Origin of the sequence: Paraburkholderia phytofirmans, from assembly GCF_046028095.1 — a bacterium.
GTDB lineage: Bacteria > Pseudomonadota > Gammaproteobacteria > Burkholderiales > Burkholderiaceae > Paraburkholderia > Paraburkholderia phytofirmans_A.
Genome location: NZ_JAQQDJ010000025.1, coordinates 1 through 57,671, shown reverse-complemented (window position 1 = coordinate 57,671; position 57,671 = coordinate 1). Strand labels below are relative to the sequence as shown.

Annotated in this window: 47 protein-coding genes, 2 tRNA genes and 2 pseudogenes (1 of these 51 running past the window's edge); 21 read left to right on the top strand and 30 right to left on the bottom strand. The window is 61.7% G+C overall.

What is annotated here, in order from left to right; genetic code table 11:
- The 6 genes from PQR54_RS37710 to PQR54_RS37685 form a co-directional block, all read left to right on the top strand.
- Positions 1–9, top strand: partial view of a hypothetical protein gene (locus PQR54_RS37710; protein WP_408255038.1) — the final stretch only. The gene continues 147 nt to the left of window position 1, outside the view; only the last 9 of its 156 coding nucleotides appear in the window; the start codon falls outside the window, past its left edge; it ends in the stop codon at positions 7–9.
- A 164-nt stretch (positions 10–173) separates the two neighbouring features.
- Complete coding sequence (locus tag PQR54_RS37705; protein ID WP_408255015.1) at positions 174–1,535, top strand: MFS transporter; 1,362 nt, start codon at positions 174–176, stop codon at positions 1,533–1,535.
- Positions 1,536–1,537: 2 nt separating this feature from the next.
- On the top strand, positions 1,538–2,338 hold the full coding sequence (locus tag PQR54_RS37700; protein ID WP_408255013.1) for an SDR family NAD(P)-dependent oxidoreductase: 801 nt from the start codon (positions 1,538–1,540) through the stop codon (positions 2,336–2,338).
- Between the two features lie 101 nt (positions 2,339–2,439).
- A complete protein-coding gene (gene ilvD, locus PQR54_RS37695) occupies positions 2,440–4,206 on the top strand; it encodes a dihydroxy-acid dehydratase (RefSeq protein WP_408255011.1) in 1,767 nt (588 codons plus the stop codon).
- Positions 4,203–5,096 (top strand): NAD(P)-dependent oxidoreductase, encoded by an 894-nt coding sequence (locus PQR54_RS37690; protein WP_408255009.1) that lies wholly within the window; start codon positions 4,203–4,205, stop codon positions 5,094–5,096. Before ilvD ends, PQR54_RS37690 begins: the two co-directional genes overlap by 4 nt.
- 91 nt (positions 5,097–5,187) lie before the next feature.
- Complete coding sequence (locus PQR54_RS37685) at positions 5,188–6,522, top strand: MFS transporter (protein ID WP_408255008.1); 1,335 nt, start codon at positions 5,188–5,190, stop codon at positions 6,520–6,522.
- Between the two features lie 668 nt (positions 6,523–7,190).
- Here the strand turns inward: PQR54_RS37685 and PQR54_RS37680 are convergent.
- Positions 7,191–7,601 (bottom strand): thiamine pyrophosphate-dependent enzyme, encoded by a 411-nt coding sequence (locus tag PQR54_RS37680; protein WP_408255006.1) that lies wholly within the window; start codon positions 7,599–7,601, stop codon positions 7,191–7,193.
- Between PQR54_RS37680 and PQR54_RS37675 the strand changes: the two genes are divergently transcribed.
- The gene (locus tag PQR54_RS37675) at positions 7,600–7,938 is read left to right on the top strand and encodes an FCD domain-containing protein (protein WP_408255003.1); all 339 of its coding nucleotides are present in this window, start codon (positions 7,600–7,602) and stop codon (positions 7,936–7,938) included. The two genes, PQR54_RS37680 and PQR54_RS37675, sit on opposite strands and share 2 nt — an antisense overlap.
- Positions 7,939–8,612: 674 nt before the next feature.
- Here PQR54_RS37675 and PQR54_RS37670 read toward each other — a convergent pair.
- From PQR54_RS37670 to PQR54_RS37635, 8 genes are all read right to left on the bottom strand, one after another.
- Positions 8,613–9,704, bottom strand: a complete 1,092-nt coding sequence (locus PQR54_RS37670; RefSeq protein ID WP_408255034.1) for a porin — start codon at positions 9,702–9,704, stop codon at positions 8,613–8,615.
- 267 nt (positions 9,705–9,971) lie between these two features.
- Positions 9,972–11,339, bottom strand: coding sequence for a metal ABC transporter permease (locus tag PQR54_RS37665; protein WP_408255001.1), 1,368 nt, complete (start codon positions 11,337–11,339; stop codon positions 9,972–9,974).
- 7 nt (positions 11,340–11,346) lie between these two features.
- Complete coding sequence (locus PQR54_RS37660) at positions 11,347–12,294, bottom strand: metal ABC transporter substrate-binding protein (RefSeq protein ID WP_408254999.1); 948 nt, start codon at positions 12,292–12,294, stop codon at positions 11,347–11,349.
- Positions 12,295–12,296: 2 nt separating this feature from the next.
- Entirely contained in the window at positions 12,297–13,592 is a 1,296-nt protein-coding gene (locus PQR54_RS37655) for an acetamidase/formamidase family protein (protein WP_408254998.1), read from the bottom strand.
- Between the two features lie 139 nt (positions 13,593–13,731).
- Positions 13,732–14,172: a cupin domain-containing protein gene (locus tag PQR54_RS37650; RefSeq protein ID WP_408254996.1), complete on the bottom strand. Its 441-nt coding sequence runs from the start codon at positions 14,170–14,172 to the stop codon at positions 13,732–13,734.
- Between the two features lie 406 nt (positions 14,173–14,578).
- Complete coding sequence (pdxR, locus tag PQR54_RS37645) at positions 14,579–16,096, bottom strand: MocR-like pyridoxine biosynthesis transcription factor PdxR (protein WP_408254994.1); 1,518 nt, start codon at positions 16,094–16,096, stop codon at positions 14,579–14,581.
- Positions 16,097–16,190: 94 nt separating this feature from the next.
- Positions 16,191–17,570 carry an MFS transporter gene (locus PQR54_RS37640; protein WP_408254992.1) on the bottom strand — a complete coding sequence of 460 codons (1,380 nt, stop codon included), beginning with the start codon at positions 17,568–17,570 and terminating at the stop codon, positions 16,191–16,193.
- A 105-nt stretch (positions 17,571–17,675) separates the two neighbouring features.
- Entirely contained in the window at positions 17,676–19,133 is a 1,458-nt protein-coding gene (locus PQR54_RS37635; protein WP_408254990.1) for an amidase, read from the bottom strand.
- Positions 19,134–19,366: 233 nt separating this feature from the next.
- On the opposite strand from PQR54_RS37635, the gene PQR54_RS37630 reads away from it, so the two are divergent.
- Positions 19,367–20,293 (top strand): LysR family transcriptional regulator, encoded by a 927-nt coding sequence (locus PQR54_RS37630; RefSeq protein WP_408254989.1) that lies wholly within the window; start codon positions 19,367–19,369, stop codon positions 20,291–20,293.
- A 115-nt stretch (positions 20,294–20,408) separates the two neighbouring features.
- Here the strand turns inward: PQR54_RS37630 and PQR54_RS37625 are convergent, their stop codons facing one another.
- From PQR54_RS37625 to PQR54_RS37610, 4 genes and pseudogenes are all read right to left on the bottom strand, one after another.
- Positions 20,409–20,807 carry a RidA family protein gene (locus tag PQR54_RS37625; RefSeq protein WP_408254986.1) on the bottom strand — a complete coding sequence of 133 codons (399 nt, stop codon included), beginning with the start codon at positions 20,805–20,807 and terminating at the stop codon, positions 20,409–20,411.
- An 828-nt stretch (positions 20,808–21,635) separates the two neighbouring features.
- Positions 21,636–22,346 carry an HD domain-containing protein gene (locus tag PQR54_RS37620; protein ID WP_408255032.1) on the bottom strand — a complete coding sequence of 237 codons (711 nt, stop codon included), beginning with the start codon at positions 22,344–22,346 and terminating at the stop codon, positions 21,636–21,638.
- A 524-nt stretch (positions 22,347–22,870) separates the two neighbouring features.
- Positions 22,871–23,318, bottom strand: a pseudogene (locus tag PQR54_RS37615) (IS6 family transposase); the annotation flags it as partial.
- Positions 23,319–23,481: 163 nt separating this feature from the next.
- The gene (locus tag PQR54_RS37610) at positions 23,482–24,387 is read right to left on the bottom strand and encodes a LysR family transcriptional regulator (RefSeq protein WP_408254983.1); all 906 of its coding nucleotides are present in this window, start codon (positions 24,385–24,387) and stop codon (positions 23,482–23,484) included.
- A 131-nt stretch (positions 24,388–24,518) separates the two neighbouring features.
- Here PQR54_RS37610 and PQR54_RS37605 point away from each other — a divergent pair, with 131 nt between their 5' ends.
- The 6 genes and pseudogenes from PQR54_RS37605 to PQR54_RS37580 form a co-directional block, all read left to right on the top strand.
- Complete coding sequence (locus PQR54_RS37605) at positions 24,519–25,907, top strand: M20 family metallopeptidase (protein WP_408254981.1); 1,389 nt, start codon at positions 24,519–24,521, stop codon at positions 25,905–25,907.
- 46 nt (positions 25,908–25,953) lie between these two features.
- A complete protein-coding gene (locus PQR54_RS37600; protein WP_408254979.1) occupies positions 25,954–27,258 on the top strand; it encodes an MFS transporter in 1,305 nt (434 codons plus the stop codon).
- Positions 27,259–27,261: 3 nt separating this feature from the next.
- Complete coding sequence (locus PQR54_RS37595) at positions 27,262–28,407, top strand: aminotransferase class V-fold PLP-dependent enzyme (RefSeq protein WP_408254977.1); 1,146 nt, start codon at positions 27,262–27,264, stop codon at positions 28,405–28,407.
- A 119-nt stretch (positions 28,408–28,526) separates the two neighbouring features.
- Entirely contained in the window at positions 28,527–29,651 is a 1,125-nt protein-coding gene (locus tag PQR54_RS37590; protein ID WP_408254975.1) for a cupin domain-containing protein, read from the top strand.
- A 19-nt stretch (positions 29,652–29,670) separates the two neighbouring features.
- Positions 29,671–30,384, top strand: a complete 714-nt coding sequence (locus PQR54_RS37585) for an SDR family NAD(P)-dependent oxidoreductase (RefSeq protein WP_408254973.1) — start codon at positions 29,671–29,673, stop codon at positions 30,382–30,384.
- Between the two features lie 13 nt (positions 30,385–30,397).
- Positions 30,398–31,471, top strand: a pseudogene (locus PQR54_RS37580) (dienelactone hydrolase family protein); the annotation flags it as partial.
- Positions 31,472–31,621: 150 nt separating this feature from the next.
- Here PQR54_RS37580 and PQR54_RS38955 read toward each other — a convergent pair.
- From PQR54_RS38955 to fdnG, 8 genes are all read right to left on the bottom strand, one after another.
- Positions 31,622–32,131: an integrase arm-type DNA-binding domain-containing protein gene (locus tag PQR54_RS38955; RefSeq protein WP_459251846.1), complete on the bottom strand. Its 510-nt coding sequence runs from the start codon at positions 32,129–32,131 to the stop codon at positions 31,622–31,624.
- A gap of 259 nt (positions 32,132–32,390) precedes the next feature.
- Positions 32,391–32,486 (bottom strand) — tRNA-Sec (locus PQR54_RS37565).
- A gap of 35 nt (positions 32,487–32,521) precedes the next feature.
- Positions 32,522–34,435, bottom strand: coding sequence for a selenocysteine-specific translation elongation factor (gene selB, locus PQR54_RS37560; RefSeq protein ID WP_408254971.1), 1,914 nt, complete (start codon positions 34,433–34,435; stop codon positions 32,522–32,524).
- Positions 34,432–35,862 carry an L-seryl-tRNA(Sec) selenium transferase gene (gene selA, locus PQR54_RS37555; protein ID WP_408254969.1) on the bottom strand — a complete coding sequence of 477 codons (1,431 nt, stop codon included), beginning with the start codon at positions 35,860–35,862 and terminating at the stop codon, positions 34,432–34,434. The genes selB and selA overlap by 4 nt, the downstream gene beginning before the upstream one ends.
- A gap of 35 nt (positions 35,863–35,897) precedes the next feature.
- On the bottom strand, positions 35,898–36,893 hold the full coding sequence (fdhE, locus tag PQR54_RS37550) for a formate dehydrogenase accessory protein FdhE (protein WP_408254967.1): 996 nt from the start codon (positions 36,891–36,893) through the stop codon (positions 35,898–35,900).
- A gap of 110 nt (positions 36,894–37,003) precedes the next feature.
- Positions 37,004–37,660, bottom strand: coding sequence for a formate dehydrogenase subunit gamma (locus PQR54_RS37545; RefSeq protein ID WP_121309767.1), 657 nt, complete (start codon positions 37,658–37,660; stop codon positions 37,004–37,006).
- Positions 37,647–38,579, bottom strand: coding sequence for a formate dehydrogenase subunit beta (gene fdxH, locus PQR54_RS37540; RefSeq protein ID WP_408254965.1), 933 nt, complete (start codon positions 38,577–38,579; stop codon positions 37,647–37,649). The genes PQR54_RS37545 and fdxH overlap by 14 nt, the downstream gene beginning before the upstream one ends.
- 9 nt (positions 38,580–38,588) lie before the next feature.
- On the bottom strand, positions 38,589–41,657 hold the full coding sequence (gene fdnG / locus PQR54_RS37535) for a formate dehydrogenase-N subunit alpha (protein WP_408254963.1): 3,069 nt from the start codon (positions 41,655–41,657) through the stop codon (positions 38,589–38,591).
- Between the two features lie 193 nt (positions 41,658–41,850).
- On the opposite strand from fdnG, the gene PQR54_RS37530 reads away from it, so the two are divergent.
- The 5 genes from PQR54_RS37530 (at position 41,851) to PQR54_RS37510 (ending at position 45,854) form a co-directional block, all read left to right on the top strand.
- Entirely contained in the window at positions 41,851–42,210 is a 360-nt protein-coding gene (locus tag PQR54_RS37530; protein ID WP_408254961.1) for a beta-xylosidase, read from the top strand.
- A 189-nt stretch (positions 42,211–42,399) separates the two neighbouring features.
- Positions 42,400–43,464 carry a selenide, water dikinase SelD gene (gene selD, locus PQR54_RS37525; protein ID WP_408254959.1) on the top strand — a complete coding sequence of 355 codons (1,065 nt, stop codon included), beginning with the start codon at positions 42,400–42,402 and terminating at the stop codon, positions 43,462–43,464.
- Positions 43,465–43,568: 104 nt separating this feature from the next.
- On the top strand, positions 43,569–44,636 hold the full coding sequence (gene mnmH, locus PQR54_RS37520; protein ID WP_408254957.1) for a tRNA 2-selenouridine(34) synthase MnmH: 1,068 nt from the start codon (positions 43,569–43,571) through the stop codon (positions 44,634–44,636).
- A gap of 24 nt (positions 44,637–44,660) precedes the next feature.
- Positions 44,661–45,716 carry a permease gene (locus tag PQR54_RS37515; protein WP_408254955.1) on the top strand — a complete coding sequence of 352 codons (1,056 nt, stop codon included), beginning with the start codon at positions 44,661–44,663 and terminating at the stop codon, positions 45,714–45,716.
- A gap of 3 nt (positions 45,717–45,719) precedes the next feature.
- Positions 45,720–45,854, top strand: coding sequence for a hypothetical protein (locus PQR54_RS37510; RefSeq protein ID WP_012428369.1), 135 nt, complete (start codon positions 45,720–45,722; stop codon positions 45,852–45,854).
- Positions 45,855–45,974: 120 nt separating this feature from the next.
- Here the strand turns inward: PQR54_RS37510 and dhaK are convergent, their stop codons facing one another.
- The 9 genes from dhaK to PQR54_RS37465 form a co-directional block, all read right to left on the bottom strand.
- A complete protein-coding gene (gene dhaK / locus PQR54_RS37505) occupies positions 45,975–47,678 on the bottom strand; it encodes a dihydroxyacetone kinase subunit DhaK (protein WP_408254953.1) in 1,704 nt (567 codons plus the stop codon).
- Positions 47,679–47,973: 295 nt separating this feature from the next.
- Positions 47,974–48,050, bottom strand: a tRNA-Val gene (locus PQR54_RS37500).
- Between the two features lie 32 nt (positions 48,051–48,082).
- Positions 48,083–49,606 (bottom strand): M81 family metallopeptidase, encoded by a 1,524-nt coding sequence (locus tag PQR54_RS37495; RefSeq protein WP_408254951.1) that lies wholly within the window; start codon positions 49,604–49,606, stop codon positions 48,083–48,085.
- A complete protein-coding gene (locus PQR54_RS37490; protein WP_408254949.1) occupies positions 49,603–50,883 on the bottom strand; it encodes a Zn-dependent hydrolase in 1,281 nt (426 codons plus the stop codon). Before PQR54_RS37490 ends, PQR54_RS37495 begins: the two co-directional genes overlap by 4 nt.
- 33 nt (positions 50,884–50,916) lie before the next feature.
- A complete protein-coding gene (locus PQR54_RS37485) occupies positions 50,917–51,618 on the bottom strand; it encodes an ABC transporter ATP-binding protein (RefSeq protein ID WP_408254947.1) in 702 nt (233 codons plus the stop codon).
- Positions 51,615–52,382 (bottom strand): ABC transporter ATP-binding protein, encoded by a 768-nt coding sequence (locus PQR54_RS37480; RefSeq protein ID WP_408254945.1) that lies wholly within the window; start codon positions 52,380–52,382, stop codon positions 51,615–51,617. The genes PQR54_RS37485 and PQR54_RS37480 overlap by 4 nt, the downstream gene beginning before the upstream one ends.
- Positions 52,379–53,434: a branched-chain amino acid ABC transporter permease gene (locus PQR54_RS37475; RefSeq protein ID WP_408254943.1), complete on the bottom strand. Its 1,056-nt coding sequence runs from the start codon at positions 53,432–53,434 to the stop codon at positions 52,379–52,381. The genes PQR54_RS37480 and PQR54_RS37475 overlap by 4 nt, the downstream gene beginning before the upstream one ends.
- Positions 53,431–54,291 carry a branched-chain amino acid ABC transporter permease gene (locus PQR54_RS37470; RefSeq protein WP_106314729.1) on the bottom strand — a complete coding sequence of 287 codons (861 nt, stop codon included), beginning with the start codon at positions 54,289–54,291 and terminating at the stop codon, positions 53,431–53,433. The genes PQR54_RS37475 and PQR54_RS37470 overlap by 4 nt, the downstream gene beginning before the upstream one ends.
- 85 nt (positions 54,292–54,376) lie before the next feature.
- A complete protein-coding gene (locus PQR54_RS37465) occupies positions 54,377–55,585 on the bottom strand; it encodes an ABC transporter substrate-binding protein (protein WP_408254941.1) in 1,209 nt (402 codons plus the stop codon).
- Positions 55,586–55,861: 276 nt separating this feature from the next.
- Between PQR54_RS37465 and PQR54_RS37460 the strand changes: the two genes are divergently transcribed.
- Together PQR54_RS37460 and PQR54_RS37455 are read left to right on the top strand one after the other, a co-directional pair.
- On the top strand, positions 55,862–56,710 hold the full coding sequence (locus PQR54_RS37460; protein WP_408255028.1) for a FadR/GntR family transcriptional regulator: 849 nt from the start codon (positions 55,862–55,864) through the stop codon (positions 56,708–56,710).
- A 401-nt stretch (positions 56,711–57,111) separates the two neighbouring features.
- A complete protein-coding gene (locus PQR54_RS37455) occupies positions 57,112–57,576 on the top strand; it encodes a hypothetical protein (protein ID WP_408254939.1) in 465 nt (154 codons plus the stop codon).
- Positions 57,577–57,671: the final 95 nt, after the last annotated feature.

Sequence of the window (57,671 nt, the reverse complement as noted above, 5' to 3'; positions counted from 1 at the left end):
TTGGCATAACTATATGGTTATAACTGTCTCCGAAATCGTGATTTGCGGCAATACCTGCAACACGACTACCCTTTCGACACTGCCGCCAGAAGGCAACGGTCCCGTCGATCTAAAACGAGGACCCCACACAAATGATGAGACCGCGTGCCGAGCACGCGCACTGGAGACAGACCATGAGCGTCCCTTCCTTCGGACCCGAGCCGGGCCTTCCATCGGCCGATCCTCACAACGCCCTGCTCTACGCGAAACTGACGCGGCGGATCGTGCCGTTTTTGTTTCTCGCATTCGTGGTTGCGTACATCGACCGCGTGAACGTTAGCTTCGCCAAGCTGCAAATGCTGAGCGACCTTTCGCTGAGCGAAACGGTGTACGGCGCGGGAGCGGGCATTTTCTTCGTCGGCTATTTCTTCTTCGAGGTGCCGAGCAACCTGATCCTCAATCGCGTCGGCGCGCGCCGCTGGATTGCGCGAATCATGGTCACGTGGGCACTCGTGTCGGGCCTGACGATGTTCGTCAACGGTCCGACATCGTTCTACGTCATGCGCTTTCTGCTCGGCGTCGCCGAAGCGGGATTTTTTCCGGGCATTTTGCTGTACCTGTCCAACTGGTTTCCTTCGACACGGCGTTCGCAGATCATCGCGCTGTTCATGACCGCGATTCCGGTGTCCGGCGCGATCGGCGGTCCGTTGTCGGGCTGGCTGATGGCGCATTTCGCGGGCACCTACGGTCTTGCCGGATGGCGCTGGCTGTTTCTGGTCGAGGGGATCGGCTCGCTGGCGGTCGGCATTGCGGCGTTCTTCGTATTGCACGACCGGATCGATAACGTGCGCTGGCTGAACGCCGACGAAAAATCGCGCCTTGCCGCCGACCTCGCCCGCGACGCCATCACGCGCACCGAAACCTCGGCGCGCGGCGCTTTTGCCAGCAAGCGCGTGTGGCTGCTCGGGCTGCTGTACTTCTGCATCGCAATGGGCAACTACGGCCTCGCGTTCTGGGTGCCGACCATCATCAAGGCAAGCGGCGTTGCCAGCCTGGGCAACATCGGCTGGCTGTCGGCGGTGCCCTCGCTGATCAGCGTGGTCGCGATGGTGCTGATCGCGCGCCACGCTGACCGCCACGACGAACGCCGCGTGCATGTCGCGGTCTGCTGCGCGATCGGCGCGCTCGGTTTGCTTGCTTCAGTGCTGTTTGCGTCGAACGTCGCGGTGTCGATCGCCGCACTGGTCGTCGCGGCTATCGGCATCAATTCGATCGCGCCGGTGTTCTGGGGAATTCCGACCGCCCTGCTCGGCGGTGCCGGCGCGGCGGCAGGGATCGCCGTGATCAATTGCACCGGCAACCTGGCCGGCTTCGTGAGTCCGTTCATCGTCGGGCGTCTGTCCGATCTGAGCGGCGGCAAGCTGTTGCCGGGAATGCTCGCTATCGCCGTGGCGTTGTTGATCGGCGCGGCGATCGTGCTGCGCATGCCACTCAAGCGCGCTGCTTCCGCTGCTTCGGCGAGCGCGCCTAATTCCAGCATTCCACAGAGGACTTGAATATGACGCAATCGAGCAGCCCCGTCTGCGTGGTGACGGGATCGGCTTCGGGTATCGGCGCGGCGACCGCGCTGCGCTTCGCGCAAGCGGGCTGGTCGGTGGCCATAGGCAACTTCGACGACAGCACGCGCGAAGCAGCGCTGGCCGTCGAAGCGGCCTGCCGCGACGCCGGCGCGTCTACGCTGATATTCGACGCGGATGTCGGCGACGATGCGCACTGCCGCCGCGCGATGGATACCGTGGCGAGCCGCTGGCAACGTGTCGACGCGCTGATCAATTGCGCCGGCACGACCCGCGTGATTGCGCACAACGCGTTCGACGAGATCGACGCTGTCGAGTTCGAGCGCGTGTACCGCGTGAACCTGATCGGGCTGTATCAGATGACCCGCGCGGCCGTGCCGTTGCTGCGCGAATCGGCCGGTCTATCGACGGTGAAACGCAGTACCAGCGTGGTCAACATTTCGTCGCTGGCGGGTCTGAACGGCACCGGGTCGTCGATCGCGTATGCGGCGTCGAAAGGCGCGGTGAATACGCTGACGCTGTCGCTTGCGCGCAGTCTCGCGCCGCATGTCCGCGTCAACGCGATCGCGCCCGGCATGGTCGACGACGGGCTGTTGCTGCGCGTGCTCGACCCGCAAGCCTATGACGGCGTGCTAGCCAGAATGACCGAACAGGCGCCGCTCAAACGGGTGTCGATGCCCGCCGAAATCGCGGACCTGGCCTGGTTTCTCGCGACGCAGGCGCCCGCCATGACCGGCCAGGTGATCGCCGCGGAAAACGGCTTGCTGCTGAACGGCGGTTGAGTGAAGTCGAGCGGCAACGGACGGCAGTTGGCGGCGCGCGCAGTTGAACGAACCATCGGCTGAGCACTGCACGAGTTTCAATAGAAAACGGACTTTTCCACATGACCAATCTGCACAAACATCGCTCGCGCAGGGTGACCGACGGCGTCACGCGGGCGCCGCATCGCGCGTTCCTGCGCGCGACCGGTCTCGACGACGAATCCATGCAAAAGCCGTTCGTCGCGATCGTCGATACGTTCGGCGAGAACACCCCGTGTTCGATGTCGCTGAACCAGGTCTCCGACAACGTGCGCCTCGGCATTGCAGCGGGCGGTGGCGTGCCGATCCGCGGCTCGGCGATCTCGGTGTCGGACGGCACGTCGATGAATCACTCCGGCATGAGGATGAGCCTCGTGTCGCGCGAAGTGGTTGCGGACAGCGTCGAGCTTTTCGTGCGTGCGCATAACTACGACGCACTGATCGGCGTCGCCGGTTGCGACAAGACCTTGCCCGGCATCCTGATGGGCATGGTGCGCGTCAACGTGCCCGGCGTGTTCCTGTTCGGCGGCGCAATGCTGCCCGGCGTCGCACCCGGCCAGTTGCCCGGCGGCGCCGGCACCGGCCTGCAACGCCAGTCGACGATTCTCACCACAATCGAAGCGGTCGGCACCACGCAGCGCGGCGACATGAGCCGTGCGCAACTCGACGCCATCGAAAAACAATGCACGCCGACGGCCGGATCGTGTCCCGGCCAGTTCACCGCGAATACGATGGCGATGGTCGCGGAAACGCTTGGCCTCGCGCCGCTGGGCTCCGCGATGGTACCCGCCGTCTACAGCGAACGGATTGCGATTGCGCGCCGCGCCGGGGAGACAGTCATGCGTATCCTGACGCAAGGCGGCCCCTTGCCGCGCGATCTCGTCACCATGGAAAGTCTGGAGAACGCCTGCGCGGCGGTGGCGGCAACCGGCGGTTCGACCAATGCCGCGCTGCACATTCCGGCCATCGCGAACGAGGCCGGCATCCGCTTCACGCTGGACGACGTGCAACGCGTGTTCGCGAAGATTCCGCTGATCGGCGATCTGCAACCAGGCGGCCGCTATCTCGCGCAGGATCTGCATCACGCGGGCGGCGTGCCAGCCGTGTTGAACGCGTTGCTGGCAGGCGGCTTCCTGCATGGCGACGTGCCCGCGCTCGGCGGCGGCACGCTCGCCGAAGCATTGAGCGCGTTCAGCGGACCGGACGGCAATGTCGTGCGTCCGTGCGACGACCCGCTCGGCGAAAACGGCGGACTCGTGATCCTGCGTGGCAACCTCGCGCCGGACGGCGCATGTCTGAAAATCGCCGGGCTCAAATCGCTTTCGTTCACGGGCGCGGTGCGTGTATTCGAATGCGAAGAAGACTGCATGGCGGTTGTCGCGGCGCGCGACTACCGCGAAGGCGACGTGCTCGTGATCCGTAACGAAGGGCCGAAAGGCGGTCCCGGTATGCGCGAAATGCTGAGCGTGACGGCAGCGATCTACGGTCAGGGCATGGGCGAGAAAGTGGCGTTGTTGACCGACGGTCGGTTTTCGGGCGCGACACGTGGCATGTGCATCGGCTATGTCGGCCCGGAAGCGGCGGCGGGTGGCCCGATCGGCCTGTTGCGCAATGGCGACCGTGTGCATATCGACGCGCGCGCAGGCATTCTACGCGTCGACCTGTCCGACGACGAACTCGCCCGCCGCCGCGCCGACGCGCCCGCGCGCGCGCCGCGCCGGCTCGCGGGGGTGCTCGAAAAATACGAAGCGTTGGTGCGGCCCGCCCATCTCGGCGCGGTGACGCATTCGGGCAACGTCGAATGGCCATACGACGAGCCCACACCCGGCGACGACGGAGCCGCCGCATGACCAGTGCCCGCCTCGGTTTTTGCGGGCTCGGCAAGATGGGCTGGCCGATGGCGCAGCGTCTCGCCGACGCGGGTCATGCGCTGCGAGTGTGGAATCGTTCGAACGAAAAGGCTGCGGCATTGCAGGCGTCGGCGACGAATTGCGTGGCATGCGAGTCGCCGGCTCAGGTCGCGGCGGGCGCCGACATCGTGATGCTATGTCTCGCGGACGCGGCGGCGGTCGAGGCAGTGGCGTTCGGCGTCGACGGACTCGCGAGCCGCGCGCATCGCGGCGCCACGCTGGTCGATCATTCGACGCTCGCGCCGTCGCAGACCCGCGCCTTCGCACGGCGCTGGCACGAACAGACCGGCGGCGAATGGATCGACGCGCCGGTGTCGGGCGGCACGTCCGGCGCTGCGGCAGGCACGCTGGCGATCATGGCGGGCGGCGACGCCGCGCTGATCGAGACGTTGACGCCGATCCTTCGTGGTTTCGCCGCGCGCGTCACGCGCATGGGCGGCAGCGGCGCGGGGCAAGCCACGAAGCTGGCGAATCAGACCATCGTGATGACGACCATCGCGGCGCTCGCCGAAGCGACCCGGCTCGCCCGCCATGCCGGCATCGACACGGCGCGGATTCCCGCCGCGCTCGCCGGCGGCTGGGCCGATTCGGTCCTGCTGCAAACGTTGATGCCGCGCATGATCGCGCCACCTGTGCAGGCCTCCGGCACGATCCGCACGATGCTGAAAGACCTCGATGCCGTCGAGTCGCTGGCGCGCGAGAGCGATACGACGCTGCCGGTCGCAGCGTTGGTGCGGCGCTGGCTGACGCAGGCGGTCGAGCAAGGTCTCGGCGACGCCGATATTTCGCAGATCGCGACGGTCGAATTGCAAACGGCCGCGCCCGAATGACAGAGCGGGTTTCTGGTTTCTAGCGAACACCGGCCGTCGCTGCATGGCAGACGCGCCGGATCTATAGATAAGCCATGCATCTGGAGACACGATGCAGAACCTCGAAGCGGTCAACGTACGCAGTGCCTCGTTCAACCGCCTGACGGCGGGTCAGTGGCGGCTCATCATTCTCGCGAGTCTCGGCGGCGCGCTGGAGTTCTACGACTTCGTCGTCTATGGTGTGTTCGCGCAATTCATCGGCCGCGCGTTCTTTTCGATGCTCGATCCGATGATGGCGTTGCTGCTGTCTTTCGCGGTGTTCGCGATCGGCTATCTATCGCGGCCCGTCGGCGGCGCGGTGCTCAGCTGGTTCGGCGACCGCTTCGGGCGACGGCGCGTGTTCATTGTCTCGGTGATCATCGTGTCGCTGTCGACCATCGGCATGGGGCTCGTGCCGACCTACGCGAGCTGGGGCATCGCCGCAACCTTCACGATGATCCTGCTGCGGCTCGTGCAGGGATTCTGTCTTGGCGGCGAACTGCCCGGGTCGATTACCTACGTGGTCGAAACCGTACCGCGGCGCGCGGGCTTCGTCTGCGGGATCGTGTTCTTCTGCGTCAACTCTGGCGTGTTGCTCGCGGCGGCCGTCAACCTGGGCGTGCATGCCGTCCTGACGCCGGACGACGTCGCGGCTTACGGCTGGCGCTTCGCGTTCATCTTCGGTGGCGTGATCGGCCTGCTCGGTTTCTGGCTGCGCCGCAAGCTCGAAGAAACGCCGGAATTCGCGCATATGAAGCAGTTCGCCTCGAAGCACCCGTTTGCCGAACTGCTGCGCGAGCACTGGCGGCCCGTGCTGCTGGGCATTCTGACGACGTGCGCGACGGCCGGCTACAACGGCCTGCTGTTCGCGCACATGCCCGCGTATCTGGACAAGGTGCTGCACTACGATCCGCATCAGGTCGCCCTCGGGCAGAACGTGGCGCTGGCGACTGCGTCGATCGGCATTCTGATTGTCGGGCGAATCGGCGACAGCATGCCGCGCCGCCATCTGATGCGCGCAGGCGCTCTGCTGCTGATCATCCTGACGATGCCGTTCTATCACGCGGCAGTCAGTCACCAGATGGATCTGATCGCGCTGATGCTGCTCGGCGGATTGGGCGCGGCGCTCATCAACGGTACCTTTGCCTGCATCATCGCGGATATGTTTCCTACGCGTGTGCGCTTTAGCGGCGTCGCGCTCGCATTCAATCTGAGCTTCACCCTCTTTAGCGGCACTGCACCGTTGATCGGCACATGGCTGATCAGTCGCACAGGCGATCTCGCTGCGCCAGGTTATTTCATGGTCGCGTGTGCCTTGCTCACTTTCATCGCGACATTCGGGCTGAAGGCGCTGAGTGGAAAAATCGTGGCGCCGACCGCCCCGGCGACAGCGTTGAACGGCGGATGATCCATTGAGCGCGCCGGGTTCACCGGCGCTCGATCCCGGCAGGGCTTGGAGAAGCGACGATGCTAATTGCGGTCGAACCTCCCATCAGAAAGCATACAACTCGTGCCGAAATCGTGGTGAGCGAAACGTACGGACCGCTCGACAGAAAGATGCTGCGCAACCGCGCCCGAAGGCGTCCCAAGCATCAGCCGGTGCGCTCCATTCCATGTCAGGAGGCAATTGTGGACTCACTAACGACCCACTACCGCCGGTCGCGCTGTCACGAGTTCAAAGGCAGATAACGGAGCGGTCCGATCATCCACGCCGGTTTCTCAGAGACGGCAGTTCTTGAGGTTTGTTCGACGCCTGCCCATAGCCGCAGGCTCGTGGGCGCGCGACGGCGCGTGCGGGCAGGCGTTGAATAAACCTCAAGAGTTGCGGCCGTTCGTTATCACGTTGAGCATGCCGTTGATGGTCTGCTACCGCCTTCGAACCGGCCATTGCAAACTCTAGCGCTCGGGCAACTGCATTGAGCCGTATCGTCGACTGCAGGACGCCGCCGCCGGCAATATTGGCATTGCCCGAGCCACTTGGGGAAACGCGACCATGGCGTCGCCAGTCCCTGCAATAAAAGCCAGCAAACAGAAAGATTGCAACGGATATCCGCCGCTTCGGCGACACTGCATCTGCTAAATGCCACCGTCTCCGCACATGGCGATCACCTGACGGTCGGGACACGCCTTTTGTAGTCCCAATGCACTCGGGAGGGCTGTCGCCATGGTGCCATGTAGAAGGCTACCGAAGATCTGACGTTTGCCGTTGACCTCGAGCAGGCGAATTGCCCACACCACCGGCGTGCCATCGTCCGCGCAAAATAGTGCATCGTCGGCGGCGTATTGGTTGATCACCGACGCCAGATATGAGCCGGGGATGGTGTCGTTATGTCCGGGTACGAGATGCTTTTTTGCTGATGCCATGGTCTCGGCGTATCGCTTGACGTATTTCTCCTGGAACGAAGTGTCGTCCTTCTGCTCCAGGTGCGGCAGCAACGTGCAGCGTAGGTTGGATGTCGCCGATTGCACCCAGGGTGACACGGACATGAACAACCGGCTCCACAAACTGATCGTCGAAGGCTCCGGCAATGCAGCGTTAATGCGCGCAATCGAGATGAACAACCGCCTGCCTTTTGCCGCGGCGAGTGCGATGCTGCCCATGCAGTCGGCAATTGGAGAGGGACGCCAATGGCTCTTCATTGCGCATCAGCAGCACCACAGCCTCGTGCATGCAATGGAGCATGGTGAGGGCGCACGCGCCCAGGCACTCGCTACCGAGCATGTGCAGATTGCGCAGCGGAATCTGACGTATGCCCTCGAACGGCCGGAGGTTTATATGAAGCTCGCGCCGGCCTTGCAACTGGTCGCAGAGGCAGTCCTGTAGCGCTGTCCGGCGAAGTCAGTGAGGCACGTCGCTGCCAATTGACACTCACCGCGAGTGAGCCTGGACACCCGTCCGGGCTGATTTCGATGGTCCGTCACCAGGCTTGGCAAACGCGCCGACCGGCATCGCGCCCCCGGCGCGTTCTTCGACTGCTCGCACCCACCGACGACCACACATAATCGGGTCCTCGTTCGCCGGCCATATTCGCGGCCGGGGCCGAGCATTCCACAGGTATGCCCTTGCAGCGTCCCCAGCCGTTTTTTCCGATTTGAATAGATTCTCCACCCGACCTTTTGCACGCTCGAGGAACACGGCATGGTAAGTCGGCAGGCCGTTGCTGACCATCTGCAAGGAATCGAATACGCACTCATTGCGCTCGCTGACAACCCGCGGCCGGTCATGCACTCACTGATCGATTAGGGAGTGCCATCACGTGGAGAAACTCGATGAGACCGATAGACTTCTCCCATGCGAGGCGGTCGTTCAACATCGCTCTGCCTGACGCGCACTATCGGCGCTCGCGTACGACACGTTCATCGCGCCTGACCGCTGCTCCTGTCCGTCGGCGCCCGCGCCGCGATCTCTCGGAGTCGCGGTCGCGCAACGGCTGAGCCTCAGGGAGCAGCTACACTCGCCGCGCGCCAGCGTAGCGAAGCGAAGCGAAGCGAAGCGCCCTAGAATACCTGCTTGATACCGGCGGTCACACCAAACTGGTTACCGCCCGCAACGGGATTCCCACCCGGGGCACCTGCACTGACCGATATATTGAGTTGGCCACTGTTCTCGACATAGCCGGCGGTCAGGTAAACCGACGTGCGCTTGGAAAGCAGGTAGGTCGCCCGCACTGCCCCGAGCCACGCCTTGTCGTCACTATGGCGGTAGTCCAGGTAGTAGCCTTCGGCTGCCAGATTGACGTCCGGGCGAATGTCGTAGGACACGCCCAGGAAATACTGGTTGCTACGCGGGGTTGCGCTCGCGCCATTTCGTCGTGCGATGACACCGGCACCCACCTTGGTGCTGTCCGCAATAACGTAGCCGCTCAGCACGGCGCGGTCGTCTCTCAGGTTGCTACGCGTAAGACCACCGAAGGCGCCGGGACCACCGCTCAATGAGTCATACACGGCGCTCACGCCCCACCAGCTCGCCTCGTACATTATCATCGCCGACCATTCGCGGCATTCGCGTGTGTCCGCCGGCTTCTGGCCAGGGCAGTTCGTTGCCGACGGGCTCGGCACGGCAACTGCCGTCGCGTCACGGCCAAAGCTATACGTGGCGCCGACGGTCAGGCCTCCAAACTTACCCTTGTAGGAAAGAGAATTGTCAGCGCGAGCATTGGCGGGGTAGCTGTCCATCAAGCCGTACACATTGGGGCCAAGGATGTCCGTATTCAACATCGCCCACAGTAGCATCGTGTACTGTCTGCCAAAGCCGATTTGCCCCCACGTGTTGGACTGAAGACCAACCCACGCCTGACGGCCGAAGAGACGACCGCCCTGATTCAATGCACCCGTGCCCGGAGCGAAACCGGATTCCAGAACAAAGATGGTACTGAGCCCACCGCCCAGATCTTCCGTGCCACGAATACCCCAACGAGACGGCACCGTGCCGGATATGCTCAGCATGCGCGTGACCGTACTGCTTTGCGGCCCAACCTTGTTCAGGAACTCAACGCCCGCATCGACGATGCCGTACAGTGTCACGGACGATTGCGCCCATGCTGCCGGCGCCATCAGTGCCGCCACAGCACTTGCAGCGGCCATTCTCAGATGCAATTTCCTCATTTCGCTATGTCTCATGGTTGTTGAAATCAAAGGACCCCGCCTTGGGAAACCGTCTCACCGAGCCTCGCCAGCGGGTGGCGCCTGCACGACTGATTCGTGAAGGCGAGCGCGAGCACCAGGCGTATTTATCCGCCCGGGAAATTCCAGGTTCCGGTTAGCAGACTGCTAGGAGAATGTCGCTGCTACATCGGTCAGGAAGTCTGATCGTGATAGGCACGAAGCGACCGGCTGGCGACGATCAATTCGTCAAATTCACCGCTGCGAAGAACGATGCCGGAGCATGTGGGCTGCTCGCCGCCATCGTGACCGGCTAAAGAAGCGCGCACGCACTTTACTTGGCACCACGGCCATAAGGCCGAGAATCGCAGCCATAAGAACAGCTGGCCCGATATACCAGCGCTCGCGCTCACGCGCGCGCGCCGACAGCGACGTGGCCACGAAATCTTCGCCGCGCGCCATTTCATTGAAGGCTTGCTGAAACGCGCCCATGCGCCGTACTTCGTCATCTGAAAGCGGCTCGCTCTGCGAGCGTGACTGCCTTTCCAACGTCATGAGCTCCGTTGCCTGCGATTGGCGAAGACGGATTCCCTTCGCAGCCTCCTCATAAATTGCCCGCTCGCTGGGTGTCATGAACGTCTCGGGACCGATACCGCTAGCCCCCTCCAGCACATCAAGCAACGGCTGATCCGCGGCAGGCATCACCATGAGCCAGATCATTGCCGCTGACACGGTGGTCAGAATGGTTACCGATACACCTTGAATAAGGACGCGAAACCGCCTTTTGCGCTCATCCCCAGACACCGAAATAAACGCTCGCAGAACGATCGCGACCGCGAGCGTCCACGCAAATGCAAGGACCATCGCAGCGCCCGCAGGCAGATCGAGTTCAAACGATGCGGCGAGACCGACAACGCTGGCCGCCGCCCCGCCGAGCCAGCCGATTAGAAGCGCGCCGGTGAAGCGGCGCGTGAACAGCGACCCGACAATCGCCGGGATGATCAGGAAGCAGAAGACGAGAAGCACACCGGCCGTCGCCACGGAGCTCGTGACGACTGCGCCGAAAGAAAGATAGAACAGAAAGTCCCAGATCAATGCGCCGCGAGCCTGACCTGCCGCCGCCGCTTCCGTCGCCATTCGCAATGGGCCGCGGGCGAGCCAGTGAAAGACGCCGATCGCTCCATACAGGATCACGAACTTTGGTAGCTCGTCTATCGAAACGGTCAGAATGCTGCCCACCAGTATCTGTTTGACGTGCTCCGCTCCCTGCGGCGAACGGTCGACGACAAGAATAGTCGCTGCGGTGGCGACGACGTACAGGATGCCGATATACGCTTCAGTGTGAACGACCTTCGGCAAGCCTCGGCCGGCGGTGAGCAGCGCAGCTCCGATGGCGGAAAAAAGAAACGTGTAGACAAGACCGGAAGTACTCGTCGGCACGTGTCCGGCCGCGAATGCGATAGTCGCTCCGAGCGCGGACATCTGCGCCAGAGCAAGATCGACGAAAATGACGCCACGTCTCAAGACATGCAGGCCGAAATTGGCGTGGATGGCGACGAACAACACGCTCGCCGCAAACGGCGGCGCAAGTAGCGCGAGAAGGTCGTATGGTGAAATCGTCACTTTCAGCTCACCGTGCGGACGATGCGAGCGCACGCGTGAGCGTGCCGACGTTGTAATCCATCATGCTCAAGTAGTCCACCGCCTGAGCTACGCTGCCCACTGAAGGCGCCAGCGTGACGACGGGTACGCCCGTACGTGCCGAAAGCATTTCGGAATAGCGTCTCGGTTCGTATGCGGTCTGAAGGATGGCTCGCGCGCCGCGTTGGCGTGCCTGCGCCATCAGAACGGTTAAATGTGCGGCGCTTGGTGGGACCCCCTCCTTCGTTTCGATGAACCCGACCATGTCCAGTTGAAAACGGCGTGCGAAATAAGGCCAGCCATTGTGATACGCCAGAACGGCTGTGCCGCGATAGGGCGCCAACTGCTTCGACCACACCGCAAGCCGCTCATGCAGGTTTGCGAGAAAGCGGTTCCGGTTTGCCTCGACGGTGACGCGCGCGTCGGGCGCGAGCCGGATGATGCCTGTCGCTATGTTCGCGGTGATCGTTTCCGCATTGACGGGGTCGAGCCAGTAATGGGGATTAGCCATACCATGCCCGTGACCGTCGTCCGGAACGAGCGGGTTGAGGCCGCCCACTTCCAGCAGCGGTATCCCCGTCGAAGCATCGATCGAGCGCAAACCACCCTGCTGCAACTCGGGCCGTCGCAGCCGATCCGTGAGCCTGTCGATCCAGAAGTCGTAACCCAGACCAACGCGAACGATGAGGTCCGCGCGGGCCAGATTCGCGAAATCGCTCGCCCTTGGCTCGAATGCCTCGGGATCGGTTGTCGGTGGAATAATGGTTTTCACACGGACGAGGTCGCCTCCCACTGCGCTGACGAGGCTTGCAACGTCGCTCGTCGTAGCGACCACCGCTATCTGCGCTGCCGCGGACTGCACATGCATAAAAGAAACCAGCACCCCGATCCTGACGAAGACCGCTGCCAGACGCACCCGGGCGGCAAACTCGCGCATGCTTACTCTCCTGTCCAGTAGCTCTTTTTCATCAGACAGTGCACTTCGCGTTCGGCCGTGGCGGGCGAGCCGAGCCTGCAATCCATAGCAATGCTCGCGAGCGAATAAGCGTCAAGCCGTGACATATGCTTTTCAGTCGTCAGCTTGTCAATCATGGCCAACGATGCCACGTCCATTGCTTTGTTAAGATCCTTGTCGGCGGCGTAGGTGACGAGATAGTCCGAATTGGCTCTGATGGGTAGTACGGGGGCGGACACATTCGTTGCTTTGGGAACCATGCAGTATGTTCCCTTCAGAAGATTGACCACTTCTGAAATGCGGCAGTCCCACGTCGCCAGCATACGGGCTCGCGCTGCCTCGGGTGACAACCTCTCTTGCTCGGCGATAAGTTTGATCGTCTGCTGCTGCAGCAACTCGTATCCAACGTTGAGGTCGCGATCATAGCCAATAGCGATCCAATGCGTCGGCGTCTCGATTCTTGGCCAATCCAGCTTGACACCCTTCAGCACGGATACTTTGAGAGGCAGTTCCTTGAAAGCGGTTTCGAGAGCAGTCAGGTTGACTTCGCCATTGCCTTGCGCGGCATGCGAGTCCCCGGACCATAGCAGGCCGCCATCGACGAACACAGGAAGGTACAGCGTGGTGCCCGACACCATCTCGTTGATATCGAGATTGCCGCCAAAGGGCCCCGGCGGCACGGTGCCAAATCGGCCCGGCTCGGCGCGCGCAACGCTGACGATCCCAGGGAAAGGCCGCAATGGGACAAAGATGTCTGGCGCGAACTGGAACCGCTGCCTGGCCAGATCAAGGTAAAAGTATTTGAGTTGGCCTTGCGGGAACTGCTTCGGAAACGCACCCGCAAAGCCGGGATAATTGAAATTAAGGCCGTAAGACGTCGGTACGATGTGGCCGATTTCAATCTTCAAGGTATCGCCAGGTTTCGCTTCCTCCACATAGACTGGCCCCGTAAGCGAATGCACGCCGCGGCCGGGAGAGTCGATCTGCTCCTGCTTCGCACGAGCCGTCATCTGTTCGATCGTTACATCCGGCACGATCTGCGCGTGACCGTGAATCAGCGTCTCCATGACGACCGTATCGCCCGAGTGAATGCGCAGAACGGGAGCTTGCGCGTTGTCGTACCAACCGAACTGGGTGGTGGCAGGCGTTGCCTCCAACCGTATGACTTCTCCCTTGCCGGAATTCGACGCGAGCGCTTCGCCCGAAGTATTGCCAGCAAAAGCCAGCAGCGCGGCCGACGATATCGCCCATCGCACGGCACGTGTCCGGTAATCCATCATCTGTCTCCGTTATTGGCCTGTTTTCAGCCATATTTATTGCGGCGCATCTTTGACGCTCGCTATATTGTTCTTCGACAACAATTGCTCTACACATTGCCAATCGACAGTATCCGCAGACCGGCAATGTGTGTCTTGCAGATCAGTGATCGAAGGTGGTCAGCCTGGCGTCCTCATTAGCGATGAAAACCACGAGCATGCTCGCCGGTTCAGTCGTACTGGCGTTTTTGCTGATGACGTGATGTTGACCACGACGCTCGAAATGGCCTTCTCCAACGTTGTAGACCTTCGCTTTTTCCCCCTCCTCTCCCGAAAGAATCTTGCCCGAAAGCACGAAGGCGAAGACGTCGGCGTCATGGTGATGCGACTTCGAGGAACCACCAGGCGCGTAGTGCACGACCTGGGCGGTCAGAACCTTGCCCGGGGCCACCGAGAGCTTTTCCGCAAGGATGGCTTCGATCGCCCGTCCGCTGACCGGCGTGGCCGCAGATTGCGACCATGCCGGTGCCGCCGCGAAAACTATCGAGGCTACGACACAGAGAAGTCCGAATTGAGGTACCTTTTTGCAACGAAACGAGAACATGACGATTTTCTTTCCGATGAGACAAATGCGTTGTAGGGTATGAACTGTCGGAGTCGCTGCCGGATACTGCCCGAAAGCAGCTGCGATTCCGGCCACTAGAACGCGACTTACGCAAAGAGTAATTCACGCCTACCCATCAGGCATCGACCAAGAATCGTCAACAAGACCAGACCATCGGTCTCACGATTCGCGCTGGTCCGGTGACGGTGCATGACGAACGTCCGATTTCGATCCACCCGTCGACGCGTCACCGTGCCACATGAAACGATGCACTCAACGCCACCGTGCTGAAGAGCACAGAGAGCCATTGGCCTCCTGGCATTGAAGGCGCGCGAATTAAAGGCGCAAAAGAGGAAGCAGAGCCATGCTCACCGAAACGGGCGTCGACGAGTCCGCGTCATGGCGGCTAAATGTGGTTGGAGAGAGCGTCGGATGAAATATCGGCCTCCAGGGGCACCATTCGTGCGCCCCGGCTCAATCGGTGTTGCGGTGAGACCGGTATGGCGAGCAAGCTTTTTAAATGCCGCGCAGCATCTTTTGCCGCATCCGGGGCGATATTCGTGAACCCCAACAGCAGACCCGGGCCCGTCCTTGCCCGCAAACCCATCGGAGATAACGCGGTTATCGCCATTCCGTGCGCGCGAGCCAGATTTGCCAGAACAACGTCGTCGGAATTTGCGGGCAAGCGCAACAGCACGTGCATGCTTCCCGTGTCTTTCACTTTAAACGAGTTGCCGAGAACATCCGTTAGTGCGTCGACGAGTGCGTCCTTGCGTTCGGCGTACAGGCTCCGCATCCGCGCCAGATGGCGGCCGAAGTGGCCTTGGGTGATGAAATCACACACGACCATCTGATCGAGTAGTGACTGTTGTAAGGGCAGCAACGCGGACGTGCGTTCGAAGTCCGCGGCTAGCGAAGCCGGCACGGCCAGATAGCCCAAACGCAGGCCGGGAAACAGAACATTGCTGAACGAACCGACGTGCAGTACCCGCTCCCCGAAGTCGATGCGCTTGAGCGCTGATACGGGTCTATCCAGGCGACTGACTTCGCTGCCGTAATCATCCTCAATCACCCACGCCCCCGCTTCGGCCGCCCATGACATGAGTTGTGAGCGCCGCCGAATTGAGAGCGCGACCCCAAGCGGGAACTGCGCTGCCGGAGTGACCAGCGCGAGTCGAGCGGCTGGGGCAAGTGCAATTCCCGCCGGCACATTTATCCCTTCGTCATCTACCGGAACCGGAATCAAATGACCGCCGGCGAGTTCGAGTGTGTGACGCGCCGGCGAAAAGCTGGGGTCTTCGACCCAGACCTCGTCCCCCTTGCTTAGCAAGGTGCGCGCGATCAATGCCAATGCCCCGAGGAACCCCGCAGTGATAAAGATCTGATCCTCGCTGCATGGAATGCCGCGGCCGACCACCAGATGGCTCGCGATCGCCTGCCGCAGAGGGCCAAAGCCACCCGTTGCCTGGTACACCATCTTGGAGAGCGGAAGAGATCTTGCGTGGCGGCCAGCCAGCCTTGACCATAGCTTGCGCGGAAATGCATCGAGCGCCGGGAGGCCTATTTGAAACGGACGGGGAAGTTGAGCGGCTTCCGAGGCCAGGCCGGGCATCAATGGTTGCGGTGACCGTGTTGCGGGTGCCGGCGGCAGTCCAATTGGACGCAATTCCACACGCGTGCCCGCGGCGTGTTGACGGTTCAGATACCCTTCGCCGGCGAGGATGCTGTATGCAAGCTCGACGGTTGCGCGAGAAACCGAAAGTTGGGACGCCAAGCTACGGGACGAAGGAAGGCGCGCGCCCGGCGCTAGAGAGCCTGCAGAGATCGCACCTTTGATGCGCTCCGAGATTTGCTGGTGAAGCGGTGTCCCGATGCTCCGGTCCACACAGAGGTCTAGCTTCGGCTCGGCAATGTGTTTGATCATCGAGGGCTCATTCCAGGTGGGTTTCGCCTCATGGAAGACATTCCCCGGGGATCGCGGAGCCACATGCGGGCGGGCGCGTCGGGGCGATCGCTAGCTAGTTAGTTTCCGAATGAGGCTCTCGCGCAATCGAATCGAAAGCGATCCGCCTTTTAGCCAGATGATTTTTTAATAACAGCGCACCGGCTGCGACGAATACTGGGAATGCCAGAACCTGAAGAATCGCCTCGATTCCAAAACCGGCCTGTAGCATGACAGCTCCGGCAAAGGCACCCACGATCCCGCCGATACGCCCGATACCGAGCATCCATGCGACACCCGATGCGCGCCCGTTAGTCGGATAGAAGGCCGCAGCGAGAACCGGCATCGATATCTGAGCGCCAGCCATGCAGCTGCCCGCCAAAAATGTCAATAAACCAACGAACAGCGTATTTCCGACAGACTGCCCGACGCACCAGATAAAGACGCCCGCCAGGACGTAGGTGAATGCCACCACCCGGTGAGCGTTGACACGATCCATCAGCAAACCGCAGACGATTGCCCCCAAACCTCCACCGAGTGGGAACAGCGCCGTGATGAGCGACGCCTGTTGCAAGCTCATTCCGCCGTCTTTCATCAAGGTGGGGAGCCAACTCGTCATCAGGTAATAGACTAATAGCCCCATAAAGTAAGTCACCCACAAAAGCAGGCTTCCGCTTCTAAACCCCTTCGACAGGATCAATGCGACAGGCGAATTCCGGCCCTGGTTCGCAGTTTCACCAATCGTGAAATGCTTCTCCGCCATCGCTTTTCCCGCGATACGGCCCAGCACCATATTGATCTTCTCCGTCGGCCAGGAGTTGACCACCATGAATCGAACCGACTCGGGCAGCCACGCGAACAACACAAGGGCTAGCAGAAAGGGTACGACACCGCCAACGAGGAAAATACTTTGCCATCCGAACGCCGGGATAAGGGCCGCTGCCGCAAGCCCACCGGCGGACGCGCCTAGCGTAAAGCCACAGAACATGATGTTCACCAGAAGTGCCCTGTGCTTTTTCGGCATGTACTCCGACACCATCGTCGTAGCATTCGGCATGGCGGCGCCTAAGCCGATGCCACTTACTAACCGCAAGAACGTCAGTTCCTGAAGGGAACCGGCCTTTGCGCAAGCAAGGGTCAATACGCCGAACACCAGAACTGAGACGGCAAGCACGCGCTTTCTACCAATCTTGTCCGCGAGCGGACCAGAGATCAAGGCTCCCAATACGGATCCAATGAGAGCGGCACTGAGTAGCGGCCCAAGGGCAAACCGTGTTAGCCCCCAGTCCTTCGCGATTGCCGGTGCAATGAATCCGGCGGCTGCCGTATCGAATCCATCGGCGGCCACGATCAGGAAACACAGTCCGAGAATCACCCATTGATAGGCTGAAACCTTTTGGCGGTCTATAAAACTTTCTATATTGAACGTTTTCACTGATGAGTTGGTTAATGACATTGTTTGTCTCCTGATTGCACACGTCCATCCGTGCGCATTGTTTGTATATGCCGCTCCGCTTCAACATGTCAGGGGCGCGAGAATCGATTCCCTCTGGATGAGAAACTAACTCGCCCTATAGTCCAACGCAGATTCAAGCTGGGCTTCCCGTTCGACTATCGATGCGGCGCAAAGCAGACGAATTTCCCGAAAGCCATCCGCAACCAGTTGGACTCCAACCGGTAGTCCATTCGACATCCCAGTCGGAACGCTTATGCCTGGCAGTCCAAGCGCAGCCACAGCAATTAGCGGGCTTTGAGTAGCGACGAGTTCCCGCATGTCATCAACAGTTCCGAGATCCGCCCCCCAGGGTTGAGGCATGCGGCAAGACGCAGGCATCAGCAAAATAGGATATCTGCGCAGGAACTCGTTCCATCTGCGGCGCATCTCGTCACGCCGCGCAATAGCCTTGATGTAGCCGCCCAGGTCGACTGATGGTGCACACGCTGCCATGTTGTGAACCGACTGCATGATCGAGGGGTCACCCGTTTCGTCCACTGCCGCAATCATCCCGTAACGGGATTCCGTCATGACGATCGACTGCCAGATTTCGACGCACTGCTCGATTGCCGGAGGCTGTGCACGCTCCACCACATAGCCCGCAGCAGCAAGGGATGCAGCGGCCTGATGGAGTGCCCTTCTTACTTCGTCGCTCACGAGTGCATTCGGGATTTCGTCGACCAACGCGACCTTTACCGGCATTGCGTCATCGTCGTGCTCCAGGCGCGCGTTCACCCACGTTGAATCGCGCGTGTCCGCCCCGAGCATGCCAAGCAAACCTAAGTGCGCATCCGCAACGGACCTCGCAAGCGGCCCTTGTGCCGACATCGATTGAAGACCATAAAAGCGCTGCGCAGTTGTCGGGTGATAAGCCGGTATACGTCCCGGAGTAGTGCGGAGACCAACCACGCCATTGACGTACGCCGGGTAGCGGACCGATCCGGCAATGTCGGTGCCGTGTGCAACCGCACACATCCCCGTGGCCACCGATACGGCGGCGCCACCGCTTGATCCACCTGATGTGATATCCGTGCTCCACGGATTAAGCGTTCGTCCGTGTAGCGGTCCTTCGGTAAACCATCGGAACGAAAACGGCGGCACGTTCGTGCGACCATTGATGATCGCATCGGCGCGACGAAGATTGGTCACCACAGCGCTGTCGGCCGGTGCGACTCGCCGGGAAAACGCAGGCACGCCATTCGTAGTAGCTTCGCCCGCCACGTCTACGTTGAGTTTGATGGTGATGGGGACGCCACATAGAATGCCTGCCTCATGCGGCGTTCGCCGGCGCAATTCGTCCAGCTGCCGCGCAGCGCCGACCGATTGCTCGCGGTCCTCGTGAACTATCGCATTCAAGCTCGGGTTCACGGACTCAATGCGTTGATGAAAAGCTTGCAACACCTCTACGCATGAAATAGATCCCAGTCGAACCTGCTCTGCAATGTCCGCGGCACCCCAACGCCAAACCTCTGAAGCGAGCGTTTTGAGTGGTGTCTTCTCTCGCGATAGAACATTGTTTCGCATGACGTCATTGTCCCGGATAGATTATTTGCTAGCGCTCTTTCTGCTGGTTCAGGAGTAGATGCGGACGTCCTGAGCTTGCCGCTGTCGGGCTTTGGATCGGGCTCTTCGATTCCGTCTGGAAATCGGTCGCATCACAAGAAAAGGTGTCTGGATTCTCGCACCACGTAAATAGCCCGACAACCGCGTGACGCAATACAATGTATCGAAAGTTTTGATATCACAGGGAGCCGCGCATGGCATCGATCGATCTGGAATGGATTTCAGTCTTCGACGAGATATATACGACCCTTAGCGTCACTCGCGCAGCAGACAAGCTTGGAATGACGCAAGGTGCTGCAAGTACTGCGCTCAATCGCCTACGTGCTTACTACGGAGATAAACTCTTCATTCGTACGTCGCGTGGCATGCTGCCAACGCCACGCGCCGATGAGTTGCATCCGGTACTGCATCAAGTCAGGGAAAATCTCGAGGCTGCCAAAGCAGGCGCGGCCGCTTTTGATCCGGCCAACGCGCAGCGCGTCTTCAGGTTGTGCATGACCGACCTTGGCGAAATATCGCTACTCCCCAGACTGCTCAACTACCTGCAGTCCAACGCACTGGGAATCCGAATCGAGACAGAGAAAATCAGTTCGGAGTCGGCGCGTCGACTGGAAGATGCCGCAGTGGATCTGGCGGTGGGATATATGCCTCAGCTCGATACAGGCTTCTACACGCAGTCTCTGTTTCAACAGGACTTTCAATGTATCGTTAGCGTTTCCCATCCTCGCATTGGAAGGTGCTTGAGCCAGGCCGCCTTTTGTGAAGAGAGGCATGTCGCGGTATCCGCGCTGGGCACGGGACACATGGCCATGGTTGAAGACGCGCTTGCGTCCGTCGGTGTCACTCGCAACATTACACTGCGTGTGCCGAGCTTTCTGGGGGTTGCTCAGATCGTGGGTGAGACAGAACTCATTGCGACTGTGCCTCGCTACTATGCGCTTGCAATGCAATCGAGGGAACCGATTCGACATATGGATGTTCCATATGATCTACCCCACTACGCGGTACGCCAATACTGGCATGCCCGTTTTCATCGCGACGCGGGCAACGTCTGGTTGAGGAAGACGATTGCGGATCTCATGCCGGGCGCAGTCGCACACCCGCTACCAGGCAACCGGTAAAAGGCAACTTCCCACGAGCACCGGATCGCTCTTCGCGAGAAGTGATCACGGCACATCAGAACAGGGGTTGCCACTTTCTCACACAAGCTCGCCTCGAAGCGATAACGCTCCTGCGTTACTCAGTCAGTACCGCCACAGCCTTGATTTCAACGATATAGCCCGCCGCTCCTCCGAGCATGTGAGCACCTACCGCTGTCCACGCCGGCAAAGGGTCTGTCGTGAGATACCGATCACGAATTTGCATGAAAAGCGGCAAGTCGCGCATGTCGGTATGGAAAGTGGTCAGGTCGACCACGTCGCTCAACGACGCACCTGCGGTGGCCAGCACGTGTTTGAGATTTTCAAAGGCCTGAGCTATCTGGGCCTCGCGATCCTCCACAAGTTGCATGGCTGCACTACGGCCAATCTGGCCAGACACATAAATGGTGTTGCCGACCTTGACCGCGGGGGCATAGCGGATCTTTTCGTACACTGCTTCCATCCCAACAGGGACGATGGCTTTACGTTCGCTCATGAATTATTTCCTCGTTATGCAAACATTCGAACCTCGGCAACTTCAGCCGTTGTCCCCACCTGCGACCGACAATATGGCACCGATGATATAGCCTGCTTCGTCGGACGTCAGGAGCAAAATAGGTGCGATCTACTCGTCGATGCTGCCACAGCGCAAGCTGGTCCAATCCGACCTTGCCGCCAGCGAATGGGTGATCAGTAGCGGTAACCAACATGTCGCGCTCTTCAAACAGCGTTTGCTTGCGAAGCCGCGGCGGGACATGCAAAAACGAACCTAGTGCAATCTCTATGCGGCCCCTTCGATCTGCGTAGTCAATTCGATTCTGATGGCCGGCCATAGCGTGACACTTGCACGCGGTGCAGCGATCGCCATGGCCCGGAAGAATTGTGGCAACACGACCGCGGTCATATAGTCGGTCGCGGCGATACAGAAACTCCGGTCGGAGCTACCAGGGTCGAACTGCTTCGGGCCAGCGCGCGCTCGATCGTGACAAGCGCATCACGCACGAGTGGCGCCATCTCTGGCGCGCGGGCCGTCAGCTCCGTCCCTGTGACTGTTCGTACAAACCGCTCATTATTGAAGAATGCTCACAGTCGTTACAGCGCGTGCCTGACGGCCGACGGACTCAGGTTGATCGCTTCGCTTACGCGAAGCACCTTGCGCTCGCGGAGGATAGCGTCAAAGATCCGTAGCAAATTCAAATCCAGATTAGTCATCATGAACTCCCGTGCGAACGTCATCGACGTCGATAGCAGGTTGCTTCGTTACACGCATTCTCTCTTTTCTGATGTGGACTATCATCGGAGGAAACAGCAACTCTTAAGCGCCTCAGCCAGGCGTACTGCGAGCATGATCGGGAGCAAGAATCCGAAACGCCTCCCCCTCCCAATGCGAGTTCAGGATGACGCTACATAAATTCACTCGCTGAAAGCTCGGATCTTTATGAGCGAGAAAGTCGTCGTTGAAGGTGCCAAACGTACTGGCCGGTCGATGCTTCATACCTTGATAGAACGCGTCGATCATCTTGTTGGCGAAATCGGATTGCCGCGGATATGCGGCGATCACTGCGGCACGTTGCTCGTCTGTGAAGTGCTCAAAGCCGCGCCCCGCCACATCCATCCCCGCGCCGGCCTGTACCAGGGCGATCTCAGGGTGCATGTGCTCCGGGATGCCAGGTGTCGTATGGAGGGCGACAGCGGCCCAAACCTTATTTATGTCGGCTTCAGTGACGTGATGGCTGCGCAGAAAATCGCGCGCGGCGTTTGCGCCGTCCACTTCGAAGCGAAGTTGACTCTCACCATAGATCGACGTCAGACCAATGTCGTGGAACAAAGCCGCGACATACAGCAGTTCCGGATCGAAGACCAAACCCCTTCGCTGCCCAAGGAGAGCGCCCCAAAAGTAGACACGAACAGAGTGGCTGAAAAGCAGTTCGCCTTCGGTGTCGCGAACCAGTTCGGTCGCTTCGCGCGCCAATTTGCTGTCCGGGATCTGGATGTTGGAAGTTCCGTAAATTGACACAGTTGTATCTTCCTTGATCTGGTTCAAGGTCGCCTGTCTCGTGGATGCCGCACGATCGTTTCGGGTGATCGTTATCCTTGGAGCAGGACATGCCTCGAGTTTTAGGAAAAAAGGGCAGGCTTACCAAATCGATTCATATTCCAATTCAAACCGATCCCTACCAGCTTGACTTCAGATCTGAATCGGTTGGCGGTCTTGATACGGAAAGGCTACGCTCCTTTTGAGCCATCAAACAGTACCAAGATCTGAGATTCAGAACGTACCATCAGAATACGACCGCCTTCCCGATTTGCACCGCGCTCGCATTCTATTTTTTGCCATTTACTTCATGGGTTCTGCAAACGTATGCGGTGGACCGGATTGAGGGCATGCATATATAGGCGCAGGCGCTGAATGATCAGGTGCGTGAGCGACGACATCTTCTCCGAGGATCGACACGGACCGCGGGTATGAAGGTAATGCAGAGGATTTTGGCTTAGCGCGGACGGCACAACTTCGGCCGCAGAGGCAGTGTCGCGTTGCTTAGGTGGTCGAGTAAGACCGCGTGCAGCCGCCTTGACGAAAACGTGCTTCACGTGAGCGAGCTCGGGAATGTCAGCCTTCGCTGCCGGATAGCTGCGCAACCGGTCGGTCACGATCTTGCGCGGCACCGGGTTTGAACGCAGCACCCTCCGGAAGAAGCGCTTCGCCGCAGCCTTGTCGCGCCGCTTCTGCACCAACACGTCGAGTTCAGCACCATGCTCGTCGACCGCTCGCCACAACAGATACGGCTCGCCGCGCGAGCGTCACGAACATCTCTTCCAGATGCCATGTGCTGCCCGGCTTGCGCCGCGCTTCTTTCGCGCACTGAGCGAATTTGGCGCAGAACTTGTCGCACCAGCAACGGATCGTTTCGTACGCGACCACCACACCTCGCTCGAGCAACAAATCCTCGACGTCCCGCAGGCTCAGACTGAACCGGAAATACCAGCGAACCGCGCAACTGATGATGACGGCAGGGAAGCGGTGGCCGTGATAAAGCGATCTTGTCTTCTTCCTCGCTTCATTCTAGCGCCACCGCTCCATCAACCTGACAGTGCCCACGGGACCTTGGTTTCCAGCTATTTGCCGTTGCCGTCGTAAAGGGATTTTCGGGTTGGCAGGCCATTCCAAACTACGACTGCCTCAAATCGTGAACGATCCAATCGAGACATGACTGTGCAAGCTCGTCGAGACTCCGTCCGGCAAGCGTCAGCACCTGAAGACGGCGCTGCGTCAGAAGCGGATTGTCGAATGGAATGGCCGTCATTCGATCCACGGCAAGTCGCTTCGCGACAGAAACGTAACCCGACGGCATGATCGCCTCCGGCACCGCCAACTCGAAGCGGTACAGCGCGGCGACATACCGACTCGTCATCAGCGGCGTGATCTCGACGTTCTCGACGTTGCAGGCAATGTCGAACAACTGTCGATTCGTCGTGCCTTTGTCCTGAAGCAGTACCGGATACGAACTGAGATCCTTCAGCGCGATCTTCGCCTTGCCCGCGAGCGGGTGCGTCTCGTGCATCAACGCCATGACCGGCGCGCGCTGCGTGAACTGCACGACGACACCCGGTTCCGGCTTGAAGCTGAATGCGAGCGCGATCGACGCCTCGCCCGACAGAATCATCTGGCTTGCGCGCTCCGAAGGCACGACTTCGAGCTGAATTGCAACATCGGGATGTTGCTGGCAAAACGCGCCCAGTGAGACCGGCAGGAAGTCGAATGCAAAGCCCTCCGTGCAGGCAATCGTGAGCGTGCGCGCGCGACGCCTCTCGTCGCCCTGAATTTCGTCGAAGACGGCCTGCGCGTCGGAAATGGTGCGTTGCGCATGACGCAACAGCAGCCGTCCCGCATGCGATAGGACCATGCCGCGTGCGTGCCGCTCGAACAAAGGCACGCCGATATCGCCCTCCAGCTTGGCAATATGCCGGCTCAGCGCAGACACGGTCAGGCCGAGCTTCTCGGTGGCGGACGTAAGCGAGCCAGCTTGGGCCACGACCGAAAAGTAGTAAAGCGATGGCTCCATCAACTTGCGCATGGCGGTGCTCGGAACGCGGGGAACCGATGAGGTTTGACGTACTCGCAAATGTACCTTGTTTGATTGCGAATACAAAAACACTTCGACGCGGCTAATCTGCACCCTGCCGATCAAAAAGACACGTTACCGATATGTCCCGACAAAGCGCCATCACCCAAGTCCGCTCGCACTTCGACAGCGGTGCCTTCCTCGACACCCTCAGTCGCCGCGTCGCGCTCGCAACGGAAAGTCAGCGCGCCGACGCCGCGTCGCTCCTGCGCCGCTATCTTTCCGAAGAGATCCAGAGCCAACTCGGCTCGCTTGCCTTCACCTGCGAAATAGTGGAAAACCCGGTGTCCGGCATGCCGCCATTTCTCGTTGGAGAGCGCATCGAGTCGCCGGAGTTGCCGACCGTGCTCCTGTACGGGCACGGTGACGTCGTCGGCGGGGACGCGGCCAACTGGAGCCCTGGCCGCTCGCCCTGGCAAGTGAAGGTCGAGGGCGACCGTTGGTACGGACGCGGCATCGCCGACAACAAGGCGCAGCACTCGATCAACCTTGCCGCCCTTGCGGCTGTCTTCGCGGAACGCGGCGAACTGGGTTTCAACGCGAAGATCATCTTTGAGATGGGCGAGGAAGTCGGCTCGCCGGGACTCGACGCCGTTTGCGCGACATTGCGCCGGCGACTGAGCGCCGATGTGTTGATCGCCTCCGACGGCCCGCGCCAGCGAGCCGCTTCGCCGACCGTGTTCCTTGGCTCGCGTGGGGCGCTGCATTTCCGGCTGGCGCTGACCAATGCGTTCGGCGCGCGCCACTCCGGCAACTGGGGCGGCGTGCTCGCCAATCCGGCGACCGTGCTCGCGAATGCGCTCGCGAGTCTTGTCGATGGTCGCGGTCGTATCCGCATCAACGGCCTGTTGCCGCCCGCCATTGCGCCGCAGATACGCGCGCGCGTCGCGCATCTGGAAATCGGCAACGACGAGGGCGATCCGCCTCTGTCGCCGAATTGGGGCGAACCCGGTTTGACTCCCGCGGAGCGCGTCTTCGCGTGGAACACGCTCGAAGTGCTTGCGATGCAATCAGGCAACGTCGCCAACCCTGTCAGCGCGATTCCGCAGTCGGCTGAAGCGGTGTGTCAATTGCGCTTCGTCGTGGGCACGGACTGGAAACGCGCCAAGGAACTGATCGAAGCGCATCTCGCGCGGGAAGGCTTCGATGGCGTCGAAGTCACCATCGAGGCATCGGGCGCGGCAACGCGCCTCGATCCAGATAACCCTTGGGTGGCGTTCACCGAACGGTCCATAGAAACCTCGACCGGCAAACCGGTCACCCTGCTGCCGAACCTCGGTGGCACGATCCCGAATGAATCGTTCGCCCACACGCTCGGACTGCCGACCATCTGGATTCCTCATTCGTATCCCGGCTGCCGTCAACACGCGCCCGACGAGCACGTGCTCGCGCCCGTCATGCGCGAAGCGCTGGAACTGATGACCGGCGTCTTCTGGGATCTCGGCGAGCCCGGCGTGCCCCTCAACCGCTGACCGCTTTCCTCATCCCGACCTTTACCCCTCACCCGGAACACACACCATGGATTCGACTGTCATTGACGATGACGTGCGCCACCCGGACCCGAAGCCCATGCGGCGCCTGATCGTCGCGACGAGCATCGGCAACGCGCTCGAATGGTTCGATTTCGCCGCGTACGGATTCTTCGCCGTCACCTTATCGAAACTGTTCTTTCCCGCGCACGACGAAACCGTCTCCCTGCTCATGACGTTCGGCACCTTCGGCCTGTCGTATGTGTTCCGGCCGCTCGGCGCCCTTCTGCTCGGACGCTATGCGGACCGGCGCGGACGCAAGGCCGCGCTCCTCGCCGCGCTCGCGCTGACGACCGTTGGCACGTTCATTTGCGCCGTCATTCCGACTTATGCGCAGATAGGCCTCGCCGCGCCGATCGGCTTGATGGCGGCGCGCATTCTCATCTCCTTCTCGACTGGCGGCGAGTTCGGCAGCGGTACCGCGCTGATGATCGAGCAGAAGAGCAAGCGCAAGGCGTATCTCGCGAGCTGGCAATTCTCGAGTCAGGGCATGAGCACGGTGCTCGCATCGTGCGCGGGTCTCGCCCTCAGCACGCAATTGTCGCCGGCGCAGATCGAGTCCTGGGGATGGCGCACGCCGTTTCTTTTCGGGCTGCTGGTCGCGCCGGTAGGCCTGTACATCCGCAAGCATATCGACGATACGCTGCCTGGCGCGGCACACGGCTCGGCTCATGCCACGGCACGCAATCAACCCGTGCGCGGGCTGCTCGCGCATTGCAAGGGCCGCATTCTACTGGCCGCGGGCATCATGGCCGTGTCGACGGCCGCGAGCTATCTCATGATCCTTTACATGCCGACGTACGCGGTCAAGCAACTGCATCTGCCGGCATCGACAGGCTTCGCCGCAACGGTCGTCACCGGCGCCATCCTGATGCTGTTCACGCCGATCATGGGCCATCTTGCCGATCGCTACGGGCGCAGCCGCATGATGCTGCTCTCTGCCGTCGCCACGCTCCTCACGATCTATCCATGCTTCGCCTGGCTGCTGTCGAGCCCGTCGTTCTCCGTGCTGATGACGATCATGGTCCTTGCGGGCGTGTTGAAGGCGATCTACTTCGGCCCGCTCGCGGCGGTGTTGTCCTCGCTCTTTCCGACTCACATGCGAAGTACAGGCCTTGGATTCAGCTACAACATCGGCGTGATGGTGTTCGGCGGCTTCACCCCGTGGCTTGTCACCGCGATGATCGGCGCGACGCACAATCCGCTGTCGCCGGCGTTCTACCTGATGGCGTGCGCAGTGTTGAGCCTCGCCTGCATCGCGGTCTATCACTACAAGCTCACCAAGCACATCTGAAACATGAACGATCCTCTGCATGACCTCACGTCCGATTTCAGCGGCTGGCTGATGTATCACTCGGTTGGCGTCTATCCCGGCCACCGCGAAGCGATGAAGCAGGCGCTCGCGGACTTCGCCACGACATGGTGCGCACCCGACGACACACGCTGGGACGCCGCCCTCGCGGCACGCGCAAAACTGTTGTCGGACTGGGCGGCGCTGATCGCCGCGCCGGATGCGAACGTATTCGGCGCACAGAACGTGACCGATGCCTTCGCACGTTATCTCGACGGCCTCGCGAACGACGTTCTGCGCAACCGCACCGTGCTGGTCGCGGCGGACTGCTTCCCGAGCCTGCATTTCCTGCTCTCGGGCCTGGCCGAGCGGCGCGGCTTCACGCTTCGCACCGTGCCGGTACGCGAAGGCGAAGACTACGTGCGCGACGAAGACTTCATCGAAGCCTGGAGCGGCGATGTCGCGCTCGCTCTGGTCACATGGGTGTCCTCGCTGACCTCGAAGCGCGTGAACCTTGCCGCGATGTGCGAGCAGGCACGCCGTCGCGGCAGCTTCGCGGCGCTCGACGTGACGCAGGGCATCGGCATTCTGCCATTCGATCTGAAAGAGACGCCTTTCGACTTCGTGTGCGGGTCGACGCTGAAGTGGCTGTGCGGCGCACCCGGGACCGGCTTGGGCTATATCGCGCCGGACACGCTGCAAAGAGGCGCCAAACCAGCGGTGCGTGGATGGTTCAGCCAGGAAGATCCGTTCAACTGGAACATCGACGCCTTCACGTATGCCTCGGATGCGCGCCGCTTCGATACCGGCACGCCCTCAGTGCTGCCGTTCGTCGCATCGCAGCCGGGCATGACGTGGATGCGCGCCCAGCCCAAGGGCAGCGTGCGTGCGCACAACCTTGAACTGTGTCATGCGCTGATCGCGCTCGCCCACGAAAAAGGTTATCGCCTGCTTTCCCCACGCGCCGACGACGAACGCGGCGCGAGCATCATGGTCGAACCGCCCGCGCATCTCGATGCGGCGAACATTGTCATTCAACTGAAGAGCGCGGGCCTGTTCGTCGATTCGCGCGGCCGGACGCTGCGCTTTTCCCCGGGCGTCTGCTCGACGCAAGCGGGCTTCGCGAGACTGGCGCAATGTCTGCCACGCTGATCACGGCGCGCACCTTCTCGCGGGCGCCGCGGCGCATGGGTATTGCCTGCGTGCTGACAGGGCCGCCGGGCTGCGCGAACCGCTAGCCACCCGCCCTTTCATCACTGAGACGAATTTCCATGACCTCATCCTCTATCAATCGCGCTTCCACCGACGCCATCATCGAAGGCGTGCGCGGCATCGTCATGCCGATGCATTGCACCGATTTGCCCACTACGATGCAGTTCTTCATCGCTAGCCTGGGATTCAGGCTCGACGCGATCTTTCCGGCCGACGCCCCTCGCACCGCCATGCTCTCGCGCGACGGCTTCACGTTGCGACTCGGACTCGACGTGGTCAATGGCATCGACACGCTCCAGGTGCTCTGCGACGACCCCGCGCAAATTCCTGGCGAAACGCGCGAGATCATCGCCCCGAATGGCGTGACGGTGCGTCTCGTGAATGCCAGCCCGCCGATGGTGCTGCCGCCCACGCGTCAACAGTTGGTGTTGTCGCGTATGGACGGCGACGCGCACTGGAGTGTCGGCCGCGCGGGCATGCGCTACCGCGATCTGCTTCCCGAGCGGCATGGCGGCGCGTTCATCGCATCGCACATCCGCATTCTCCAGGGCGGCCCGGTGCCCGATTACGTGCATTTCCACAAGATCCGCTTCCAGACCATTTTCTGCCGCAAGGGCTGGGTGCGCCTCGTCTACGAAGGACAAGGCGAGCCTTTCCTGCTCGAAGCGGGCGACTGCGTGCTGCAGCCGCCGGAGATCCGTCATCGCGTACTGGAAAGTTCGGCGGGCGCGGAAGTCATCGAGCTCGGCAGTCCCGCCGAGCACATCACGATGGCCGATCATGCGATGACGTTGCCCTCGACTGTCTACGACCCCGAGCACGATTTCAACGGTCAACGCTTCGTGCGTCATGTCGCGAAGCAGGCGACGTGGACGCCGTGGAAATCCCCCGGATTCGTGGTGACAGACACGGGAATCGGCGCGGCGACACAGGGCCTCGCCGGCGTGCGCGTGGTTCGTCCGCAAGGCGAAGGACAGGAGGCATCGCGCATGCACGACACCGAGTTCTGCTTTTTCTTCGTGCTAGCAGGCTGTCTCGAAGTCGTTCAGGGCAACCAGACATGGCATCTGCGCGCCGATGACAGCATCGCGATTCCGGGCATGTCGACTTATGCATTCCGCCGTTGCAGCGCGGATCTCGAACTGCTTGAAGTCACGCTGCCGGCCGATTTCTCACTCGTTTAAAGGTCTGGAGAAGCTTCCCATGATCGATCGCCACACTATCGCCTTCGTTTCAGGCGCGAATCGCGGCCTTGGGGCGCAGTTCGTCGCGCGGCTGCTTGCGCGCGGCGCCGGCAAGGTCTACGCCGCATCGCGCGGGGGTCATGTCGAACACGCTGATGCACGCGTGATTCCAGTTACGCTCGACATCACCGATGAAGCGAGCGTGGCGAATGCCGCGCGCGTTGCCGACGACACCACGCTGCTCATCAACAATGCAGGTGTGAACAACCAGTCCGCGTTTTTGTCGCCGCGCGCAGTCGAGCATGCCCGCACCGAGATCGAGGTCAATTTCCTGGGCACGTTGCGCATGGCACGCGCGTTCGCACCGGTTCTGATCGGCCGGCGCGGCGCGATGATCAACGTGTTGTCGATACTTGCGCGCGTCAGTCTGCCGGCAATGGGTTCACTGTGCGCATCGAAAGCGGCTGCGCTACGCCTTACCGAATCACTGCGCGCGGAACTCGCACCGCATGGCGTGAGTGTGCTCGCCGCGTTGCCTGGCGCCATCGACACCGACATGAGCCGTGACTTCGACGGCCCGAAGCTCGATCCCGCCTTTACCGCCGATGCGGTGCTCGACGCCTTGACGGGGGAAACGGGCGAGGTTTATATCGGCGCGATGGCGCAAGGCCTCGCGCATGATCTGGCGCTCGACCGTGCCGCGACGCAGGCGCAAATTCTTTCCTTACCTTAAGGCGGACGGCAACATGGGTTCCTTTATTGACATCGACAGTCACGACGGCCAGCGCTTTCGTGCTTATCACGCGACGCCGGCCCAAGGGTCCGCACCGGGCATCGTGCTGTTGCAGGAAATTTTCGGCATCAACGGCTATATGCGGGAGATGGCGGATCGCTTCGCGGAAGAAGGCTACGTGGTGCTAGTGCCGGATCTGTTCTGGCGTATGAAGCCGGGTGTCGAACTGGGCTACGGCGAAGCCGACTTCCGTGAAGCGCTCGGCTACAACGAAAGACTCGATGTCGATCTCGCGATAAGCGATATCGGCTCGACACTGAAGGCCTTGCGCGCACTGCCGATGCTGGCTGGCAGAGTTGGCGCGATCGGCTACTGTCTCGGCGGCAAACTCGCGATGCTTGCCGCCGCACGACTCGATCTGGATTGCGCCGTGAGCTACTACGGTGTCGGACTCGATGCCTACGTCGACGAAGTTCCGTCGATTCGCTGCCCGATGCTGTTCCACTTCGCCGGCGAGGATGCCCACTGCTCACCGGATGCGCGCGAAACGATGCTTGCAGCGTTCGCCGACCGTCCGCAACTGGATGCCCATGTATATCCGGGCTGCGAGCATGCCTTCGCGACACCGGGGCGCCCACACTTCGACAAGCCCGCGGCAACGATGGCTTACTCGCGCACGGTCGCGCTATTGCGCGGCACGCTGGGGCCGATTCACGACCTGAACATGCTTTGGGAGCGTCACTGCTACTATGAATTCGCGACCCGTGACGTCGATGCCATTATGCCGACGATGGTCGCGCAACCTTATGTCAACCATGTACCGACCATGACCGGCGGTGTCGGTCATGACGAACTGAAGCGCTTCTATCGCTATCACTTCGTGAATTCCAATCCGGAGGACACGCGGCTCATACCCATTTCGCGCACGATCGGCGCGGACCGCATCGTCGACGAATTCGTGTTCTGTGCGACGCACGATCGCGAGATCGACTGGCTGCTGCCGGGCCTTGCGCCGACGGGAAAATACTTTGAGGTGCCGATGCACGGTGATCCCATGCCGCGACATACGTCTCAGCAGAATCAGCATCGCCAAGTTCGACAATGGGTGCCCTTCCTTGCATCTGGGAAACAGGTACCCGTATTTCGCTTTGGGAAGCGCACTACGCACCAAGGCAGTGCCGGATGGTGTCTCACTTGCGACCGCTTCTTCGACCGCGGTAAGACGAGTTGCAGATGGTCAACGTACCGTGCCGGGTTGCTGCCGGTGCGATGGCCCAGCACAGTCTCGGCATCGAGGATGGCCTTGATGCGACCGCGCACGCGACGCGCGGTCTCCGCCTTTCTCGTCCAGATCGGCTGGAGAATCCGCACGATCATCGCAGTATCGATGTCGCGCACCCGGACTTCGCCGATCACCATATGCGTACGTCCTAAGCGTGTTGCCCCACTGCTGGACATGCTTGCGATTGCGCCACTGAGGTTCCTGTACGCGGATAAACGCTTCGGCTGCTCCACGGAAAGTTACATTGGAGTCCGAAGACATATCGAGCAACTGTCTGCGCTGCTGCTCACGCCGCGCAAGGATGGGATCAATCAGGTCTCTAACCATGTCACGGTACCCGGTGGCCAGTTTCCGTGCTTCTCCAAGCGAGACTCGCGAAAGCGGACCGAGGCCCATCTCCCGCACGCGCCCGTCAAGCTTGAAGCGAAATACCCGTGAGCGAGCGCCACTGTCGGCGATCTGCATGTAGAGGCCACCGCCGTCGGCGTAATCGGCCTGGCACAACCTCTTTGGCCACCCGCAGCGCGCTGAGTCGGTGCAACTGTCGTCCTGCCATATGCCCTCCCTTCCCACCCACAAAACCCATGTCGCTACCCATACTTCGTGCGGAAATTGTGCGGGACAGTAGTGGAAGCCGCAAGCACGTCGTTACCATAAACCGTTTTGAAATCAGCGATCTAGAGGACGTTTTCGGAAGATATTGGAATTGCCGGGAAGCCATGTCTGGCGGAAGGCAGCCGGAGTCGAACCGACCTGAGAGCGTCTGACGCCCTCAACTGAGTTTGAAGCCCAGCCGCGCCACCGGACGCGAATGCCTTCCTACGGTGACTGAACTACACGCTGCCGATCAAAAAATTAAAGCAGATCGAGCCAGCGACTATCCGTGCGCAGCAGATGCAGCCCACGGTGGAAGCGAGTATATCCAACCCGGTCGAAGAACTCCAAAAGCTGGATCGCGCGTTTCCGGCCCAATCCGGTGACGTCGCGAAACGGTGCCGCCGCAACGGTGCCGGCATTCTCGTGCGCCTCGGCAGCCGCAATCGAGGCCAGTTCCCGAATCATCTCCGGGTGGTAAAAGAGATCGCGCACGACCTGAAACAGCTCGCCCTGCCGCGCGAGTTTGCGCATCAATTGACGCACACGCTCCTCCGGTACGCCGTGCGCATTGGCCAGATCGCGCACCCACGGCGGATCGAAACGCCCTGCTTTCACCGCGGGCAGCAACGTCGCCGCGAGCGCGCGATCCGCTTCGTCGAGCGTCACCGTATGGCCCGGCAGATGCAGCCAGGGCCCGCGTTTGACGATCTCGCCACGCGTCGCGGCATCGTCGACGAGCGCGCGCCACAGCGCGTCGTCCACCAGCGGCGCCGCGATGCGCCGCAAGCGCGAGACGTCCGGGCCCAATTCGTCCGGCGAGCGTTCGTGGTATTGCGCGAGCGTACTCGTCATGCGCGAATTGAGCGCTTGCCAGAGCGCGTCGGCGACTAGCAATGCGTCCTCGCCTGGCAGCTCCACGACCCGCGTATTGGCCGGCAACGCGAGCGCGGCCGCTGGCATGCCCGTCAGACGCTCCAGCAGCGAGCGCGACAAGCCATACGGTGCTCTCGCGAAGACGGCATCGAGCGTACCGGTGTCGAGCATGGTCTGAAGCGCGTCGAGCCATGCCAGCCGCTCGGCCGAACGACGCTTGCGCGACGGCGCGAACGGATCGAGCACATGGCCGCCGCCAATCGTGCGATTGGCCTGCGCGTTGCGCACCACGAAGCGATCGCCCGGCAGCGCGCAAACCGGTCGCTCGAACACGAGTTGAACGCGGGCACGCTGACCGGCGCCGAGTGTTTCGTCGTCGAGCAACGCGACATGCGCAACCTGGTGCTGCGTGCCCAGATGCACGTGCAGCGGCGCCCAATGCTCCAACGTGAGCGGTGCATCGGCGAGCAGCGTCAGCATGACGTCGATTCGCTCCGACGCCTGCGAGAGCCGCGGATCGACGATCCAGTCGCCACGATCGATCGCACTCTTCTCGATGCCCGCCAGGTTCAATGCACAGCGCTCGCCAGCGCGTCCGCTCTGCGCCGCACGATTCTGCGCATGAATACTGCGCACACGCACCGGTTGATTCTTCGGCGCGAGCAGCATCGTGTCGCCCACTGCTACGCGGCCCGACACCACGGTTCCGGTCACGATCGTGCCCTGGCCCGAGAGCGTGAAGACACGATCGACCGCGAGACGGAACAGGCCGTCGTCGCGCTTCATTCGCCACGCCGCTGCCGCCGCGTACAGATGCGCCTTCAACGCGGCCACGCCGGGATCATCGGCCTGCAATGCGCAAGTATCAAACACGGGCGCGTCCTGAAGTACGCTGCCGCTCAGAAACGCCCGCACTTCTTCGCGCACTTCGTGCAGACGCTGCGCGTCAACGCGGTCCACCTTGGTCAGCGCGACGGCGCCTTGCCGAATGCCGAGCAGTTCGACAATCGCCAGATGCTCACGCGTTTGCGGCATCACGCCGTCATCGGCGGCGATCACCAGCAGCGCGAAATCGATGCCGCTCGCGCCCGCGGTCATCGTATGCACGAGCTTTTCGTGACCCGGCACATCAATCAAACCGAGCACGTCGCCGTTCTCCAAAGGCACGTACGCATAGCCCAGTTCGATCGAAATGCCGCGCGCCTTTTCTTCCTTGAGTCGATCCGTATCGACGCCCGACAGCGCCTTCACCAGGCTCGTCTTACCGTGGTCGATATGCCCCGCCGTACCGACGATCATGCGCGCGCGCCTTTCAGTTGCTCGATCAGATGCGCTTCATCGGCGGCTTCGAGACAGCGCAGATCGAGGCGCAGCGCATCGTCCGCGATGCGGCCGATCACGGGCCGCGCCATCTCCCGCAGCATCTTTTCGAGCGCGAGCAATTGACGGCCGCCACGCTTACCGTCCGCCATTCTGACGACGAGTCCGTAACTCGGCAGCACATCGACCGGCAATGCGCCGCTGCCGATCTGGCTGAACATCGGCTCCGCCGTCACCGCATAGCGTTCGCCGACTGCATGCTGCAACGCGGGCTGCACGCGCTCCGCGGCGATCCGGATGTCGTCGGCGGCACGGGTCAATAAGCGCAACGTGGTGAGCCGCTCCGTGAGCCTCTCCGGCGCACGATAAAGCTGCAGCACAGGCTCCAGCGCCGCGAGCGTCAGTTTGCCGACGCGCAACGCGCGCTTGAGCGGATGCTTCTTGATCTTCGCGATCAGATCGCGTCGCCCGACGATCAAACCGGCTTGCGGACCGCCGAGCAACTTGTCGCCGCTGAACGTGACGAGGTCCGCACCGGCTTCGACGGTTTCGCGCACCGTCGTCTCGCGCGGCAAGCCCCATTGGCTCAGATCGACCAGCGTGCCGCTACCGAGATCCACGGCAACCGCAAGACCACGCGCGTGGGCGAGCGGCGCGATTTCATCCAGACCGACCTCTTTGGTGAAGCCGCTGATCGCGTAGTTGCTCGCGTGGACCTTCATAAGCAGCGCGGTTTGCGGGCCGATGGCTTCCTCGTAGTCCTTCAGATGCGTGCGGTTCGTCGTGCCCACTTCGCGCAGTTTCGCGCCGGCGCGACTCATGATGTCGGGAATGCGAAACGCCCCGCCGATTTCAACCAGCTCGCCGCGCGACACGATGACTTCTTTCTTCGACGCCAGCGCCGATAGCGTGAGCAGCACCGCGGCCGCGTTGTTGTTGACCACGGTAGCCGCTTCGGCGCCGGTCAATTCGCAAATGAGCTCGTCGATCAGATCGTCGCGGTCGCCGCGCTTACCAGTGGAGAGATCGAATTCGAGGTTGGCGGGTTGCGTGAGCGCTTTCATCACGGCCTGTACTGCTTCGTCGGGCAGCAGTGCGCGGCCGAGATTGGTATGCAATACAGTGCCGGTCAGATTGAATACGCTGCGCAATCGCGACTCGTTGCGCTGGCGCAGCGCGGCCTCGACTGCGCTCTTTAGTCGCGCGACGTCGAGTGCGCTCACGGACGCATCGCCCGACTGCGCGCCTGCGCGCCAGCGATCGAGCGCTTCGCGCACCGCGCCCAACACCTGCGTGCGGCCATATTCGGCGAGTAGCGCCGCGAATTCGGCCGACGCCATCACCTTTTCCACCGACGGCACGCGCGCCATCAGCGCCCGCAATTCAGAGCCGCTTACATCGCTCACGAGGCAATCCCTCTTCTAATCGCATTCACTCGCTGCTAATCGGACTCGCCGGAAGACTCGTCCGCACCCGCGGCCTGTTCGGGCCACAGCCACGGATGCGGCGACGCCCGCCGGTAACCTTCCGCCCCCATCAGCAGATCCAGCGTGAGACTGGCGAGATCGTCCGCGAACGGTTCGAAATCGTAGTCCTTCGACTGAATGCCGATCTTTCGATAAGTATGGCATTCGTCGCACGATTCCGCTTTCAACGCGGCGTTCTTCGATTCGGCTTCGCGCGCGGCCTCGTCGGCATCCGGCGAGCCGACCGAGTGATAAGCGATGCCCTTGGTCGAATCGCAATTCGAGCACTTCGTGCGAACCATGTGCCACTCGGTCGAGCACAGGCCGCATTGCAGGTAGCGATAATTGTCATACGCGCCGCCCACGCGCACGATGCTCGCCACCGGATGCGATCCGCACACGGGACACAGGCCGAGCGTCTCGAGGTACGGCACCTCGTGCTTGTCGATATCGGCCGCGAGGTCGGTCCACACCACTTGCAGCGCGGCCACGATGAACGGTGCGCTCGCCGGATCGACTTCTTCGAAGCGCTGCGCGAAGATCGCGTCGGCCTGGAATTCGAGCGCGGCGGTCTCGAGCGTGCGCAGCCGGTCGATCAGCGCTTCGAGCGGCGGCGTGAGCGGGCCTGCGGCTGCCACCTTGTCGAGCAACTGCCGCAGCACGTCCCGCCAAGCCGGATCACGCACGCCGGAAAGCGCAGGAATCAGCGGCATGGAATGCTGCTGCGCACTCGCGATCAACTCGGCGCTGGGCGGCTGCGCCTTGAAGCTGGCGATCACGGCTTGCTGCGCGTCGGCGACCACGGCCATCAGGCGCAAATAGCCGGCGATCGGATTGTCGAGCGCCGCAAGCTGGCGCAACCGCGCGGCGCGCGCGGCAAACACCGCGAGCCGTTCCGGCATGCGAATGCGCGGAATTGCCGAATGATCGAGTGATTCGATGTCGCCGGCTTCGAGAATACGTTGAACCACAGTATCGACCTCTAAAAACTGAAGAGCCGCCGCCGTTCATTGAACAGGAGCGGCGGCTCGGGTGCAGCGCGCCAGGAGCCGCGCCGCCTTTAATGCCTATGCATGGCCCGCTATTTTCCGATGATTTCCTTGAACCAGTTCGGATGATGCTTGCGCGCCCAGCCATAGGTCACGGTGCCGCGCGTCATGGCGCCGATCGACCCTTTGATCCACAACGCCGCATAAATATGCACCACGATGCCGACGATCAGCACGAACGCCGCCGCGGCATGCACGAGCGCCGCGAGCCGGATGATCTCGATCGGAAAGTAGAACGAGAAATAGCGCCGCCAGATCACGATGCCGCTCGCCAGCAACAGCAGCAAGCAGATCACCATGGTAAAAAATAGCAGCTTTTGACCGGCGTTGTACTTACCGATCGCGGGGAGCTTTTCCTCGCGATTGTTGAGCACGTCGTCGATCTGCCTCATCCATTGAAGGTCGGCTTTGTCGAGATAGTTGTGATGCCAGAAGCGCAACGCAAGAATCAGAAACGACAGGAACATCACGCAGCCCACGAACGGATGCAGAATCCGCGTCCATTGCCCGCCGCCGAAGATCGCGTAAAGCCACGACATGGCCGGATGAAACATGGCGAGGCCGGACAGCGCCAGAAGCACAAACGTGATCGCGGTGATCCAATGATTCGTACGCTCATTCGGCGTGTAGCGCACGATCAGGCTGTTGCCCCTCACGTCCTTCAGATCGGTATGCTCAGGGTGCTTCATTGGATGCCTCCCGCGAACGGCGTACTTCATCGGCTTCGTGCTGGGCTTCGGCTTCATCGGCCTCCGATACCTCATTCGGACCGACGCGCGTGTAGTGGAAGAATCCGGCTATGGCCGCGAACGCGATACCCGCGAGCGCCAGCGGTTTTGCCAAACCTTTCCACAGCGCCACCATCACGCTGATCTTCGGATTCTGCGGCAACCCATGATACAGAGTGGGCTTATCGGCATGATGCAGCACGTACATCACATGCGTGCCGCCCACGCCGGCCGGATCGTACAAACCGGCGTTCTGAAAACCGCGCTCCTTCAGATCTTCAATCCGGTCCGAGGCCTGCTGCTTCATGTCCTCCTTGGTGCCGAACATGATCGCGCCGGTGGGGCACGTCTTCACACAAGCTGGTTCCTGACCGACCGCCACGCGGTCCGAACACAGCGTGCACTTGTACGCGCGGTTGTCCTGCTTCGAAATGCGCGGTATGTTGAACGGGCAACCGGTGATGCAATAGCCGCAGCCAATGCAGTTTTCCTCGTGGAAATCCACGATGCCGTTCGTGTACTGCACGATCGCGCCCGGCGACGGACAAGCCTTCAGACAACCCGGATCCTCGCAGTGCATGCAGCCGTCCTTGCGGATCAGCCACTCGAGATCGCCCTCGGTGTTCTCGTATTCCGAGAACCGCATGACGGTCCACGAATGCTCGCTCAGATCGCGCGGGTTGTCATAGATGCCGGTTGTCGTGCCGATCTCATCGCGCAGATCGTTCCATTCCATGCAGGCGGTCTGACACGCCTTGCAGCCAATGCACTTCGACACGTCGATGAGCTTGGCGACCGTGCCTGTAACCGGCACACGCACTTGCGGTTCAGGCAAGGTCGTGGCCGAGAGGCGTTTGATGTCCAGTGATTGCAGTGCCATCTCTTCTCCCTATGCCTTTTCGACCTTGACGAGGAACGATTTGAATTCCGGTGTTTGCGAATTCCCATCGCCCACGGAGGGCGTCAGCGTGTTGACGAGATAGCCCGGCTTCGCGAGTCCCTTGAAGCCCCAATGCAACGGCAATCCGACTGTCTGGACTTTCTTTCCTTCGATCATCAACGGTTTGATCCGCTTGGTGACGAGCGCCACGGCAATGATATGCCCGCGATTGGACGACACCTTGATGCGATCTCCGGCCACGACGCCAACCTCCTTCGCGAGATCCTCGCCGATCTCCACGAACTGCTGCGGCTGCACGATCGCGTTCAAGCGCGCGTGCTTGGTCCAGTAGTGGAAATGCTCCGTCAACCGATACGTGGTCGCCGTATGCGGGAAGTTCTCGTGCGTGCCGAACGCGGCCCGATCATCCGGGAACACGCGCGCCGCCGGACTGCTGACGACCGCCTTGTTGTTCGGATGCAGCGGGTTGTAGCCAAGCGGCGTTTCAAACGGCTCGTAGTGCTCCGGGAACGGCCCTTCCACCAGACCATCGCGAGAGAAGAAACGCGCCACGCCTTCCGCGTTCATGATGAACGGATTCATGCCGTTTTCAGGCGGTTCGTCGGCCTTGAAGTCGGCAATGTCCGCTCCCGTCCACGCCTTGCCGTTCCACGCGATCAGCTTGCGCGTCGGATCGAACGGCTTGCCGCTGACGTCGCATGAAGCACGGTTGTACAGAATCCGCCGGTTCGCCGGCCAGGCCCACGCCCAGTTCAGCGTATTGCCGATGCCGGTCGGGTCGGAGTTGTCGCGGCGGCCCATCTGGTTGCCCGCCTGGGTCCATGAGCCACAAAAGATCCAGCAGCCGCTCGCGGTGCTGCCGTCGTCGCGTAACTGCGCGAAGCTCGACAACTGCTCGCCCTGTTTGGCGAGCACCTTGGTTTTGTCGGTCGGGTCGGTGACGTCGGTGAGCGCCTTGCCGTTGAATTCCATGGCGATTTCTTCGGGCGTCGGGCTTTCCGGGTCGGCATACGGCCAGCTCATCTTGAGAATCGGATCGGGATACTTGCCGCCGTCCTTACGGTAAGCCGCGCGGATACGCAGCCACAGCCCCGACATGATCTCGAGGTCGCTCTTCGCTTCTCCGGGCCCGACCGCGCCTTGCCAATGCCACTGCAGCACACGGCTGGAACTGACCAGCGAGCCGCGTTCTTCCGCGAAACAGGTGGTCGGCAAACGGAACACCTCCGTTTGAATCTTCGACGGATCCACGTCGTTGAACTCGCCGAAGTTCTTCCAGAACTCCGACGTTTCCGTAGCGAGCGGATCCATGATGACGAGCCACTTCAGCTTGGCCAGACTCGCGCCGATCTTCGCCTTGTTCGGCGCCGCGGCGAGCGGGTTGAAGCCCTGCGCGATGTAGCCGTTCATCTTGCCTTGATTCATCAGCTCGAAAACCTGCAGCATGTCGTATGACTTATCGAGCTTGGGCAGATAGTCGAAACCGAAGTTGTTCTCGGCTGTCGCGTTCTCGCCCCACCATGACTTCATGAAACTGACATGGAACGCACGGTAGTTGCGCCAATAGCTCAACTGATTCGGCCGCAGCGGCTGGCTCGCGCGTTTCGCGATGAAGGCGTCGAAGTCCTGCTCGGCTTCCAGCGGCAGCGTCATGTAACCCGGCAACAGGTTCGACATCAGGCCGAGGTCGGTCAAACCCTGAATGTTCGAGTGACCGCGCAGCGCATTCATGCCGCCGCCCGCAATGCCGATATTGCCCAGCAGCAATTGCACCATCGCGCCGGTGCGGATGATCTGCGCGCCGATCGAGTGATGCGTCCAGCCGAGCGCGTACAGGATCGTGCCGGCGCGTCCCGGAACCGCCGTCGATGCGAGCATCTCGCACACCTTGAGGAATTTTTCCTTGGGCGTGCCGCACGTGCTCTCGACCTGCTCCGGCGTATAGCGCGAGTAGTGCTGCTTCATCAACTGATAGACGCAGCGCGGGTGCTGCAACGTCGGATCGACTTTGGCATAGCCGTCGTCGCCGCGTTCGTAGTCCCACGAACTCTGGTCGTACTTGCGCTTGTCGGCGTCGTAGCCGGAATAGAGACCGTCGGTAAACGAAAAGTCCTCACGGACGATGAACGGCATGTCCGTGTAGTTTTTCACATACTCGTGCTGGATCTTGTCGTTGGTGAGCAGATAGTTGATCACCCCGCCCAGGAACACGATGTCCGAGCCGGTCCGAATCTGCGCGTAATAATCCGCAACCGATGCCGTGCGCGTAAAGCGCGGATCGACCACGATCAACCTTGCCTTGCGATGCGCCTTGGCTTCAGTGACCCATTTGAAACCGCACGGGTGCGCCTCAGCCGCATTGCCGCCCATTACCAGAATCACGTCCGCGTTCTTGATGTCGACCCAATGGTTCGTCATCGCTCCACGGCCAAACGTCGGGGCAAGACCTGCCACCGTCGGGCCATGTCAGACACGCGCCTGATTGTCGAATGCGAGCATGCCAAGACTGCGGACAGTCTTGTGCGTCAAATAACCGACTTCATTGCTACCGGCCGATGCCGCGAGCACGCCGGTGGTCAGCCAGCGGTTGACCTTCTTGCCGTCCGCCGTTGTCTCGACGAAGTTGGCATCGCGATCTTCCTTCATCAATTTCGCAATGCGGTCGAGCGCGTCTTCCCATGAAATGCGCTTCCATTCATTCGAGCCCGCCGCACGGTACTCCGGATACTTCAGACGGCTCGGGCTGTGAATGAAGTCGATCAAACTCGCGCCCTTCGGGCACAGCGTGCCGCGATTGACCGGATGATCGGGGTCGCCTTCGATATGGATGATGCTGGACTTTGCGTTCTTGGCGTTGTCGCCGAGTCCGTACATCAGGATGCCGCAGCCTACCGAACAGTACGGGCAGGTATTGCGGGTTTCGGTTGTGCGCGACAACTTGTACTGACGAACCTCCGCTAACGCGGGCGCCGGCGAGAAGCCCATGAGGGCAAGACTCGATCCGGCTAGCGTGGTGGCGGAGACCTTCAGAAATTGTCGCCGGGACATATGGGTCATCGAATGGCCTCGGCTCTTTATGGGGACACTGATAACGATTATAGAGAGCGGTATGAAATCCTGCAGCGAGGAGTTATACCTTCTACAGTGCAACTAAATATGAATTGCCACAGCCGGTTTCATCAGGCGAGGCACTGTTATTGCTGGTAGGAGGCAGACGCTCGACGCTTACTCCTGACCTTTGGCGGCACTTATGACCCATCCACTTTTCATGTTTTCTTCCGCGGGCACCACGTACGGCGTAGTGAAGCGGCGTGCCGCGGTCGGCGCTGTGTCCCTCGCGCTGGGTGGCGCGTTGCTCCTGGTGAGTTCGCACGGCGTTGCCCAGATCACACAAGGCAGCGGTTCGTCGCAGCAGGAGAGCCGCACTTCTTCGATGGGATCGGCGCCCGATTCGTCCGCCTCGGCGGTTCATGAATCGCAGAAGCCGCAGACGAAGGATGGCGGTTCGGCGAACACGCGCGGCAAGACGGGCGGGAAGGGTCACAAGCCCCAAGGCGCGGGCGGCTTCGATAACGGGCTTTACGGCACCGGCGCAGGCAGCAACAAATAACGACTCCCCTTGTCACCCCGCTCTCTTGCAGCAGGCGCATGCCGGGCAAGCCGCACGTCGTGAGTAACTTCAGAAGAATCGACGACGTGTTTCGCGCTGTGCCCGCCTCACTTCACTGCAGCCGTCCCTGCGCATTGCCTGAACAACCATCATAATGGCGGTCATTCGTCGCCTGAAATGCCCGCCACAATGACCGATACCCCAAGCCACGCAAGCGCGTCGCCCCGTCTGACCAGTCTGTCGCACGGCGGCGGTTGCGGCTGCAAGATCGCGCCGGGCCTGCTCGCCGACCTGCTCAAACGCAGCGCGCCGCTGCCGTTTTTTCCCGATTTGCTGGTTGGCAACGACACCGCCGACGACGCCGCCGTCTACAAACTCAACGACGAACAGGCGATCGTCGCTACCACCGACTTCTTCATGCCGATCGTCGACGATCCGTTCGACTTCGGCCGCATCGCCGCGACCAACGCGCTGTCCGACGTCTATGCCATGGGCGGCAAGCCGATCATGGCGCTGGCCATCGTCGGCATGCCGATCAACGTGCTGCCGCACGATGTGATCGCAGCCGTGCTGAAGGGCGGCGAATCCGTGTGCGCCGAAGCCGGCATTCCGCTCGCCGGCGGCCATTCGATCGATTCGGTCGAGCCGATCTACGGCCTCGTCGCCATCGGCCTGGTCGACCCGAAGCGCGTCAAACGCAACGCGGGCGCGCAAGCCGGCGATGTGCTGATCCTCGGCAAGCCGCTGGGCGTCGGCATTCTCTCGGCAGCGCTGAAGAAAGACCGGCTCGACGCCGCCGGCTACGCCGCCATGATCGGCGCGACGACCAAGCTCAACCGGCCGGGCGCGGACCTGTCCAGACTCGACGGCGTGCATGCGCTCACGGATATCACCGGTTTCGGGCTGCTCGGCCATACACTGGAGCTGGCGCGCGGATCGAAGCTCACCGCTCGCGTGCGCTACGCAGATCTGCCGTGGTTGCCGGACGTGGTGAGCCTCGCGGAAGCCGGCATCTTTACCGGCGCTTCGGGGCGCAACTGGGACGCATACGGTAAGAACATCGATTTGCCGTCCTCATTTTCCGCGACGGCGCGCACGCTGCTCACCGACCCGCAAACCTCGGGCGGCCTGCTGGTCTCGTGCGCACCGCAAGCCGTCGACGAAGTGCTCGCGCTGTTCCGCGCCGACGGGTTCGGCGAGGCGTGCGTGATCGGCGAAATGGTCAGTGGAGAAGGACGCGTCGAGGTTATCTGAGCCGCGAGCGGCAGGAGGAACGCAGCAGGAACGTTGCGACCGGTATTTACGACGCGTGCGATAATTTCACCCTGCCGCAGCCGACACCTTGTGTCCCCAAGTCCTTGAAAAACCTACTCGTCAGCCTCGAACAAGCCGGTGATTTCGATGAAATCATCGATGTGCGCACGCCTCTCGAGTTCGCGGAAGACCATATTCCGGGCGCACTCAACGCGCCCGTGCTGAGCAACGAAGAGCGCGTGCTGGTCGGCACGACATACAAGCAGGTCTCGCCGTTCGAAGCCACGCGGATCGGCGCGGCGTTGGTCGCGCGCAATATCGCGCACCACCTGGAGACGACGTTCGCCGACCGGCCGCGCAACTGGCGGCCGCTGATCTATTGCTGGCGCGGCGGCAAACGCTCGGGTTCGGTCACCACGCTGTTCAATATGATCGGCTGGCAGGCGCGCCAACTCGACGGCGGCTACAAGACCTATCGGCGCGCCACGCTCGATACGCTCGTCACCCTGCCCAAGACGTTCTCCTACATCGCGCTGGTCGGCCCGACCGGCAGCGGCAAGACGCGCCTGCTCGCGGCGCTGAACGCCGCGGGCGCGCAGACGCTGGATCTCGAAGCGCTAGCCGCGCATCGCGGCTCGTTGCTCGGCGCCTGGGCCGGCGTGCCGCAGCCGTCGCAGAAGCGTTTCGATACGCTGCTCGTGAGCGCGCTGCGCACGTTCGATCCGGCACGGCCGGTGTTCGTGGAAGCGGAGAGCCGGCGCATCGGCTCTATCGCGCTGCCACTCGCGCTGCTCGACACGTTTCATCAGGGCCGCTGCGTCGAGGTGATCTCGAGCCCGGAAGATCGCGCGGCCTTCCTGCTGCACGACTACGCCCATCTGTTCGACGATCCCGAGTCACTCAAGGGACAGTTGCAACGCATGATCGGTTTGCATAGCCGTGAACGTGTCACCGGCTGGCAAAAGCTCGTCGACGACAACCGGCGCGCCGACCTCGCGCACGAGTTGATCGAGCGGCATTATGATCCGGCTTATGCGCGCAGCAGCCATCAGCATTTCGTCCAGTTGGCGCACGCGTTGCAATGGAATTTCCGTCCTAACGACGCCGATGTCGTCGACCAGGCGAAGGTACTGCTTGCTGAACTCGACAGCAGCGCACTCGCTGTCGTCTGATTAAAACCAACGTTCAAGACCACTATGCAATCAACCCTTCGACAACCACGAGTCGCGCTAGGCTGGATCGTCTTTCTGCTGATCGCCGTGGTCGGCCTCTTTTATGTGAAGTGGTTCCCGTACTACAACCGCGCGTTCGTGGCCGCGAGCCAGCATTCCATCGGCAAGTCGATCCTGATGGGCACGTCGTCGAGCGCGCCGGCGGCGTCGTGGCAGTCGGCCATTGACTACGCCCTCGCCTACGGCAAAGCCATCTGGCAAGCCATGGTGCTCGGGCTGCTGCTCGGCTCTGCGGTGCAGGCGCTGATTCCGCCGCAATGGGTCGCGCGCGCGCTCGGCCGCACCGATTTCAGCAGCGTGGTGAAGGGTGGCTTGCTGTCGTTGCCGGGCATGATGTGCACGTGCTGCGCCGCGCCGGTGGTGGCGGGTTTACGGGCGCGTCAGGCGGCGCCGGGCGCGGCGATCGCATTCTGGCTCGGCAATACCGCCTTGAATCCGGCTACGCTGATCTTCATGGGCTTCGTGCTTGGCTGGCAGTGGATGGGCCTGCGCCTCGCCTTGGGCATCGTGATGGTGTTCGGCCTCGGGTACCTGGTGAACCGCATGGTGACGCCGAAGGAAGCCGAAGCGTCGCGCGAAGCGATGGCGCAACTGGTTGCCGGCGATGTGCCCGGCACCGCTTTCGCACGCTGGGTGAAAATCCTCGGCACGATGACGCTGCGGCTCGTTCCCGAATATATCGTGCTCGTGCTGATTCTCGGCGCGGCGCGCACGTGGCTGTTTCCGCACGTCGGACCGGAGATCGACAACAGCCTGCTGTGGATCGTCGCGCTGGCCATCGCCGGTACGCTGTTCGTGATTCCAACCGCGGGCGAAGTGCCGATCATCCAGGCCATGCTCTCGTTCGGCATGGCGGCCGGCCCGGCAGGCGCGTTGCTGATGACGCTGCCGCTGATCAGCGTACCGTCCATGGCCATGCTCGGACGCTCGTTTCCGCGGCGCGTGCTGACGGTCGTGGCGTTGGCCGTCGTGGTGTGCGGCGTGGTCAGCGGATTGTTGGCGGTAGCCTTGGGGTTTTGACGCATGAAGCGTATTGCCGCATTTGCCTTGACGTGCTGGTCGGCGGCCGGCCTGCTTTACTTCGGACAGCATTCGGTCGCGCTGATCGTGGTGAGCGGTGTGGTTACGCTGGCGGGGTTCGATCTGCTTCGTCCGTGACCGCGCGCTGACGTGAAAGTGTGAGCCTTGGCGCTCTGCTCGCGCGGCTAACAGCGTGGAACCCCTGTTCCGCCGTTAGCCGTTTTCATTTCGGGCAACCGAGCGTTTGCGCTGACTCGCTTACTTCTTCAGCGCCTCGCGAATCGCAGCAAGCCACAACGCCACCGCATGCGCGCCAGGATCCACGTGACCTAGCGCGCGATTGCCGACATAACTCGAACGCCCACGCCGTGGATGCATCGACGCCGTTTGCGATGTGCCTGCGGTGGCCGCGTCGACGGCCGCTTGCAATGCGGCATCCCATGCATCCTGGCGTGCGAGAGCGGATTGCAACGCATCGGCGGCCGGCTTCAATGCATCGACCATCGTGCGATCGCCCGGATGCGCACCGCCCAGTTCCATCAAACCGTCGACACCCGCGCTGAACGCCGCCGCCCATTCTTTCGGCGTCGATCCACCTGACTGCTCGAGCGCGACCGCCGCGCGCACCAGCATCACCGCGTAAAGCGGGCCCGACGTGCCGCCGACCACGCGCCGCAGCGTCGCCGACATGCTGCGCAATACGGCGCCGGGTGTCGTTTCAGCCGGATAGCCATCGATCTCGTGAAGCACCGCGCGCGCACCACGCGAAAGACTGATGCCGAGATCGCCGTCGCCGACGCGTTGATCCATGTCCGTCAACGTCGGCTCCGCTTTCAACAGGCACGCGCAAACAGCTTCGATCGCGCGGCGCAACGTCGCTTCGCGCGACAGCGTCGCACCGCTTGAGCGCTCCGGCTCGGCAGGCGCAGGGCGCACGGAAACCTGCGCGACGCGGCCGCTCAGCACGGGCCACGCGCTGGTGTGCGTGGCGGCGTCGAGCCATGCGAGCCGTTCGTCGTCCACGCGCAGCAGCGTCAGCGAGATGCCGGCCATTTCCAGCGCGCTCAGGAACGTGCCGGCCCACGCGCGTTCAACCTTGATCCCGCGCTCCGCCAGATGACGCAGCGCGGAACCGGCCACAATACTCAATTCGCTCGAAGGCGTGCCGCCCAGATTGTTCACCAGCAACGCCACCCGTTCACCGGTTTGCAACGACAGGTCCCCGACGATCTTCGCCAGCAGCTTCTCGACGATCGCGTCAGCGGGTTCCAGCGCGCCACGCTCTACTCCCGGTTCGCCGTGAATGCCGAGTCCCCATTCGATCTCGCCGTCTGCCAGTTCGAAGCCCGGCTTGCCCGCGGCCGGCACCGTGCATGCGGTGAGAGCGACGCCCATGGTGCCGAGCGAAGCCGCGACGTCACGCGCGATCCGCGCGACTTCCGTCAACGGGCGTCCCGCTGCGGCAGCCGCGCCCGCAATCTTGTGAACCAGCACGGTCCCCGCCAACCCGCGACGGCCCGCGTGATCGCCGCTTGCCGTCAGCGCGACGTCATCGGCGACGATCACCATTTCCGTGGGGATGCCTTCGGCGCGCGCAATCTCCGCCGCGAGGCCGAAGTTGAAACGGTCGCCCGTGTAGTTCTTCACGATCAGCAGTGCACCCGCGGCGCCGGCCACCGCGCGGATCGCATCGAGCACGGCGTCGGTGGACGGCGACGTGAAGACTTCACCCGCGACCGCCGCGCTCAGCATGCCGGCGCCCACATAGCCGCCGTGCGCGGGCTCGTGACCCGAGCCGCCACCCGAAATCAGCGCGACTTCGCCGCGCGCCGCAGCGGCCTCGGCATCCGCGCGCACGACGATCGTGCCGCCTTGCAGCAGGGAGAGATTGGGGTTGAGCGCCGCGAGTCCGTCGAGCATGTCCGGAACGACCGCGGAGACCTCGTTGATGAGCTTCTTCATTGCGTCAGCTTCCTTTCAAGCTGCCCGCGCCTGCGTCGCGCGCTGACGGCAGTTTAATCAGTGGCGAAACCGGAAGGCTTAACTGTACCGCGCATTGGCAAATGACGACACGATACGGTGACGCTGGACGTACAAAGGCATCCATGGCGAACGCGTGACGCTACGTCTAACTCAGGCTAATTCGGAGAGGAGAAACCAGCGGGACAGAGCGACGCACTGAGCAGTGCGCCGAGGTGATGCGAGAACCTGACAGTAGACGAAAGCGAAGCCGCTTTCGTCTACGTCACGGATGCGTTGGTAGGCTCGATTGGATTCGAACCAACGACCCCCACCATGTCAAGGTGGTGCTCTAACCAACTGAGCTACGAGCCTTTAGAGGCGCGAATTATAGAGAACCCGCACGCTCAGCACAAGCCCTTGACGGCACTTCTGTCGATTCCATTCGTTAATGCCCACTCGGTCTGCGTATCGAGCGGATAAAGCGGCCGCTTCACCTGCTTGAAAGCGAACAGGCCGTAATCCGAACTCGTCACGCCGCGGCTATCGCATTCCACCAGCGCCGCCGCAATGGGCACGAACACCGGGCGGCAGTACATACGCGATTTGAGCAACAGGAAACGCGCGCGACGCGGATCGACGCCGACACTCTCGAACACGCCGAGGTCCCACGGTTCATGCGTGCGCTCGGTCATCACGAGTTTGACGGCGCCCGTGTCGAGGACCGCGGCACGTCCCATGAAAGCGCGCTGGCCGGTGTACGTCGGGCCGCTGATCACGTACTCGCCGTCGGTCAGCGCGCGCACCACGCCGGTCACGGCGAGCGGCGGACGCGGCTTGAGCGCATCGCTCGCGACCTTGTTGCCGATGGTCACCGTCACCGTGCTGCCGACGCCCGCCGACATCAACGCCGCGACCGCTTGCGGATCGCACAACGGCCCACTCACGATGCCTTCGAGCTTCTGCGTCAAGGCTTCTTCGAGCAGATCCATCGTGTCGCACGTGCCACCCGACATGCAGTTGTCGCCGTGATCGAGCAGGAGCACGGGCTTGCTGGCGTCCACTGCGAGCGCGGCGGCTTGCGCGACAGATTCAGCGAGCGGCGCGCTGCGATACACGAAGTCTTCGCGCTCGTTCCAGATCTGCCGCGCGATGCGTTCCGCGACCGCTTCGGCTTGCTCTAGATCGCCGCCGCCCACCACCACGACGCTGATGCAGGGTGCCTCGATATCGGCGAGCGAGAAGCCGGACAGCACCGACACCGCGAGCATGCCGTCGGCCTCGGCCGCGCGCGCGGCGTCGACGGCGCGCTTCATCGCGCCTTCGGCGGTCGCGCTGCGCAGCGTGTGCGTGAGCAGCGGCGGCTGGCGCCAGGCGATCACAGGCTTCGCCTTGCCGTGAATCAGGTCGAACATCAGCCGCGCCGCGTGCGCGCCGGTCTCGTACATATCGACGTGCGGATAGGTCTTGAAGCTGACGATCACATCGGCGTTGTCGATCATCTTTTGCGTGACGTTGCCGTGCAAGTCGAGCGCGACCGCTATCGGCGCGTCCGGCAGCAGCGCGCGCACGCGCTCGAGCAAATCGCCCTCGCCGTCGTTCGAATTCTCAGCGACCATCGCGCCGTGCAGATCCAGCATGACGGCGTCGCAACCCGCGGCGGCCGACACGATCGCCTCGCAGATCGCATCGTAAGCAGCGGCCTCGACGGGCCCGCTCGGATTCGCCGACGCCGACACGGGCGTCACGATGTCGGCATGCTCACGTTCGGCGGCGTCGATGAACGCTGCCATCGCCGTCTGCATGCCTTTGTTGTCGTTGAACGCGTCTTCACCGTAGCTCGGCCCGTGACGGCCGAATGCCGCCAACGGCGTGGCCACCGGAGAAAACGTGTTGGTCTCGTGATTCATCCGCGCGATGAGGATCTTCATGCGTCCGCTCTCCCCGCTTTGTGCGCGGCGTTCAGCATGGCCTGCAACAGCACGTTGCAACCGGCTTCGAGATGATCCGCGCGCGCGTCTTCGATTTCGTTGTGGCTGATGCCGTCTTTGCACGGCACGAAGATCATCGCCGCGGGCGCGACTCTCGCGAGATAGACGGCGTCGTGGCCGGCGCCGCTGATCACGTCCATCGACGAGAAGCCGAGCGTGTCCGCGCCCTGCTTCACGGCGCCGACCAGTTCAGCGGCGAACGGTTGCGGCGGGAAATACACCACCTGCTCGACGTTCACCGTGATGCCGGTTTTCTCGCCCGCTGCGGAGCATGCGGCGCGCAATGCGCTATCCATTGCGGTGAGCGTGGCGTCGTCGGCGGCGCGCAGATCGACGGTGAGTGTCACGCGGCCTGGAATCACATTGCGTGAGTTCGGATGCACGTCGAGCCAGCCGACCGTGCCGCGACCGTGAGGCGCGTGATCCAGCGCAGTGCGGTTGACCGCGTGAATCAGATCGGCGGCGACGAGCAGCGCGTCGCGACGCAGTTCCATCGGCGTCGGGCCGGCGTGCGCCTCCATGCCGTGCACCGTCACGTCGTACCAGCGTTGGCCGAGCGCGCCTTGCACCACGCCGATTGTTTTGTCGTGTGCTTCCAGCACGGGGCCTTGTTCGATATGCGCTTCGAAATAAGCGCCTACCGCATGTGGTTTTGTGATTTCACCGGCATATCCGATCCGAGACAGCGCGTCGCGTACCGTGATGCCCTCACGATCGTGTTGTTCAAGCGCATGCTCCAAGGTGAACGCACCGGCGAACACGCCGGAACCCATCATCACCGGCACGAAACGCGAGCCCTCTTCATTCGTCCACACCGCGACTTCCAGCGGCGCGAGCGTCTGCACGTTGGCGTCATTTAGTGTGCGCAGAACTTCGAGTCCCGCGAGCACGCCGTAATTGCCGTCGAATTTGCCACCGGTCGGCTGGGTGTCGATGTGGCTGCCGGTCATCACTGGCGGCAGATCCTCGCGCAAACCGGCGCGGCGCGCAAAGATATTGCCGATTGCGTCCACGCGCACGCTGCAGCCGATCTCCTTCGTCCACGCGATAAAAAGATCACGCGCCTCGCGGTCCAACTCCGTAAGTGCGAGCCGACAAACACCACCTTTCTCGGTGGCGCCGATTCGCGCGAGTTGCATGAGACTGTCCCAGAGCCGCGCGCCATCGACTCGCAGATCGGCAAACGTCGCGACGGTTGTTGATTCATGAACTTGCATCGATGCTTCCTCGTGTTGAAGACTAAGTGCGCGTCAGACCACGCCGACGCCGAGATAACGGTCCTTGATCGAGTCGTCCGCCGCAAACGACGCGTTGTCGCCCGAATAAACGATCACGCCCTGTTCGATGATGTAGTGGCGATCCGCGAGTTGCGTGCACACTTCGAGATTCTGCTCGACCAGCAGAATCGCCACGCCGGCCTCGCGGATCAGCTTGAGCTGCGCGACGATTTCTTCGACGATCACCGGCGCGAGGCCTTCGACAGGTTCATCAAGCATCAGCAAACGCGGGTGATTCATCAGCGCGCGGCCGATTGCAAGCATCTGCTGTTCGCCGCCGGACAGCTGCGCGCCTCCATTCGTGCGCCGTTCCTTTAAGCGCGGAAAAATGCGGTAGATGTCGTCGAGTTGCCATGGCGAATCTTTGCGCGCACCGAGCCGCAAGTTTTCTTCTACAGTGAGCAGACGAAAGATGCCGCGATGCTCGGGCACGAAACAAACGCCCCGCGATGCGATCTTGTGCGGCGGCATGCCGCTGATCTTGACGCCGTTGAACGTGACCGTGCCGCGCTGCGGCGTGACGACGCCCGCAATCGCTTTCAGCGTGGTCGATTTGCCGGCGCCGTTGCGGCCCAATAGCGTGACCGTTTCACCATCGTCGATCTGCAGGGATACGCCTTGCAGAATGTGGCTCTTGCCATAGAAACCGTGAATCTGCTGCACGTCGAGAATCATGCGCGGCCTCCGGTGATCATGTTGCCGAGATAGGCGCTGCGTACGCGCTCGTCGCCGCGAATGTCGTCGGGACGCCCTTCCACCAGCACGCGCCCTTGCTGCATGACGGTGATCGTGTCGGAAATGTCCATCACGATGCCCATGTTGTGTTCGATCAGCACGACGGTGTAATCGTCGCGCAGGCCGCGAATCAGCTGCTTCATGTCGTCGAGGTCGTCGATACCCATGCCTGAGGTCGGCTCGTCGAGAAAGATAGCCTTGGGCCGCGCGGCGAGCGCCATGCCGACTTCTAACCGCCGCTGCTGGCCGTGCGAAAGCGCGCTTGCCGATACCTCGCTGAAACGCTGCAACACGAGCCGTTCGAGCACGCTATCGACGACGTCCGCATGCGTGAGCGCACCGTGCGGCGGCGTCCACGCATTCAACGCGCGCACTGCGTCGACACCTTGCGCGGCAAGCCGCAGATTTTCTCGCACGCTCAGATTGGCGAACAGGCTCGTCACCTGAAACGAACGCGCGACGCCGCGCCGTACGCGTTTATGATCCGGCTCGCGCGTGACATCGTGGCCGTCGAAAACGATCTTGCCTTCGGTGATTGGCAGCGTGCCGGTCAACACGTGAAAGAGCGTGGTTTTGCCCGCGCCGTTCGGTCCGATCACGGAATGCACCGTGCGCGGCATGATGTTCAAGGTGACGTCGGAAAGCGCGGTGAATTTGCCGTAGCGCTTCACCACGCCGCTCGCTTGCAGAATGGCTTCGCTCATACGGACTCCTTGTCTGCGTCGTTGCCTGCACCCGCGGATGATTTACGGCGCAGCGATTGCCAGATGCGTTCGCCCAATCCCCATAGACCGCGCTGCATGTACAGGCTGACGGCGATCAGCACAATGCCGAGCAGCAAGAGCCAGCGCGGCCACAACGTGGAGAGCCAGTCGGCGAACAGCACATAGAACGCAGCGCCCAATACGGAGGCGAACAGATTGCCTGTGCCGCCGATCACCGTCATCACGAGGATCATTTCGCTCGTGTGATAGTCGATGTTGGAGAGCGGCGCGATGCCGGTCATCAGCGCGTGCAACGCGCCCGCGAGACCCGTGACCGCGCCGGAGATCACGAACGCCATCAGTTTGAAGCGTTTGACGTCGTAACCTACCGCAGCCGCGCGTGCTTCGTTGTCGCGAATCGCCAGCAACGTACGGCCGAATACGGAGTGCGAGACGCGCATCAACAGCCAGAACACCACGAGGAACAACACCGCGACGAAACCGTAGTATTGCCAGGGCGAGGTCAACGGCACGATCGTTTTGCCGAACAGTCCCAACGCCGGGCGTGGGATGTCGAGCAAGCCGTTGTCGCCGCCTGTCAGATCGGGCGTGGTGTAGGCGAGGAAGTAGAACAGTTGGCCGAACGCGAGCGTCAGCATGACGAAGTACGTGCCGCGCTGGCGAATCGAAAACCAGCCGACGAGTGCTGCGGCCGCCGCGCCGATGACAGCGGACGCAAGTAAGGCCACGGGCACTGGCAGCCCTGTCTTGGTCAGGACCAGCCCCGCGCAATAGCTGCCTAGCCCGAAGAAAATGCCCTGCCCGAATGAGAGCAAACCTGTGTGGCCTAACAGCAAATTGCAACCGAGTGCGGCGAGTGCGAACACCAGCACTTCTGTGGCCAGTGATCCTGAGCGTAACGTGAGCGGCAAAATGCACACGACGAGCAGCGCAAGCAACAGAAAGCGATAACGGTGTAATGAATGCTTCAGGCTCGAATGAGTCTTCGTGGAAGAGGCACTCTGCACGATTGGTTTTGAAGTATCGATCATGCCGCTCTCCCGAGCAGACCGTTCGGTCGCAGCAATAGAACAGCGGCCATCGCGACGTAGATCATCAATCGCGCGCCTTCCGGCCACAGGGTGCTCATCACGCTTTGGACGATTCCCACCAGCAGTCCGCCGACCAGCGCGCCAAGGAAATTCCCCATTCCGCCGACCACCACCACGACGAACGCGACGCTCAGCGCTTCGATACCCATGAACGGATCGACGCCGCGAATCGGCGCGGCAAGAACACCCGCTAACGCGGCCGTTGCGGCGCCGAGCGCGAACACGAGGCTGAAAACACGTAACACGTTGATGCCGAGCAGCGAAACCATCTCCGTCGATTCGCTGCCCGCACGCACCGCGCTGCCGAGTCGCGTGCCTTCCAGCACCCACCACAAAAGCGCGGCCAGTACCGCCGTGAAGCCGATCACGAAGAGACGGTACTTCGGATACACGAAGCTGCCCCAGATCACCACGCCGTTCAGCACGTCGGGCACAGCCACGTTATCGCCGAGCGGCCCCCAGATCAGGATCGCGCATTCCTGCACGACGAGCGCGAGACCAACGGTCACGAGAATATGAAACTCATGCTGCTGCGCATAGACGTGCCGCAGAATCAGTTTCTCGACGACCCACGCAAGCGCGCCCACGACGATTGGCACGACTACAAGTGCGGTCCAGAAACTCATGGACCATTGCATCGCCTGATAGCAGAAGTACGCGCCGAGCAGATAGAACGCGCCGTGCGCAAAGTTCACGAAGCGCAGCAGGCCAAACACGATCGACAAGCCGACCGCGAGCAGGAAATACAGCATTCCCACTCCGATGCCGTTGACGATCTGCAGGAGATAAACGTTCATGGCGTCCGTCTAAAGGGTGGTGCGATGGGGAATCGCGATGCAGTGCTGTGATCTGCGCGCCGCGCTTGCACGCGGCATTCAGGCGTCAGGCCATCTTGCAGCCGGTTTTGTCGAGCGGCAGGAACGATTGGCCGGAGCTCACGATATCCGCGTAGTCGTCGGCGTTTTTCATCTTGTTCTTCGCCTTGCCTTTCAACAGATAATAGTTCTTCAGCACCTGATGGTCGCCTTTGCGGACTTCTTCCGGGCCGGTCAAACCATCGTATTTCATGCCTTCGAGTGCGGCGACCACTTTCTTCGGGTCGACGTTGCCTGCTTTCACGATGCCGTCGAGCAGGATCTTCGTGCAGATATACGAACCTGCGAGGCTGTAGTTAGGGTTTGCCTTGAATGCTGTATTCGCGCGTTTGACGAGATCGCGGTTCAGCGGCGAATCGATGCCGTGCCAATACTGTGCGCCGAAATAGACGCCTTCGCACAGGTCCGCACCGAGCGATTCGAATTGCTCGAGTCCGGACGCCCAGGCCATCAGAATCGTGCAATTATTCTTCATGCCGAAGCTCACGGCCTGGCGCAATGTATCGGACGATTGCGAGCCGAAGTTGAGAATCAGCAGCACGTCAGGCTTCGCTGCAACAGCGTTCGTCAGATAGCCGCTGAACTCTTTCTCGTTGAGCGAGTGGTAGCTGTTGCCTACATGTTCGATCCCCTTCTCTTTGAAGATCGTCTTCGCGGCCGAGAGCAAACCGTCGCCGAACACGTATTGCGGCGTAATGGTGTACCAGCGTTTGGCTTTGGGCATCATCTGGATCAGCGGACGCACCGTCTGCTCGATTGCGCCGTAGGTCGGCACCGACCAGCGGAATGTCGCCTCGTTGCAGTCCTTGCCGGTGATTTCGTCCGCGCCGGCCGTCGTGATGAAAATGCCGCCGGCCTTCTGGACTTCCTTGCCCATTGCCAATGCTTCGGAGGACAGAATACCGCCGGCAAAGAACCGCGCGTTCTTCTGTTGCGCGATTTCCTGCACCCGGCGCACAGCGGTAGCGGGCTTGCCTTCCGTGTCGAGCACCGTGTATGCGAGCGGCTGACCCAACACTTTGCCGTACTGCTCGATAGCGAGTTTCATGCCGAGGTCGGCGTATTTGCCGTTCGCCGCGAATGGACCCGACATCGGCACCGGACAGGCGAACTGCAAGGTGCCGGCCTGCGCGAACGCGCTTCGCGCGACCAGCGAGCCCAACGTCCCCGGAACGGCCGACAACGCGGCCAGCTTCAACATATTTCGGCGATTCAAAATGACGCTCCTTAGGAAAGAGACACGCACTGACCGACTACGAAACTGCACGCATTACGCGAGCGACTACTTGATCTTGCTGGCCGCCGTGAAGTTTTCTACCGCATCGGCTTTGTTCTATTTATCATGATAAATAGGTTGGACTTGATCGTAGGTACAATAAATTCTGGTGTCAATAAGGCAAAATTCCTGGGCGGCATCGAAACGGCCTTCCGGGCTGCGACAGCGCCCGGGGATCGATCGACGATCGTGCAGGACGAACTGGGAGCATCGAATATGGCCATGGACCGCGCCAAGGCTGGCGCCGCGATTGAGATCAAGCAGCAGAAACGCGGCGATCTGGTCGCGGAGGAAATCAAGCGGCTCATCACCGAGAAAGACCTGAAGCCAGGCGACCGGCTGCCGCGCGAAGTGGAGCTGCAGCAGCTCTTTTCGGTGAGCAAAAGCACGATCCGCGAGGCGTTGAAATCGCTCGAGGTGCAAGGGCTTATCAAAGTGACCACCGGGCCGAGCGGCGGCGGTATGGTGGTGGAGGTGCCGCTCGATCGCACGTTGCAGCTTCTGCAGAACTACCTGTTCTTCAAGGACGTTTCGATCGACGACATCTACACCGTGCGCAAACTGCTGGAGCCCGAGCTTGCGGCGGGGGCCGTGCCGCATCTGACGGAGCAGGACTTCGAAGCGCTCGACGCGAGCATTGCGTGCTGTGATCAACCGGCTTCGTCACATGGCGGGAAGGACATCGTGCGGCAGCGTCAGGAAGACGTGAATTTCCACGATATCCTCGCGGCGGCGAATCCGAACCCGTTCCTGCGCTTCAGTTGTGAGCTGATCAATGAAATGATCCGGCAGCTCATCGAGTTTCGTAACGACACGCCGCAAGCGGAGCATGAGCGGTTCGGTCAGGCGAACGTCAAGATTCACAAAGCGATTACGAAGGCTGCGCGTGAGCGTGATGTGGAGAAGGTGCGGGAGTTGATGGTGATCCACATGACCGAGGCGCCGCGCTATGTGAAGCGGATGAAGGGGAAGCTGCGTGGACGTTTGATCCTGGATTCGGAGATTCGTCGGCGGGTGCGGGCGCGAAGTGTGGCGCCGGCTTCGGAGGAGGGCGAGGTTGGGTGAGGTGGGGGTTGATCGGGCTGTGCGTGGGTTGATAGTCGAGGGTCGAGGGCGGTTTCGTTTGGGTCGGTGTGTTGCCTCGCGGATACAGGTCATCTTCTCTGATGAAGAGACGCAAATGGTTTGACGCGTATGGCATACAACCGAAGTTGCGACGCGGTCGCAGTAGCGGCACCGCGGGGTTCGAGGTTCTGGTGAGTGAAATGCCTCCGGCATGAAGGAAGATTGAAAGGCATCGCGCCCTCAGGTCCGAAGGACGTATGCGCCAGACTCCGCGTGGGAGTGGTGGCGAAGGCCGCCAGACGGGCTTCCCGGCGGTCCTCCCATGGCGTGCACAAAGAGGGCTCAATCTTTTACGAGCCGCGCCGTTATTGCATCTGCACAGGCATAAACATTGGACCTTCATGGCACAACCTATTCCGTTATCCCGCCACACTGGCGCTGCGCGTGCGCGGCATGCCAAGGCCATGCTGCTGCCGATCGCCCGGCAAACCGCCGACGACCTCGCGCTGCGGGTCCATCTGGCGCTCGACGCCTTGCGCCGTGGCGCCGGCAGCATGAGCGACGCGCAAACGCTCACGCAGATCATGCTGCTGACGGGCTTTCTTGCGGAATCGGGGTTTGGCTCGGCGACCGGTGAACAGCTGGGAGCGGCGGAACGTGCGGTGTCGGCAGTGTTCGACATCGGCCGCGAGACCGGCAAGTGGGCATTGGACGGTACGGGCTTCGCGCTTTTTGCGACGATCGCAACGACTTACGACCGGCAGTTGCATAGCGCGCCCCTCTGGGCGATCACTGATGCGAGTGAACGACTCGATCGATTTACCGCTGGTGTGCCGTACCAGACTCCGGTGCGTAAGCGGGCTTAGCCGGATTTCACGATGAGGGGCGGCGAGGGAAACCTCGTCGACAAGTTTCTGGCAATCGATGGGCTCGGTGCGCAGTGCGGGTAAGCCGCGAAGGG

Excerpts from the sequence above, each read along its gene's own strand:
- PQR54_RS37705 (WP_408255015.1), top strand. The coding sequence starts at position 174 with ATGAGCGTCCCTTCCTTCGGACCCGAGCCGGGCCTTCCATCGGCCGAT.
- PQR54_RS37700 (WP_408255013.1), top strand. The coding sequence starts at position 1,538 with ATGACGCAATCGAGCAGCCCCGTCTGCGTGGTGACGGGATCGGCTTCG.
- ilvD (WP_408255011.1), top strand. The coding sequence starts at position 2,440 with ATGACCAATCTGCACAAACATCGCTCGCGCAGGGTGACCGACGGCGTC.
- PQR54_RS37690 (WP_408255009.1), top strand. The coding sequence starts at position 4,203 with ATGACCAGTGCCCGCCTCGGTTTTTGCGGGCTCGGCAAGATGGGCTGG.
- PQR54_RS37685 (WP_408255008.1), top strand. The coding sequence starts at position 5,188 with ATGCAGAACCTCGAAGCGGTCAACGTACGCAGTGCCTCGTTCAACCGC.
- PQR54_RS37675 (WP_408255003.1), top strand. The coding sequence starts at position 7,600 with ATGAACAACCGGCTCCACAAACTGATCGTCGAAGGCTCCGGCAATGCA.
- PQR54_RS37680 (WP_408255006.1), bottom strand. The coding sequence starts at position 7,601 with ATGTCCGTGTCACCCTGGGTGCAATCGGCGACATCCAACCTACGCTGC.
- PQR54_RS37660 (WP_408254999.1), bottom strand. The coding sequence starts at position 12,294 with ATGCGCGAGTTTGCCGCCCGGGTGCGTCTGGCAGCGGTCTTCGTCAGG.
- PQR54_RS37655 (WP_408254998.1), bottom strand. The coding sequence starts at position 13,592 with ATGATGGATTACCGGACACGTGCCGTGCGATGGGCGATATCGTCGGCC.
- PQR54_RS37650 (WP_408254996.1), bottom strand. The coding sequence starts at position 14,172 with ATGTTCTCGTTTCGTTGCAAAAAGGTACCTCAATTCGGACTTCTCTGT.
- pdxR (WP_408254994.1), bottom strand. The coding sequence starts at position 16,096 with ATGATCAAACACATTGCCGAGCCGAAGCTAGACCTCTGTGTGGACCGG.
- PQR54_RS37640 (WP_408254992.1), bottom strand. The coding sequence starts at position 17,570 with ATGTCATTAACCAACTCATCAGTGAAAACGTTCAATATAGAAAGTTTT.
- PQR54_RS37635 (WP_408254990.1), bottom strand. The coding sequence starts at position 19,133 with ATGCGAAACAATGTTCTATCGCGAGAGAAGACACCACTCAAAACGCTC.
- PQR54_RS37630 (WP_408254989.1), top strand. The coding sequence starts at position 19,367 with ATGGCATCGATCGATCTGGAATGGATTTCAGTCTTCGACGAGATATAT.
- PQR54_RS37625 (WP_408254986.1), bottom strand. The coding sequence starts at position 20,807 with ATGAGCGAACGTAAAGCCATCGTCCCTGTTGGGATGGAAGCAGTGTAC.
- PQR54_RS37610 (WP_408254983.1), bottom strand. The coding sequence starts at position 24,387 with ATGCGCAAGTTGATGGAGCCATCGCTTTACTACTTTTCGGTCGTGGCC.
- PQR54_RS37605 (WP_408254981.1), top strand. The coding sequence starts at position 24,519 with ATGTCCCGACAAAGCGCCATCACCCAAGTCCGCTCGCACTTCGACAGC.
- PQR54_RS37600 (WP_408254979.1), top strand. The coding sequence starts at position 25,954 with ATGGATTCGACTGTCATTGACGATGACGTGCGCCACCCGGACCCGAAG.
- PQR54_RS37595 (WP_408254977.1), top strand. The coding sequence starts at position 27,262 with ATGAACGATCCTCTGCATGACCTCACGTCCGATTTCAGCGGCTGGCTG.
- PQR54_RS37590 (WP_408254975.1), top strand. The coding sequence starts at position 28,527 with ATGACCTCATCCTCTATCAATCGCGCTTCCACCGACGCCATCATCGAA.
- PQR54_RS37585 (WP_408254973.1), top strand. The coding sequence starts at position 29,671 with ATGATCGATCGCCACACTATCGCCTTCGTTTCAGGCGCGAATCGCGGC.
- PQR54_RS38955 (WP_459251846.1), bottom strand. The coding sequence starts at position 32,131 with ATGCAGATCGCCGACAGTGGCGCTCGCTCACGGGTATTTCGCTTCAAG.
- selB (WP_408254971.1), bottom strand. The coding sequence starts at position 34,435 with ATGATCGTCGGTACGGCGGGGCATATCGACCACGGTAAGACGAGCCTG.
- PQR54_RS37545 (WP_121309767.1), bottom strand. The coding sequence starts at position 37,660 with ATGAAGCACCCTGAGCATACCGATCTGAAGGACGTGAGGGGCAACAGC.
- fdxH (WP_408254965.1), bottom strand. The coding sequence starts at position 38,579 with ATGGCACTGCAATCACTGGACATCAAACGCCTCTCGGCCACGACCTTG.
- PQR54_RS37530 (WP_408254961.1), top strand. The coding sequence starts at position 41,851 with ATGACCCATCCACTTTTCATGTTTTCTTCCGCGGGCACCACGTACGGC.
- selD (WP_408254959.1), top strand. The coding sequence starts at position 42,400 with ATGACCGATACCCCAAGCCACGCAAGCGCGTCGCCCCGTCTGACCAGT.
- PQR54_RS37515 (WP_408254955.1), top strand. The coding sequence starts at position 44,661 with ATGCAATCAACCCTTCGACAACCACGAGTCGCGCTAGGCTGGATCGTC.
- PQR54_RS37510 (WP_012428369.1), top strand. The coding sequence starts at position 45,720 with ATGAAGCGTATTGCCGCATTTGCCTTGACGTGCTGGTCGGCGGCCGGC.
- dhaK (WP_408254953.1), bottom strand. The coding sequence starts at position 47,678 with ATGAAGAAGCTCATCAACGAGGTCTCCGCGGTCGTTCCGGACATGCTC.
- PQR54_RS37495 (WP_408254951.1), bottom strand. The coding sequence starts at position 49,606 with ATGAAGATCCTCATCGCGCGGATGAATCACGAGACCAACACGTTTTCT.
- PQR54_RS37490 (WP_408254949.1), bottom strand. The coding sequence starts at position 50,883 with ATGCAAGTTCATGAATCAACAACCGTCGCGACGTTTGCCGATCTGCGA.
- PQR54_RS37485 (WP_408254947.1), bottom strand. The coding sequence starts at position 51,618 with ATGATTCTCGACGTGCAGCAGATTCACGGTTTCTATGGCAAGAGCCAC.
- PQR54_RS37480 (WP_408254945.1), bottom strand. The coding sequence starts at position 52,382 with ATGAGCGAAGCCATTCTGCAAGCGAGCGGCGTGGTGAAGCGCTACGGC.
- PQR54_RS37475 (WP_408254943.1), bottom strand. The coding sequence starts at position 53,434 with ATGATCGATACTTCAAAACCAATCGTGCAGAGTGCCTCTTCCACGAAG.
- PQR54_RS37470 (WP_106314729.1), bottom strand. The coding sequence starts at position 54,291 with ATGAACGTTTATCTCCTGCAGATCGTCAACGGCATCGGAGTGGGAATG.
- PQR54_RS37460 (WP_408255028.1), top strand. The coding sequence starts at position 55,862 with ATGGCCATGGACCGCGCCAAGGCTGGCGCCGCGATTGAGATCAAGCAG.
- PQR54_RS37455 (WP_408254939.1), top strand. The coding sequence starts at position 57,112 with ATGGCACAACCTATTCCGTTATCCCGCCACACTGGCGCTGCGCGTGCG.